The 55,816-nt window shown below is 63.0% G+C and carries 58 protein-coding genes and 1 tRNA gene (1 of these 59 cut by a window edge); 46 read left to right on the forward strand and 13 right to left on the reverse strand.

The annotated features are described in order from the left end of the window. From tssC to OX462_RS08505, 10 genes are all read left to right on the forward strand, one after another. Positions 1-353 carry the end of a type VI secretion system contractile sheath large subunit gene (gene tssC, locus OX462_RS08460; protein WP_070224152.1) on the forward strand. The gene continues 1,138 nt to the left of window position 1, outside the view, so only the last 353 of its 1,491 coding nucleotides appear in the window; the start codon falls outside the window, past its left edge; the stop codon is at positions 351-353. A 31-nt stretch (positions 354-384) separates the two neighbouring features. Further along, the gene (locus OX462_RS08465) at positions 385-876 is read left to right on the forward strand and encodes an Hcp family type VI secretion system effector (protein ID WP_034750126.1); all 492 of its coding nucleotides are present in this window, start codon (positions 385-387) and stop codon (positions 874-876) included. A 65-nt stretch (positions 877-941) separates the two neighbouring features. Further along, the gene (gene tssE, locus OX462_RS08470; protein WP_409028177.1) at positions 942-1,418 is read left to right on the forward strand and encodes a type VI secretion system baseplate subunit TssE; all 477 of its coding nucleotides are present in this window, start codon (positions 942-944) and stop codon (positions 1,416-1,418) included. Then, positions 1,415-4,057 carry a type VI secretion system ATPase TssH gene (tssH, locus tag OX462_RS08475; RefSeq protein ID WP_409028178.1) on the forward strand — a complete coding sequence of 881 codons (2,643 nt, stop codon included), beginning with the start codon at positions 1,415-1,417 and terminating at the stop codon, positions 4,055-4,057. Before tssE ends, tssH begins: the two co-directional genes overlap by 4 nt. Before the next feature lie 34 nt (positions 4,058-4,091). Next, positions 4,092-5,129 carry a type VI secretion system protein TssA gene (tssA, locus tag OX462_RS08480; protein WP_409028179.1) on the forward strand — a complete coding sequence of 346 codons (1,038 nt, stop codon included), beginning with the start codon at positions 4,092-4,094 and terminating at the stop codon, positions 5,127-5,129. A 33-nt stretch (positions 5,130-5,162) separates the two neighbouring features. Further along, positions 5,163-5,963 carry a substrate-binding periplasmic protein gene (locus OX462_RS08485; RefSeq protein ID WP_070288787.1) on the forward strand — a complete coding sequence of 267 codons (801 nt, stop codon included), beginning with the start codon at positions 5,163-5,165 and terminating at the stop codon, positions 5,961-5,963. Between the two features lie 25 nt (positions 5,964-5,988). Continuing rightward, a complete protein-coding gene (locus OX462_RS08490; protein WP_409028180.1) occupies positions 5,989-6,501 on the forward strand; it encodes a lipocalin family protein in 513 nt (170 codons plus the stop codon). Between the two features lie 264 nt (positions 6,502-6,765). Further along, the gene (locus tag OX462_RS08495) at positions 6,766-8,523 is read left to right on the forward strand and encodes a methyl-accepting chemotaxis protein (protein WP_409028181.1); all 1,758 of its coding nucleotides are present in this window, start codon (positions 6,766-6,768) and stop codon (positions 8,521-8,523) included. 86 nt (positions 8,524-8,609) lie between these two features. Then, complete coding sequence (locus tag OX462_RS08500) at positions 8,610-9,317, forward strand: tRNA-uridine aminocarboxypropyltransferase (protein ID WP_409028182.1); 708 nt, start codon at positions 8,610-8,612, stop codon at positions 9,315-9,317. Positions 9,318-9,397: 80 nt separating this feature from the next. Next, complete coding sequence (locus OX462_RS08505; RefSeq protein WP_373633087.1) at positions 9,398-10,588, forward strand: PA0069 family radical SAM protein; 1,191 nt, start codon at positions 9,398-9,400, stop codon at positions 10,586-10,588. Positions 10,589-11,051: 463 nt separating this feature from the next. Here the strand turns inward: OX462_RS08505 and OX462_RS08510 are convergent, their stop codons facing one another. From OX462_RS08510 to OX462_RS08540, 7 genes are all read right to left on the reverse strand, one after another. Then, positions 11,052-11,228, reverse strand: a complete 177-nt coding sequence (locus OX462_RS08510) for a hypothetical protein (RefSeq protein ID WP_180279128.1) — start codon at positions 11,226-11,228, stop codon at positions 11,052-11,054. 154 nt (positions 11,229-11,382) lie between these two features. After that, the gene (locus OX462_RS08515; protein WP_409028183.1) at positions 11,383-13,296 is read right to left on the reverse strand and encodes a cyanobactin maturation protease PatG family protein; all 1,914 of its coding nucleotides are present in this window, start codon (positions 13,294-13,296) and stop codon (positions 11,383-11,385) included. Positions 13,297-13,586: 290 nt separating this feature from the next. Beyond that, positions 13,587-14,300, reverse strand: a complete 714-nt coding sequence (locus tag OX462_RS08520; RefSeq protein ID WP_099410991.1) for an aspartate/glutamate racemase family protein — start codon at positions 14,298-14,300, stop codon at positions 13,587-13,589. Next, positions 14,297-15,517 carry a DUF917 domain-containing protein gene (locus OX462_RS08525; protein ID WP_099410990.1) on the reverse strand — a complete coding sequence of 407 codons (1,221 nt, stop codon included), beginning with the start codon at positions 15,515-15,517 and terminating at the stop codon, positions 14,297-14,299. Before OX462_RS08525 ends, OX462_RS08520 begins: the two co-directional genes overlap by 4 nt. Then, a complete protein-coding gene (locus OX462_RS08530; RefSeq protein ID WP_409028184.1) occupies positions 15,492-17,804 on the reverse strand; it encodes a sigma 54-interacting transcriptional regulator in 2,313 nt (770 codons plus the stop codon). The genes OX462_RS08525 and OX462_RS08530 overlap by 26 nt, the downstream gene beginning before the upstream one ends. Positions 17,805-18,112: 308 nt before the next feature. Continuing rightward, the gene (locus tag OX462_RS08535; protein ID WP_409028185.1) at positions 18,113-18,730 is read right to left on the reverse strand and encodes a gamma-glutamylcyclotransferase; all 618 of its coding nucleotides are present in this window, start codon (positions 18,728-18,730) and stop codon (positions 18,113-18,115) included. Between the two features lie 29 nt (positions 18,731-18,759). Further along, on the reverse strand, positions 18,760-19,728 hold the full coding sequence (locus OX462_RS08540) for a LysR family transcriptional regulator (protein ID WP_409028186.1): 969 nt from the start codon (positions 19,726-19,728) through the stop codon (positions 18,760-18,762). Positions 19,729-19,834: 106 nt separating this feature from the next. On the opposite strand from OX462_RS08540, the gene OX462_RS08545 reads away from it, so the two are divergent. The 15 genes from OX462_RS08545 to OX462_RS08615 all read left to right on the forward strand — a co-directional run bounded on the left by OX462_RS08545 (position 19,835) and on the right by OX462_RS08615 (position 31,586). Further along, positions 19,835-20,368 (forward strand): VOC family protein, encoded by a 534-nt coding sequence (locus OX462_RS08545; RefSeq protein ID WP_070224143.1) that lies wholly within the window; start codon positions 19,835-19,837, stop codon positions 20,366-20,368. 52 nt (positions 20,369-20,420) lie between these two features. Continuing rightward, positions 20,421-21,443 carry a fumarylacetoacetate hydrolase family protein gene (locus tag OX462_RS08550; RefSeq protein WP_121670085.1) on the forward strand — a complete coding sequence of 341 codons (1,023 nt, stop codon included), beginning with the start codon at positions 20,421-20,423 and terminating at the stop codon, positions 21,441-21,443. Positions 21,444-21,457: 14 nt separating this feature from the next. Continuing rightward, the gene (gene maiA / locus OX462_RS08555) at positions 21,458-22,108 is read left to right on the forward strand and encodes a maleylacetoacetate isomerase (protein WP_121670084.1); all 651 of its coding nucleotides are present in this window, start codon (positions 21,458-21,460) and stop codon (positions 22,106-22,108) included. A 140-nt stretch (positions 22,109-22,248) separates the two neighbouring features. Further along, complete coding sequence (locus tag OX462_RS08560) at positions 22,249-23,028, forward strand: uracil-DNA glycosylase family protein (RefSeq protein WP_121670083.1); 780 nt, start codon at positions 22,249-22,251, stop codon at positions 23,026-23,028. A 38-nt stretch (positions 23,029-23,066) separates the two neighbouring features. Continuing rightward, the gene (locus OX462_RS08565) at positions 23,067-23,618 is read left to right on the forward strand and encodes a riboflavin biosynthesis intermediates N-glycosidase (protein WP_070224139.1); all 552 of its coding nucleotides are present in this window, start codon (positions 23,067-23,069) and stop codon (positions 23,616-23,618) included. Between the two features lie 189 nt (positions 23,619-23,807). Next, positions 23,808-24,284, forward strand: coding sequence for a Fe-S cluster assembly transcriptional regulator IscR (gene iscR / locus OX462_RS08570; RefSeq protein WP_034779566.1), 477 nt, complete (start codon positions 23,808-23,810; stop codon positions 24,282-24,284). A 40-nt stretch (positions 24,285-24,324) separates the two neighbouring features. Further along, the gene (locus OX462_RS08575) at positions 24,325-25,581 is read left to right on the forward strand and encodes an IscS subfamily cysteine desulfurase (protein ID WP_070288779.1); all 1,257 of its coding nucleotides are present in this window, start codon (positions 24,325-24,327) and stop codon (positions 25,579-25,581) included. Positions 25,582-25,756: 175 nt separating this feature from the next. Then, complete coding sequence (gene iscU / locus OX462_RS08580; RefSeq protein WP_034779562.1) at positions 25,757-26,146, forward strand: Fe-S cluster assembly scaffold IscU; 390 nt, start codon at positions 25,757-25,759, stop codon at positions 26,144-26,146. 51 nt (positions 26,147-26,197) lie between these two features. After that, positions 26,198-26,518 (forward strand): iron-sulfur cluster assembly protein IscA, encoded by a 321-nt coding sequence (iscA, locus tag OX462_RS08585; protein WP_034750079.1) that lies wholly within the window; start codon positions 26,198-26,200, stop codon positions 26,516-26,518. A gap of 66 nt (positions 26,519-26,584) precedes the next feature. Next, positions 26,585-27,100 (forward strand): Fe-S protein assembly co-chaperone HscB, encoded by a 516-nt coding sequence (gene hscB / locus OX462_RS08590; RefSeq protein ID WP_070311295.1) that lies wholly within the window; start codon positions 26,585-26,587, stop codon positions 27,098-27,100. A gap of 108 nt (positions 27,101-27,208) precedes the next feature. After that, positions 27,209-29,089, forward strand: coding sequence for a Fe-S protein assembly chaperone HscA (hscA, locus tag OX462_RS08595; RefSeq protein WP_326458472.1), 1,881 nt, complete (start codon positions 27,209-27,211; stop codon positions 29,087-29,089). Positions 29,090-29,156: 67 nt separating this feature from the next. Beyond that, positions 29,157-29,498 (forward strand): ISC system 2Fe-2S type ferredoxin, encoded by a 342-nt coding sequence (gene fdx / locus OX462_RS08600; RefSeq protein WP_409028187.1) that lies wholly within the window; start codon positions 29,157-29,159, stop codon positions 29,496-29,498. 1 nt (position 29,499) lies between these two features. Continuing rightward, entirely contained in the window at positions 29,500-29,694 is a 195-nt protein-coding gene (gene iscX / locus OX462_RS08605) for a Fe-S cluster assembly protein IscX (RefSeq protein WP_409028188.1), read from the forward strand. After that, positions 29,681-30,598, forward strand: coding sequence for a class I SAM-dependent methyltransferase (locus tag OX462_RS08610; RefSeq protein WP_070288775.1), 918 nt, complete (start codon positions 29,681-29,683; stop codon positions 30,596-30,598). Before iscX ends, OX462_RS08610 begins: the two co-directional genes overlap by 14 nt. Positions 30,599-30,827: 229 nt before the next feature. Continuing rightward, positions 30,828-31,586, forward strand: a complete 759-nt coding sequence (locus OX462_RS08615; protein WP_409028189.1) for an rRNA pseudouridine synthase — start codon at positions 30,828-30,830, stop codon at positions 31,584-31,586. Here the strand turns inward: OX462_RS08615 and OX462_RS08620 are convergent. The 5 genes from OX462_RS08620 to OX462_RS08640 all read right to left on the reverse strand — a co-directional run bounded on the left by OX462_RS08620 (position 31,583) and on the right by OX462_RS08640 (position 34,339). Continuing rightward, entirely contained in the window at positions 31,583-32,011 is a 429-nt protein-coding gene (locus OX462_RS08620; RefSeq protein WP_409028190.1) for a group III truncated hemoglobin, read from the reverse strand. The genes OX462_RS08615 and OX462_RS08620 overlap by 4 nt on opposite strands. Positions 32,012-32,074: 63 nt before the next feature. Then, positions 32,075-32,611 carry an RDD family protein gene (locus OX462_RS08625; RefSeq protein ID WP_409028191.1) on the reverse strand — a complete coding sequence of 179 codons (537 nt, stop codon included), beginning with the start codon at positions 32,609-32,611 and terminating at the stop codon, positions 32,075-32,077. Then, a complete protein-coding gene (locus OX462_RS08630) occupies positions 32,601-33,368 on the reverse strand; it encodes a DUF3106 domain-containing protein (protein ID WP_409028192.1) in 768 nt (255 codons plus the stop codon). The genes OX462_RS08625 and OX462_RS08630 overlap by 11 nt, the downstream gene beginning before the upstream one ends. Further along, a complete protein-coding gene (locus OX462_RS08635) occupies positions 33,369-33,773 on the reverse strand; it encodes a DUF3619 family protein (protein WP_230505109.1) in 405 nt (134 codons plus the stop codon). Next, positions 33,770-34,339, reverse strand: a complete 570-nt coding sequence (locus tag OX462_RS08640) for an RNA polymerase sigma factor (RefSeq protein WP_034779551.1) — start codon at positions 34,337-34,339, stop codon at positions 33,770-33,772. Before OX462_RS08640 ends, OX462_RS08635 begins: the two co-directional genes overlap by 4 nt. A 496-nt stretch (positions 34,340-34,835) precedes the next feature. On the opposite strand from OX462_RS08640, the gene OX462_RS08645 reads away from it, so the two are divergent. The 9 genes from OX462_RS08645 (at position 34,836) to OX462_RS08685 (ending at position 44,537) form a co-directional block, all read left to right on the forward strand. Further along, entirely contained in the window at positions 34,836-36,566 is a 1,731-nt protein-coding gene (locus tag OX462_RS08645; protein ID WP_071650268.1) for an acetolactate synthase 3 catalytic subunit, read from the forward strand. A 1-nt stretch (position 36,567) separates the two neighbouring features. Then, entirely contained in the window at positions 36,568-37,059 is a 492-nt protein-coding gene (ilvN, locus tag OX462_RS08650; RefSeq protein WP_010399754.1) for an acetolactate synthase small subunit, read from the forward strand. Between the two features lie 74 nt (positions 37,060-37,133). Then, positions 37,134-38,150: a ketol-acid reductoisomerase gene (gene ilvC / locus OX462_RS08655; protein ID WP_034750044.1), complete on the forward strand. Its 1,017-nt coding sequence runs from the start codon at positions 37,134-37,136 to the stop codon at positions 38,148-38,150. A gap of 149 nt (positions 38,151-38,299) precedes the next feature. Next, on the forward strand, positions 38,300-38,710 hold the full coding sequence (locus OX462_RS08660) for a hypothetical protein (protein WP_121670077.1): 411 nt from the start codon (positions 38,300-38,302) through the stop codon (positions 38,708-38,710). Positions 38,711-38,887: 177 nt separating this feature from the next. Next, positions 38,888-40,114, forward strand: a complete 1,227-nt coding sequence (locus OX462_RS08665) for an MFS transporter (protein ID WP_070224126.1) — start codon at positions 38,888-38,890, stop codon at positions 40,112-40,114. Between the two features lie 208 nt (positions 40,115-40,322). Further along, positions 40,323-41,078 carry an SIMPL domain-containing protein gene (locus OX462_RS08670; RefSeq protein WP_086136411.1) on the forward strand — a complete coding sequence of 252 codons (756 nt, stop codon included), beginning with the start codon at positions 40,323-40,325 and terminating at the stop codon, positions 41,076-41,078. Between the two features lie 101 nt (positions 41,079-41,179). Beyond that, positions 41,180-41,935, forward strand: a complete 756-nt coding sequence (locus OX462_RS08675) for an SIMPL domain-containing protein (RefSeq protein ID WP_070288766.1) — start codon at positions 41,180-41,182, stop codon at positions 41,933-41,935. Between the two features lie 157 nt (positions 41,936-42,092). Continuing rightward, positions 42,093-42,944 (forward strand): CDP-diacylglycerol--serine O-phosphatidyltransferase, encoded by an 852-nt coding sequence (pssA, locus tag OX462_RS08680; protein ID WP_070288765.1) that lies wholly within the window; start codon positions 42,093-42,095, stop codon positions 42,942-42,944. Between the two features lie 48 nt (positions 42,945-42,992). Further along, positions 42,993-44,537, forward strand: coding sequence for a 2-isopropylmalate synthase (locus OX462_RS08685; protein ID WP_070288764.1), 1,545 nt, complete (start codon positions 42,993-42,995; stop codon positions 44,535-44,537). Positions 44,538-44,599: 62 nt separating this feature from the next. Here OX462_RS08685 and bamE read toward each other — a convergent pair whose 3' ends face one another. Then, complete coding sequence (gene bamE / locus OX462_RS08690) at positions 44,600-45,097, reverse strand: outer membrane protein assembly factor BamE domain-containing protein (RefSeq protein ID WP_409028193.1); 498 nt, start codon at positions 45,095-45,097, stop codon at positions 44,600-44,602. A gap of 185 nt (positions 45,098-45,282) precedes the next feature. Between bamE and rpsO the strand changes: the two genes are divergently transcribed. The 12 genes from rpsO to OX462_RS08750 all read left to right on the forward strand — a co-directional run bounded on the left by rpsO (position 45,283) and on the right by OX462_RS08750 (position 55,702). Then, positions 45,283-45,552: a 30S ribosomal protein S15 gene (rpsO, locus tag OX462_RS08695; RefSeq protein ID WP_010399743.1), complete on the forward strand. Its 270-nt coding sequence runs from the start codon at positions 45,283-45,285 to the stop codon at positions 45,550-45,552. Between the two features lie 232 nt (positions 45,553-45,784). Beyond that, positions 45,785-47,902: a polyribonucleotide nucleotidyltransferase gene (pnp, locus tag OX462_RS08700; RefSeq protein ID WP_070224120.1), complete on the forward strand. Its 2,118-nt coding sequence runs from the start codon at positions 45,785-45,787 to the stop codon at positions 47,900-47,902. A gap of 216 nt (positions 47,903-48,118) precedes the next feature. Beyond that, positions 48,119-48,814: a hypothetical protein gene (locus tag OX462_RS08705; RefSeq protein WP_409028194.1), complete on the forward strand. Its 696-nt coding sequence runs from the start codon at positions 48,119-48,121 to the stop codon at positions 48,812-48,814. Positions 48,815-48,823: 9 nt separating this feature from the next. Beyond that, positions 48,824-49,120, forward strand: coding sequence for a hypothetical protein (locus OX462_RS08710; RefSeq protein ID WP_409028195.1), 297 nt, complete (start codon positions 48,824-48,826; stop codon positions 49,118-49,120). Between the two features lie 143 nt (positions 49,121-49,263). Next, positions 49,264-51,210 (forward strand): methyl-accepting chemotaxis protein, encoded by a 1,947-nt coding sequence (locus OX462_RS08715; protein WP_409028196.1) that lies wholly within the window; start codon positions 49,264-49,266, stop codon positions 51,208-51,210. Between the two features lie 154 nt (positions 51,211-51,364). Continuing rightward, the gene (locus tag OX462_RS08720) at positions 51,365-51,574 is read left to right on the forward strand and encodes a hypothetical protein (RefSeq protein ID WP_099410964.1); all 210 of its coding nucleotides are present in this window, start codon (positions 51,365-51,367) and stop codon (positions 51,572-51,574) included. Positions 51,575-51,683: 109 nt separating this feature from the next. Then, positions 51,684-52,445, forward strand: a complete 762-nt coding sequence (locus tag OX462_RS08725; protein ID WP_070224115.1) for a GIN domain-containing protein — start codon at positions 51,684-51,686, stop codon at positions 52,443-52,445. 62 nt (positions 52,446-52,507) lie between these two features. Then, a complete protein-coding gene (locus tag OX462_RS08730; RefSeq protein ID WP_070288760.1) occupies positions 52,508-53,116 on the forward strand; it encodes a tetratricopeptide repeat protein in 609 nt (202 codons plus the stop codon). Positions 53,117-53,189: 73 nt separating this feature from the next. Then, on the forward strand, positions 53,190-54,170 hold the full coding sequence (locus tag OX462_RS08735; protein WP_070224113.1) for an NAD(P)H-quinone oxidoreductase: 981 nt from the start codon (positions 53,190-53,192) through the stop codon (positions 54,168-54,170). Between the two features lie 73 nt (positions 54,171-54,243). Continuing rightward, on the forward strand, positions 54,244-54,993 hold the full coding sequence (tpiA, locus tag OX462_RS08740) for a triose-phosphate isomerase (protein WP_230505129.1): 750 nt from the start codon (positions 54,244-54,246) through the stop codon (positions 54,991-54,993). Between the two features lie 28 nt (positions 54,994-55,021). After that, complete coding sequence (gene secG, locus OX462_RS08745; protein ID WP_034749996.1) at positions 55,022-55,426, forward strand: preprotein translocase subunit SecG; 405 nt, start codon at positions 55,022-55,024, stop codon at positions 55,424-55,426. A 191-nt stretch (positions 55,427-55,617) separates the two neighbouring features. Next, positions 55,618-55,702, forward strand: a tRNA-Leu gene (locus tag OX462_RS08750). Positions 55,703-55,816: the final 114 nt, after the last annotated feature.

Here is a 55,816-nt window from a genome sequence, read left to right on the forward strand (position 1 = left end):
CCAACGCCAACGCGGTGCTGTCGTCGCAGCTGCAGTACATCTTCGCCGTCTCGCGCATCGCGCACTACATGAAGGCCATGATGCGCGACAAGATCGGCAGCTTTGCCGCCGCCTCCAGCGTGGAAGATTTTCTGAACCGCTGGCTGATGCAGTACGTGCTGCTCGACGATAACGCCAGCCAGGAACAGAAGGCGCAGTTCCCGCTGCGCGAAGCGTCCGTGCAGGTGCATGAAGTACCGGGCCGGCCCGGCGTGTACCGCGCCGTGTCGTTCCTGCGGCCGCACTTCCAGCTCGATGAATTATCCGTTTCGCTCCGACTGGTCGCGGAGTTGCCGAAGTCGACCAATTCCTGAATCACCCATCTTTCAACCAGAGGAGCACACCATGGCAATCGATGTATATCTGCAGATAGACGGCATCAAGGGCGAGTCCACCGATGACAAGCACAAGGACTGGATCGAATGCAAATCGGTCAGCTGGAGCGTCGAGCAGCCGAAGTCCGCCACCGCTTCGACGGGCGGCGGCCACACGGCCGAACGCTGCGAACACAAGGACATCGTCATCTCCAAGCTGGCCGATCTGGCCTCGCCGGTGCTGCTGCAGACCTGCTCGGCCGGCAAGACCATCCCCAAGGCGCGCTTCGAATTCATGCGCGCCGACGGCCAGGGGGAGCGCGTCAAGTATTTTGAAATCGAAATCGAGAACGTATTGATCGGCGCCGTGACGCCGAATGTGGAAGAAGGCGACATCCTCGGTGAACACGTCGGCTTCAAATTCTCGAAAGTGAAGTGGAAATACACGCAGCAAAAAGTGACGGGCGGCGCCGGCGGCAATACCTCGGGCGGCTGGGACCTGGCCGCGAACCGCGTGGCTTGATCCATGGTGCGCGGCGCGCGGCGGCCACCTTCGCCGCGCGCCGCGCCGATTTTTCAGGAGAGCGCATGGACAGTTATGTACCTGGCCTGTTTGACCGCCTGATGGATGACGGCGGCAGTGCGGCGGGCGGCGTGGCGGTGCGCCTGTCGCTGGAACAATTGAAGGATGCGGTGGCGCGCGACCTGGAGGAACTGCTCAACACGCGCGTGGCCCTGCCGCCCGGCGCGCTCGACGCCTATCCGGAATGCGCGGCCTCCATCGTCAACTATGGCCTCATCGATTTCGCCGGCATGTGCCTGTCCAGCAGCGATGACCGCGCCCGCATCTGCGCCGCGCTGAAGGCGGCCATCGAACGCCATGAACCGCGCCTGCGCAATGTGCGCGCCCGCCTGGAGCGCGAAGCGGGCAGCATCAACCGCGTCGGCTTCGTCATCAGCGGCACCCTGGCCGTGATGGCAGGCGGCGAGGCGGTCAATTTCGACGCCGTGCTGCAGCCGTCGTCGCTGCGCTATTCGATCAACCGCAAGGGAGCCGCCGCATGAGCAATCATTTGAAAACCCTGATCGCCAAACTCAATGACACGGCGCGCACGGCCGCCACCCGCGCCGCCGCCATCTGCGTGGGACTCGGCCAGTACGAAGTCGATGTCGAGCACCTGTTCCTGGCGCTGCTGGAGCAGGAGCGCAGCGATTTCGTCACCATCGCGCGGCGCAGCGAAATCAGCCTGACGGCGCTGGAGGCGGATTTGCGCCGCGAGATCGGCGGCTTCCGGACGGGCAGCGCGCGCACGCCCGTGTTTTCGCGGCACTTGCCGCTGCTGTTCGAACACGCCTGGCTGATCGCTTCGCTGGACACGACGCGGCCAGGGCCCATCCGCAGCCGCCATCTGTTGCTGGCGCTGCTGACGGAGCCGGAACTGTCGCAGCTCGCGTACCGCGGCTCGAAGCTGTTCGCCCGCTTCAGCGTGGAGCAGTTGAAACACCATCCGGACAAGCTGACGGCAGGTTCTGATGAAGAGGAAAGCGCGGCAGTGCCGCAGCTTGCCGACCTGTCCGCAGATCCTGTTGCCGCCCTGGCCAGCAAAACTCCGGCGCTGGACCAGTTCACCACCGACCTGACGCAGCTGGCGCGCGACGGCACGCTCGATCCCGTGATCGGCCGCGAGGCCGAGATACGCCAGGCCGTCGACATCCTGCTGCGCCGGCGCCAGAACAATCCGATACTCACGGGCGAGGCGGGCGTGGGCAAGACGGCCGTGGTGGAAGGCCTGGCCCTGCGCATCGCCGCCGGCGACGTGCCCGAGGTGCTGCAGGGCGCGCACATCCACGCGCTCGACATGGGCTTGCTGCAGGCCGGCGCCAGCGTGAAGGGCGAGTTCGAAAGCCGGCTGAAAAATGTCATCGACGAGGTGGCGAAAAGCCCGCACCCCGTGATTCTCTTCATCGACGAGGCGCACACCATGATCGGCGCCGGCGGCCAGGCGGGACAGAACGACGCGGCCAATCTGCTGAAACCGGCGCTGGCGCGCGGCGCCCTGCGCACCATCGCCGCCACCACCTGGAGCGAGTACAAAAAGTACTTTGAAAAGGATGCGGCGCTGGCGCGGCGCTTCCAGGTGGTGAAGGTGGAAGAGCCGAGCGAAGACATCGCCTGCGCCATGCTGCGCGCCATGGCGCCGCTGATGGAGCGCCATTTCGGCATCCGCGTGCGCGACGCCGCCATCGTCGAGGCGGTACGCCTGTCGCACCGCTACATCAGCGGGCGTCAGCTGCCCGACAAGGCCATCAGTGTGCTCGATACGGCGTGCGCCAAGGTGGCGCTGGGCCAGCGCGCCACGCCGGCGCAGCTGGAAAACGCGAACCGGCGGCAGGAACGCATCGGTGCGGAAATCGCCGCCCTGAGCCGCGAGGCGGCCGATGGCGAAGCGCCCGACAAGGCCGGCGCCGCGCGCCTGGCGCAGCTGCGGCGCGAGCATGACGAAGGACAGGCGCAGATCGCGGCGCTGGCGCAGCGCTGGGAGCGCGAGAAAACGCTGGTGGCGCAGATCGGCGACTTGCGCGCGCAGCTGCGCGGCGAGCGGCCGGGCGAGATCGGCGCGGCGCGCCTGCTGGCGCTGAAGGAAGAGCTGGCGGCCCTGCAGGGAGAAGCGCCGCTGTCGCCGCTGGAAGTCGATGCGCAGGTGGTGGCCGGCATCGTCGCCGGCTGGACCGGCATCCCGCTGGGAAAAATGCTCAAGGACGAGATCCGCACGGTGCTGACCCTGGAGGGCGCGCTGCGCGAACGGGTGCTGGGACAGGACCACGTCATCGACGCGGTGGCGCAGCGCGTGCGCACGGCGCGCGCCAGCCTGGACGACCCGAACAAGCCGCAAGCCGTGTTCCTGTTCACGGGGCCGTCGGGCACGGGCAAGACGGAAACGGCGCTGGCGCTGGCCGATCTGCTGTACGGCGGCGAGCGCAAGCTCATTACCATCAACATGAGCGAGTACCAGGAAGCGCACAGCGTGGCCGGCCTGAAAGGCTCGCCGCCCGGCTATGTCGGCTATGGCGAGGGCGGTGTGCTGACGGAAGCCGTGCGGCGCCAGCCCTACAGCGTGGTGCTGCTCGACGAGGCGGAAAAAGCCCACCCCGACGTGCTCGAATTGTTCTTCCAGGTGTTCGACAAGGGCGTGCTCGATGATGCGGAAGGGCGCGAAGTCGATTTTCGCAACACCATCATCATCGCCACGTCGAACCTGGGTTCCGGCGCCATGATGGCCGCCTGCCTGAACCGGGTCGCGCAAGACTTGCCCACGCCGGCCGCGCTGGAAGAACTGGTGCGCCCGCAACTGGTGGCGCACTTCAAGCCGGCCCTGCTGGGGCGCCTGAAAGTGCTGCCATTTTTTCCCCTGAACGACGCGGTGCTGGCCGAAATCATCGCCCTGAAGCTGGCGAGGATAGGCGCGCGCATCGCGCGCAACCACCAGGCGCAGTTCAGCCATGACGCGGGCCTGGTCGACGCCGTGCTGGCGCGCTGCACCGAGGTCGATTCGGGCGCGCGCAATGTCGATCAAATTCTGAACGGCAGCCTGCTGCCGGCGATCGCCGAAGCGGTGCTGGCGCGCATGGCCGCAGGCGAGCCGCTCGCGTCGATACGCGTCACTGCAAATAAGCAGGGGCAGTTCAAATACACCATCAAATAACGTCAGCAAGTAACGTCACCCCGCGGAGGGCACCATGTTCAATCTGGAGCAGTTGCTGCACCCCGTCAGCGCCGTCAGTCCCTGCGGCGAAGACATCACCTTCAGCCAGGAGCTCGATGCCATCGCGCGCGCGCGCCAGCACGACGACCCGAGCCTGGACCAGGGCGAGTGGGTGACGGCGCTGAAGGAAGCCGACTGGCCTTTCGTGGCGACGCGCTGCGAACAGCTGATCGCCACGCACAGCAAGGATTTGCGCGTGGCCGTGTGGCTGGCCGAGGCGCACGCGAAAACGCGCCATTTCCGCGGCCTGGGCGACGGCTACGCGCTGTTGGCCGGCCTGTGCGAGCGCTATTGGGATGGCCTGTATCCGCCGGCGGAAGAGGGCGACCAGGAACAGCGCATCGGCAATGTCTTCTGGCTGCTCTCGCGCACGCCGCAGCTGCTGCGCGAGATCCCGCTGACGGATGGCGCCGACGGCCTGTTTTCGCTGCAGGATTTCGATGCGGCGCGCCAGCGTGCGGCCGTCAGCCTGGCGCCGGGCGCGGCGGAGCAGGGCTGGGGCGATGCGCGCCACGACGAAGGCGTGACCCTGGCGCAGATGGAGGCGGCGCGGCAAAGGAACTCGCGCGCCTTTTCCGACGGCCTGCTGGCCGATGCCCAGTACTGCATGCAGTCGCTGCTGGCGTTCGAACGCAGCGTCGACGCGCGTTTCGGCGTCGACGGTCCGAGTTTTCGCGCCGCGCGCGAAGCGCTGGAAAACGCCATTCATTTCATCGCGCCGCTGTCACCGGATGCGGACTTTGCCGGTGTGCCGAGGGCCGCTGGCCAGGGCGCTGACGCAGGCGCAGGCGGGGGCGCCATCGTGCAGCGCCAGCAGGCGCTGGCCCAGCTGCGTCAGGTGGCCGATTTTTTCCGCCGCACGGAGCCGCACAGCCCCGTCGCCTACCTGGCCGACAAGGCTGCCAGCTGGGGCGAGCTGCCGCTGCACCTGTGGCTGCGCGCCGTCGTGAAGGATTCAAGCACCCTGGCGCAACTCGACGAAATGCTGGGCACGAACAGCGCGAACGGATGATTGGTTTGCGCGCTTCCATGCTAATCTTCCGGCATGTCCAGAATGTTCATCCTGCCTGCCGCGCTATGCCTGTTCCTCGCTGCCAGTGCGCGGGCGGAGGGGGCGACGCCGCTGGTGATCTATGGCGACGACGATTATCCGCCGTACTCCTACGTCGACAACGGCCAGCTGAAAGGCATCTACACGGAGATCGTGCGCGAAGCCGTGCAATCGATGCCGCAATATGCGGTGCAACTGCGTCCCGTGCCGTGGAAACGGGGCGTGCTGATGCTGCAGACTGGCGAGGCGTTTGCCCTGTATCCGCCGTATTCGTGGCGCAGCGAGCGGCCGTACGTGCGCTATTCCGTGCCGTTGCTGATGGAGCAGCTGGTGGTGCTGTGCAACCAGGACGTGCTGGCGAAGCGCGCGCTGCGGCAATGGCCCGCCGATTACGGCGGCCTGCACATCGGCGTGAACGCGGGTTTTTTGCTGGGCGATGCGCAACAGACGGCAGCCCTGCAAGCGGCCAGCATCGTGTTCGATACGGCCAAGGGCACGCGCACGAATCTGCTCAAGCTGATGCGCGGGCGTATCGATTGCTATGTCAGCGACCGCCTGTCGGCGCAATGGGAATTGCAGCGCATCCGGCGCGAGGGTGCGCCGGGCACGCCGATGCAGGCGATACAGGAAACCGCGCAGCTGGCCAGCCAGCAGGGCCACCTGGGTTTTACGGAGCGCCGGCCTGCCGCCTACCCTTATCGCGATGACTTTATCGAACAATTCAATGCGGCCATCGTGCGCATGCAAGCCAATGGCGCAATCCGCCGCATCCTGGACCGCGCGCTGCTGCCCTGACTGATTCAACCCGATGGAGAAAAACATGAAAAGAATATTATTGCTATGTGTGCTCGTGCTGGCCGGCTGCGTAGGCCGGCCCGAGAATATTGTGCCAGTTAGCAACTTCGACACGACCCGTTATCTGGGCAAATGGTATGAGATCGCGCGCCTCGACCATTCGTTCGAGCGGGGCCTGAGCCACGTGACGGCCGACTACAGCCTGCGCCAGGATGGCGGCCTGAAAGTGCTCAACCGCGGCTACAAGGATGCGGACGCGAAGTGGAAGGAAGCGGAAGGCAAGGCGTACTTCGTCGACAAGAAAGACGTCGGCTATCTGAAAGTGTCTTTTTTCGGTCCCTTCTATGGTTCCTACATCGTGTTTGATTTGGACCAGCAAGATTACAGTTATTCCATGATCAGCGGCCCCGACAAATCCTACTTCTGGTTGCTGTCGCGCACGCCCACCATGGATCCTGCCTTGCAGCGGCGCCTGATCGAGAAAGCCGGCGGCTTGGGTTTCGATACATCAAAATTGATCTATGTGAAGCAAAACTGACCTTGCTTGCCTGCCGCCCGTTCGTGGCGGCATACCGTCTTCTGGTTGTTGCTTTTCTGCATGTTATTTCTTGCAATACCACTCTGATTCACTCACAATCTGCTCCAAAGTGGTGCGCTGCGGCGTGCTGCCATTCTGGTGACGCGCCTGCCGTTGCGCCACCGCCCGTGATTGCCGCACGGCAGATGCCTGCTATATTGATACGTAGCAGCACGTCGGTTTCGTGGCGTCTGTGCATTGTTTTTTTCAGATAGGAATCACGCAATGAAAAACCTCAAAATCGGCGTACGTCTCGGTGGCGGTTTTGCCGCCGTCCTGCTCCTGTTGACGACCCTGACCGTGGTGGGCATCGTGCAGATGCAAAGCGCCAGCAAGGAAACCGATGCGCTGGTCAACGTCAAGGTGCGCAACGAGCGCCTGATCGGTGAATGGACCAAGGTCATCGAGGTGAACGCGGCGCGCACGGCGGCGGCCTGGAAAGTCGGCGATCCCGAACACCAGAAGCAGTTTGAACAGGAAATGGCCGTCTCGTCGGCACGCGCCACGGAAATTCAGAACGCTATCGGCAAAAGCGAGCTGAATGCCGAAGAGCAATCGCTGTACCAGGAGGTGCTGAGCACGCGCAAGGCTTACACGGAAGTACGCAAGAATGTGTTCAAGGCCAAGAATGCGGGCGATCTGGAACTGGGCAAGCGCCTGTACGAAGGCGACATGGTCGCCAAGCGCGACATCTATCTGGCGTCGTTGAAGAAGCTGGAACTGCTGGAAGCCAAATTGCTCGACGAAACGGCTGCGCAAATTCGTTCGCGCTACGAAAACGGCCGCCTGCTGCTGATCTCGCTGGGCGTGGTGGCCATCTTGCTGGGCATTGCCTGCGCCTACTGGATCACGCGCTCGATCACGCGTCCCATCACGCGTGCAGTCGAGGTGGCGCAAGCCGTTTCCGCCGGCGACCTGACCAGCCATATCGTCGTGGAAAGCCGCGATGAGACGGGACAGTTGATGCACGCGCTGAAAAACATGAACGATAAACTGGTCAGTATCGTGGGTCAGGTGCGCGCCGGCACCGAATCGATCAGCACGGCGTCGAGCGAAATCGCGGCCGGCAACCTGGACTTGTCGTCGCGCACGGAAGAGCAGGCCAGTTCGCTGGAAGAGACGGCATCGTCCATGGAAGAGCTGACCTCCACCGTGAAACTCAACGCCGACAATGCGCGCAGCGCCAACCAGCTGGCCATCGACGCCTCGCAGATCGCCAGCAAGGGTGGCGTGGTGGTCTCGGAAGTGGTCAGCACCATGGGCTCGATCAACGATTCCTCGCGCAAGATCGTCGACATCATCAGCGTCATCGACGCCATCGCCTTCCAGACGAATATCCTGGCCCTGAACGCGGCCGTCGAAGCGGCCCGCGCCGGCGAGCAGGGCCGTGGTTTTGCCGTCGTGGCCTCCGAGGTGCGCAACCTGGCGCAGCGCTCCAGCGCGGCGGCCAAGGAAATCAAGGGCTTGATCGACGATTCCGTGCAAAAGGTCGAGGCCGGTTCGCAACTGGTGGACAAGGCGGGCCGCACCATGGACGAGATCGTGCAAAGCATCAGCCACGTGACGCAGATCATGAACCAGATCACCGACGCCAGCGATGAGCAGCGCACCGGCATCGAACAAGTCAACCGGGCCATCGGCCAGATGGACCAGGTGACGCAGCAAAACGCGGCCCTCGTGGAAGAAGCGGCGGCGGCGGCCGAATCCATGCAGGAACAGGCGGCCAAGCTGGCCGACGTGGTGGGCGTGTTCAAGCTCGATGCCACGCAGCAATATGCATCGGCCAGTGCTGCTCCGTCCGTGACGGCGTCTGCGCCCATCAAAGCTGCGGTGCGGCCTGCCATGCGGCACGCCACGCCGCGGACGCCAGCACCCGCCGTGGCCGCGCCTGCGCCGGGCAAGGCGGCGCCAGCGGACGCTGTGCGCGCACGCACACCGAAGACGACGGTGGCATCCGGTGCCGACGACTGGGAAGAGTTTTAAGCGCAGGTGTTTTAAGCGCAGCTTTCCCTTGGCATGGCGTGGGCGCTACAATCGCGGCTTGAAGACAGCCGCGAACGCGCTCCGCCATGACCACCCGCCGTACCTCCCGCTCTATTTCCAGCGCGATCGCCAGCCCTGGCGCCGCATCCTCCTTCAAGGCTGAACCCGCCAAACGCGCACGCTGCCCGGTCTGCCTGCGCGCTGCGTCCAGCTGCATTTGCCGCTGGACTGCCCCCGTCGCCCACGCCGTGGACGTGCTGATCCTCCAGCATCCGCTGGAAGTCCACAACGCCAAGGGCAGCGCCCGCTTGCTGCATCTGAGCCTGCCCAACAGCCGCCTGCTGATGGGCGAACAGTTCGCCCCGGACGCGCTCGCCGAACTGCTGGCCGACAAGCACAACGTCCTGCTGTACCCGGATACGCCAGGCGACCGTTCGCTGGGCATCGCGCCGCCGCCAGCGCTCGACCCGTCCATCTTGCTCGATCCGGCCCGATTTTCGAGCCAATTGCGGCTGGTGGTACTGGACGCCACCTGGCGCAAGAGCCGCAAGATGCTGTATCTGAATCCCCTGTTGCAACAGTTGCCGCGCCTGCCGCTGCGCGATACACCCGCTTCCCATTATTTGATCCGCAAGGCGCATGCGCCAGACCAGTTATCGACCCTGGAAGCGACGTGCTATGCCCTGATGCAGTTGGAGCAGGACGCTTCCCGCTTCGTTCCCTTGATCACGGCATTTGACGGGTTTGTCGCGCAGCAGTTGAGTTATGTCATGCCGCATGGCGAAAAAGCTTGAAACGACAGCACGTTAGCCCTTGATCTTGGCCGCACAGCGGCATAGTATACTGTACGTATATACAGTTGATGGGGCCGTTCATGAAAGCAATCATTCCAGAGCACGATGACAGCTTCGCCGGGCAGGCCATGTTGCCGCCGCAATCGCTGAAAGCGCAAAAGGGGCGCGGGGCCGTCTCGAATCTGCAGGGGCGTCACGAGACGCATGCGCGCGCCGGTTTCGATGACGGCTGGAGCGTGGGCGGCCTGGACGAGGCAGCTGGGGAGGCGGCGGCGCCGGGATGGAAGACGCAGGTCAGCGACGAACAGGCGCGCACCATTCTCACGCGCAACGCTTCGCCCGATTTGCCCTTCAACGTGTCGCTGAACCCGTACCGGGGGTGTGAACATGGCTGTATTTATTGCTTTGCCCGCCCCACGCACAGCTATCTGGGCCTGTCGCCGGGCCTGGATTTCGAAAGCCGCATCTACGCCAAGGTGAACGCCCCCGAACTGTTGCGGCGCGAACTGGCCAAGCCGTCGTATGTGCCCGAACCGATCGCCCTGGGCGTCAATACCGATGCGTATCAGCCGTGCGAACGCGAACGGCAGCTGACGCGGCGCGTGCTGGAAGTGCTGCACGAATGCGACCACCCCGTGGCGCTGATCACGAAATCATCGCTGATCGAGCGCGATATCGACATGCTGGCGCCCATGGCGGCCAGGCGCCTGGCTGCCGTGGCCGTCACTGTCACGACGCTGGACCCGGCCATCGCGCGCACCCTGGAGCCGCGCGCGGCCGCCCCGGCGCGGCGCCTGCGCACCATCCGCACCCTGACGGAGGCGGGTATTCCCGTGGGCGTGAGCATCGCGCCCATCATCCCGTTCGTGACGGAGCCGGAAATCGAGCAGCTGCTCGAAGCCGTGCGCGACGCGGGCGCCATCCACGCCCATTACGTGGTGCTGCGCCTGCCGTGGGAAGTGAGCCCCTTGTTCCAGCAATGGCTGGAAGCGCACTTTCCGGAGCGTGCCCAGCGCGTGATGAACCGGGTGCGCGAAATGCGTGGCGGCAAGGATTACGACAGCGCGTTCGGCGCGCGCATGCGCGGCGAGGGTGTGTGGGCTGACCTCATCCGCCAGCGCTTTGAAAAGGCCGTGCACCGGCTGGGGCTGCACGGCAAGGGCGGCCGCTTCAAGCAGCTCGATTGCACGCAATTCCGCCGGCCGCTGGTGGTGCCGCCGCTGGGTGCAAAGGTAAGGAAGGGCAATGCGGGGCAGTTGGATTTGTTCTAGCGCATGCAGCGTGGACGGGGCGGAAAGGGCCGGCGTCCGACGCAGTCCCCGCTTCCGGCAGAGGCCAGAAGGCGGGGATACTGCTGGCCGAATCGGTGTTTATTGGCAGATGGCAAAGGTGCCATTCACGCCTTGCCAGTGAATCGCACCGCGCCGGGCGCAGCAGGCGCTGCAATTGTGGGCCGTCGGGCCGCCTATCGGCCCGTGCGTATCGAAGCACTGGCCCTGGCCCGTGTTGGTCGGTCCGCAGGCGGACGGCTGCATACCGCTCGCGTGCGGGCCGCTGGCTTGCGCATTGATAGGGCCACGCGCGCTGCGCGAAACAGGCGGGCTTTGTAGTGGGAGTCGCATCGCTGTCCTTCCTCAATCGTGGGTGATGCCGGCAGGTTGAACGGGCGACGAGAAACGCATCGCCCGCAGGCATGCCGGGTTTAGCCGGAATGGCTCGATCCTGCTGGCTTGATCAGCAAACGGTGGCGGCGCAAGCAGCCAGGCAGAGTTGCTGTGCGGTGCCGCTCAAGGCGCTGCAACCCATTTGGCACAGGGTGCAGGCAATGCCGGAAGGGGCGACACCCTGGCTGATGGCGGAGATGCTGGGGCTGCGTTGTACGGCTTTGGCTTGCAATGGCAGATTGTTCATTTTAAAACTCCTTGTGGTGGCGCCGCCGCGGGCAACGGCAATGGGTGTGCGTACCGAAGTACGGTGCTGATCGTTTCCCGCCAACGACCGTATGCTGAAGCGCGTGTATGCATCGCTGCGCCCACGTGCCCCGACAATTCAAATGCTGTTGGGGTTAGCGTTGCGACCAGTAGCGCACTGCGCCGACGCTGACCGGTATCACGTCGCTGACGTCGACGGCGAAACGGGCGACCGTGTTGGCTACCTGCAGGTTTTCCGGGTTGAAGAAGGTCATGATGATGTCGTAGCACTCGGAGCCTGGGCGGCACACGGGGCTCTGTTGCACGACGATGGTATCGAGCTGCATGCCGGTGGTCTTGGCCAGCATTTCCGCCGCTTGCATGGCATTCGTGGCCGAGAAGTTGAGCGCGCGGTCCATGCCCGTGACGCCCAGGTTGCGGAAGTCGTAATAGATGCGGTTCAGGAAGTTTTCCAGGCGCGCGCCCGTGTTGCTGCTGTTGATGTCCAGGCTGTCCTGCACCGCCATCAGGCTGTCGATCAGCTGCGGCACATTCCAGCTGAACATGCCCCGGATGGCCGGCTGGATCACGGGAACGACCTGGCCGGACATCAGCCTGGCGGCGCCCGAGATTATGCCGGGAAACGAATTCATGACGACCAGGCCATCGATGGTGCCGACATAGGCCTCGAACAGCAGTTCATAGGTCAGGTCGGCATACGGACCGACGGGGACGACCGCGTAAATCGGCGTGGCGTCCAGGTTGACGGTCCAGGTCAGCGATTGGCGGAAATATGGCTTTGAGCGCAGGAATTCGATCAATTGCTGCGGATCGCTCGGATTGTTTCTGTCCAATGGCATGGCCTGGACAAAGGAATCGCGGCGCGCTTCGCTGCCGAAGTCGATGCCCAGGTTGCCCAGTGCATACACCAGCGTCGGACCCTTGGCAGCACCGCCGCCGCAGCCGCAATCGGAGGCATCGATGCCGGAAGCGGCGATGCCTTGTCGCGCAGCGCCGGCAGGGGCGGCGAGCGTGGCCGGGGAGGAGGTTTCCAGCATGGGGATGCTGAGCGGATGCGCCTGCGCGGAAGTGTCGGCATTGGCTGGGCTCGCTTCAATCACAGTATCGTCTGACATTTCAATTTTCCCTTTTAATAATAGTTGAGTGGCGCCCGGCACATTCAATGTCCCAGTCAGGAGGCGGCGACAGTCCAGCTCGCCATTGGTGTTGCAACGCGTTGCGCTCTGCAGCAGTGCGCTGCAAACTCCACGAGGGTCAGGACGATCCCCATGTTGGTGTTGCCGGCATAGCAGCAAGGCTGCGATGGCCGAGACGATCGGGGTGGCAAAGCTGGTGCCGCTGTTGACGCGCACGCGCCCCGCGGGAGCGGCGCCGAGGATGTCGGTGCCCGGTGCCATGAGGCCGCGCGAGCGGTAGGCTTCGCCCCAGTTGCTGTTGGGCATGGGAGCGCCTTGCCGGTCCAGGGCGCCGACCACCAGCGTGTACTCGATGGAGGCGGGGATGTGCAGGCAATCGCAACCGTCATTGCCTGCCGCCGCCACCAGCAGGACGTTGCGTTCATGGCACAGTTGTATGGCTTTTTGCAGCAGGCCATCGGCGGCGCCGCTGTCGGACAGTTCGCCGCCGCTGACGTTGATGATGTGCGCGCCGTGCTCGACGGCCTGGGTGATGGCGCGGGCCAGGTCGAGCTGCGTGCATTGCATCAAGGTGCCGTCGGCGCGGTCGGCAAAGATGGGCAGGATCAAGCCCCGACAATGGGGGGCCAGGCCCGTGACGGGGCTGCCGGGCTGGCCAAAGATGATGCTGGCGACGTGCGTGCCGTGCTGCGATGCCCGGCCGCTGCCGCTGGAGCCCGTGGCGAGGGTATCGATCCGTTGCAGCCTGGCCCCGGCAAAACAGGGGTGGCTGGTATCGACGGGACCGTCGAGCACGGCGATGCAGATGTCGGCACAGCCGATGTTGCCTTCTTGTAAGGCAGCCAGGCCGGGCAGCAAGCCATGATTGGCCAGGCTGTCCTGGGTGGTGGATTCTTCCATAATCGTCGGCACGGCCGGGCTCCTTGCTGGGTCCTGGAGGGCGTGCGGCACGCCACTCGAGGTGCGCCGCCTGCCTGCTGCGGCGCCTGTTTGCCAGGCGCCGATAGCTTGATATTTAGCAAGGGATGTGCCAGAACGCCAAGTGCTTGATTTGCAAGGGATGGGGCTGATTTACCTTGTCATGACGCAACAATACTGGCGCATATCGTCCACCCTTTTTGGCCGGGATGGACGAAAACGGCGGGCGGGGAAGGAGGGACGCCGGGGCCACGACATGGCGTGGCCCCGGCGCGTGTGCTGCATCAGCGATGCTTGCTGTAGCAGGCGCGGCTGGGACGCAGGCCCATGCGCACGAGGGAAACCAGGAAGCTGAAGCCTGCCTGGTTCGGATCGATCACCGGCACATAGGTGTGCAGCGCGTCTTCCAGCAGGACGGTGACGCGCGCGGCGACGCCGACAAAGCCGGTGCAGCCGAGCAGGATGGATTGGGCGCCGTCTTCCTGGACGGCCAGCATGGCGGCCTGGAAGGTTTTTTCCACCACCTTGTCCAGCTTGTCGAGGTCGCCGACGGGACAGTCGATGGAGCGGATGGAGGCGAAGCTGTCCTGCAAGCCGTAGGCTTGCATGTGGCCCTGCTGCATGGCGAGCGTGCTGGGCAGTATCGTCATGATCGACAGGCGCTGGCTCAGTGCCAGCGCGGTAAAGGCGGCGGGCGGAAAGCCGCCGAGGATGGGGATGTCGATCACTTCGCGCGCCGCCTCCACGCCGCACATGTCGAAGTCGCTGAGCCAGATGCCGTCATAGCCGTCGCGTTCGATTTCCCTGGCCAGTTGCACCACCGGATAGCCGTTTTGCAGCCAGTCGACGCGGTATTCGATGCAGTCGTGCCCGGTGGAGATATTGCGCACAGTCACCTCGACATCGGGCGGCATCACGGGGTCGATGGCGGCCAGCAGGCGCTGGTTGTAGGCGTCGGTGGCCACCGGCGCCACGATGCAGATGCGCAGCGCCTTCATGCGGCGCTCCCTGCCGCCGCGCCGGCATTGCCACTGAGCGGCACATACGGCCCCAGGTAGCCGATGGTGTCGAGCAGTTGCATGAAGCTGTCCAGTATCAGGCCGCCCCGTTCGCGCAGTACGGGATTGGCTTCCAGGCCCAGCAGCGTCACCTTGCGCTGCAGGAGAGCCGGGTTGAGGGAGCCGTCCGGCAGCAGCAAGTCGCCATTCGAATACACGGCCTGGCCATCGCCCTCGACCAGGTAGCTGATGGTGTCGGGCGCCATGCAGATGGGGCTGCTGCGGCTGCTGTCCCAGGCCAGCAGCGATTCGTTCTGGTACAGGATCGTGCATAGCCGCTCGCCGGCGCGGATGGTGATCTTGCCCAGGTCGAAGCCATTGCGCGATTCGACTTCGGCGGCGACGAATGTGCCCTGCGGAAACAGGGGCCGGGCGCGCATGTCGAATTGCAGCGCCAGATAGGTGACCAGTTCGTCCGCGCTGCGCAAGCGTCCTGCCTGCAGTTCGCGGCCCAGGCGCAGGGCACGTCCCAGGGTGCCGCGCACCGGCAGCGCCCGGGCCAGCTCCGCCGGCGCCATGATCCACATGGCCAGCCCGCCGAACTGCTTGAAGTCGGCTTGCGAGACGATGGGGCGCATCATCTGGTCAATGATCGTTGCCACGTCTTGCTGATGGGAATGGGCGCCGTTCACGCCCTGGCTGGGCTGGACGTCGAGTTCCACGCGCAGTCCGGCCTGGCTGACGAGGAAGGCCGGGCGCGGATTGATTTGCGCGGCCGCATAGGTCAGCTGGGGCAGCGAGGGAACGGCGCGGCCCGCGCCGTCGGCGTCGATCACCGCCAGCCCCAGATGGGCTGCGACCAGGCAGGCGACGAGAAACCCCAGCGCGCCGCTCTCCGGCGGCGCCAGGTAGGCCAAGGTGCGATTTTCCAGCGCCAGGCGCTCCCTGACGGCGATCACGGCATCGACGGGGCCCTGCGGAAAATGCGCGCCATTGATCGCCACGGGCGAACCCAGGTAAGCCACCATGACGGTATCGCCGTCGGTGGCTTCGTCGACGCTGACCACGCGGACCCGGGCGTCCGGATAATAATCGCCGGCGTGGAACTGGGCCAGCAGGCTGCGCGCGGAAGTGAGCGTGCCGCCGCCGCCACTGCCGAAGAAGCAAGCTCCCAGCAATAGCGATTCAAGGTCATCGTGGTTCAGCAGATAGCTCATGATGCGGGTCCTCAGGTTGGCATGGCATGGAAAAGGCTTGCGCCAGGGTGGCCTGCAACTGCAGCGCCTGGGCAAACCGGGGGAAAGCCGTGTCGCGTTCCACGCCGCGCAAGGCGCGCGTGAGGTGCTCCAGCGCTTCGGGCCGGCGTCCGCGCTGCAGCAGCAGTTGCGCCAGGCGGGTCGCCACCAGCAGGCTGCCGGCCGCCGCGCCCAGTGCCTTGGCGGTCGACAGCGCACTGCCCAGCTCGCGTTCCGCCTTGTCCAGGTCGCCCACCGCGATCCACGTCTGGGCGTGCATGTCGAGCAATTCGACCAGATAGGCCCGTTCGCCATGTTCCAGCGCCAGTTCGATGGCACCGTGCAGCAACTGCCGGGCTTGCGATGGCAAGCCTGCCGACAGCAGCAGTTCGCCCCGCTTCCAGGCCTGGAATGAATGGAAGAGCATGCCGCCTTCGCACAGCATGTAGTGCTGGTAGCCGTCGGCGATGCGCTGCTCGATTTGCACATGGGTGTTGCCCGGCGCCAATGCGCAGGCATGGAATATCTGGCCCACCCCCAGATAAAACTGGTAGCCATATTCGCTGGCGACGGTTTTCAGGTCCGCCGCCAGGTTCGCCAGCAGGGGCCAGTCTTCGAACATGCAGGCCAGCCATGCGGCGCCCTGCAGCGCGATGGCGCGATGGAAGGGGTGCGGGTTGTCGGCGGTGCCGCGCAATGTCAGTTGTTCCATGACCAGGCGCGCGCGCCGGAAGGCGCCGCTCTGGAAGCAGGACAGGCCTTCGAAGGTGGAGGACAGCGCGGCGATGTCCAGGCCCTGTCCCCCGGTTTCGGCCAGTACCGCGCCGCAGAGCAGGTGTCCGCGCTCCAGGCAGGCCAGCGTCTCGCGGTAGTCGCCGAGCCAGAACAGCGTGTTGGCCAGGGCCAGGTGGGCCTGCGACAGCAAGTCCGTGTCGCCTATCGCCTGCGCCCGCTGCAGCATGTCCTGTGCCGTGGCCCGGGCCTCCGCCAGGTCCAGCGCCATCAGCTGCGTGCTCCAGATGCCGAAGCGCAGGGCGGTGATTTCCACCTCGTCGCCCAGCGCCGCCGCCTCCTGCAATGCCTGCCGATAGCAGGTCAGCGCTTCGGCGCTTTGCCATCCGCTGATGCCGCGGTGCGAGATGGCCAGCCAGCGGTGCAGGTCGCAGCTCAGGCGGCGTGCCGTGCAGGGGTGCGCATCGGCGGCCAGCAGCGTGAGGCCGCGGCGCAACACTTCGATGGCTTCCTTGAAGCGGGCCGCCTCGATCAGTGCGCGCCCCTCCAGCAGGCAGACGCGGGCGAAATTGCTGCGCTCCTCGTCGCCGTGCAGGCGGCGTTCGATGACCTTGCGGTTGATGCCCAGGTGGCGGGCTGCGATCGTCTTGTTGCCATCGGCAAGGCGCATCGCATAGTCGATCAGCAATTGTTGCGCGGCAGCCAGCTTGTCATCGCCGTCCAGCCGCATCAGCGCTTCCGCCAGCAGCGTGCGATCGGCGTCCTCCGGCTTGCCCGCCGACAGGAAGGTTTCCAGGCTGTGCGCATCGATCAACGGTGATTCGGCCAGTATCGACAGCCGTTCGATCAGGTTGCGCAGTTCGCGGATATGGCCGGGCCAGGCTTGCCGGCACAGGCGTTCCATGGCGGTGGCGGTAAAGCGGATGGGCCGCTTTTGCTGACCGGCAAAGTGCGCGGCGAGGGCGGCGACGTCGCCACGGCGCTGGTCCAGGCCCGGCACGTCGAGTTTCAGTACCGCCAGGCGGTAGTACAGGTCAGCGCGAAAACGGCCCGCTTGCACCATCGCGGCCAGGTCGCAATGGGTGGCGGCCACGATGCGGCCGTTGAACGGCTGGGTATCGCCGCCGCCCAGCGGCCGGAAACTGCGCGATTCGAGCACGCGCAGCAGCTTGCTTTGCACGCCCAGCGGCAGTTCGCCTATTTCATCGAGAAACAGCGTGCCTTGTCCCGCCTGGGCGAAAAAACCGGCGCGGCTGCTGAGTGCGCCCGTAAATGCCCCTTTGGTATGGCCAAACAGTTCCGCATCGATCAAGTGTTCCGGCAGGGCGCCACAGTTGAGATCGACAAAGGGCGCGCCGGGATCGCCGCTTTGCCGGTGCACGAGCTGGGCGATGATTTCCTTGCCGGAGCCCGTGGGGCCGCTGATGAGCACCGTGCAGCGGGTCGGTGCCACCGCGTCGACCATGCGCAGCAGGCGCTGGAATATCGGGGAGCTGCCGATGATGTTCAGCCCGCCCCCGGTGCTACCGCGGTGCATGGGGGCCTGCACAGGGGCAATGGCACCCGTCCCGGGAAGTATGGCATGCGGCTGCCTGCCATGCTGTTGCAGCATAGACCTGTCGGACATGGTCGTCTCGCTCCGATGAAGGCGCTTCTATCGTGCAGGGCAGTGATTGTGATGGATGGACGGCCCCGTTGCCTGTTGACGCGCACCGTTGCTCCATTCATGCATCAGGAATCGCGCGTTCCGATTATGGGCGCTAATAAAACGGGGGATAGTCGCCAATTGTCACAATAAAAAGATATTCATCGCTTGCATCTTGCAAGCTGGCAGCCCGCCGTCACTCACTGCGCTGCAGGCGGGGCATCCTTCAATTGCGCCAGATGTTGCTCAATGGCAAAGACATGCGGATCGCTCTTGCCCAGTTCGCGCAGGGCGCTGGCCAGGTGCAGCAGGTACTCGCTGTTCGGACCGCTGGGGCCGTTTGATCGGGCGATCTGGCGCGCGATATCGAGTTCCGTGGCGGCACCGAGGAAGGCGGCGTTTTCCTCGTTGGCGATGTACACCAGGCCTTCGGCCTTGCTGCCATCGTCGAAGGTGATGTCGGTGGCCAGGCGCAGGTAGCCGTTTTTTTCGCGGTGGTCGAGGTGGGCGAAGACTTCGGGCGTGATCAGATACGCCATGCCGTCGCACACGGCGCCCGCCTGCGGCACGATGGTGGCGACCCGGCCCGGCGCCATCGGCGTGCCCCGGTGGTCGTGCGAACCTTGCCAGAAGCGCCGCGTCCAGCCTGCGATGCTGGCGGGGCGACGTTCGATATAGGGGAAGTCCGCCTTGTAGATCAGCGAGCCATAGCCGAACAGCCACACCTGCTCATGGCCGTCGAATTTGTTCATGCGCTGGTTGATGGCGATGGTGGCGGCGTCGGTGGGCGACAGGGCGTGCTGGTCAGGCTGGGTCATGGTGCAAGCGGATAAGGGGCGATGCGCCATTATAAAGGGGCGTCGGCGAGGCCGCCGGCCGGCGGGGTGTCGCGGGCGGCCGGGCCGCCCGCTCCCACGTTCCACTCGTGCGTCTCGACAAAGCGGAACAGGAAGGCCATGAAGCTTTCGGCGGCCGGCGACAGCGAACGCCCCGTCTTCGTGTAGACGAAAAAGCGCCGCGTCAGTTCCGGCTCGTGCAGGGTGCGCATGTGCAATTTGTAGAGTTTGACCATCGGCTCCGCGTACGGCAGGCAGACCGTGATGCCGAGGTTGGCGCTGACCATGGCCAGCGCCGTCGTCATGAAGGTCACTTCGTTATAGGGATTGAGCGACAGTTCGCGGAACGCGCCGTGCATGTCGCGCAGCAGGCGTTCCGTAAATTGCCCCTGCAGCGAGATGAACGGATAGTCGCCCACGTCGGCCCAGGTGACGCGCTCTTTCTGCTGCAGCGGATGCTGCTCGGGGAAGACCAGTACGAAGGGCATCTCGAACAGCACTTGCGCGGCGATTTCCGCCGTCGGATCGCGCTCGGGGCCGATGCCGAAATCGACTTCGCCGCTGAAGACGCGCGCCGACACGTTTTCCACGGGGCAGTCGACCAGGCGCAGCTGCACATCCGGGTGCGCCTGGCGGTAGGCGGCGATCACTTCCGGCAGCAGGGTGCAGGCCATCATCTGCGGCGCGGCGATGCGCACCAGGCCCGTCTTCAGGGCCTTGCGCTGGGCGATGCCGGCCATGGCGCCGTCGAGGTCCTCGATCATCTTTTCAAACAGCGGATACAGTTCGCGGCCGATTTCCGACAGCTGCGTCTTGCGCGTGCTGCGCTCGACCACGCGCACGCCCAGCACGCTTTCCAGTTCCTTGATCAAGCCGCTCAAGGCGGACTGCGTCACGTGCAGGTATTCGGCGGCCAGGGTAAAACTGCCGGTCTTGGCCAGCGCCACGAAGGCGCGCATCTGTCGCAGGCTGGGACTCATAAGATAATCCGATAAATCGATGGTTAAAAATTGTTTGTATGATAGCTGTAACTCGATTCTAATGGTGAAAAGCTGAAAAACCCGCCATCCATCGGAGACAGACATTATGAAGATCAAGCAAATCCACCACGTCGCCTACCGCTGCATCGACGCGAAGAAAACCGTCGAGTGGTACGTCAAGCATTTGAACATGAATTTCGTCCTCGCCATCGCCGAAGACCTGGTGCCGTCGACCAAGGCGCCGGACCCGTACATGCACGTCTTCCTCGACGCGGGCCAGGGCAATGTGCTGGCCTTTTTTGAACTGCCGACGCAGCCGCCGATGGACCGCGACCGCAATACCCCGGCCTGGGTGCAGCACCTGGCGCTGGAAGTGGGCAGCATGGAAGAACTGCTGGCCGCCAAGGAGCGCCTGGTAGCCGCCGGCATCGAGGTGCTGGGCCCGGTGAACCACGCCATCTTCCAGTCGATCTATTTCTTCGACCCCAACGGCCACCGCCTGGAACTGGCGGCCAACGTGGGCACGCCCGAGATGATGGCCAAACTGGACGCCGTCAAATGGGAAATGCTGGAAGAATGGTCGCAGACGCGCCGCGCGCCGAAGCACGCCGCCTGGATGCACGCGCCGGCCGAAGCCTGAGCGCCGCCCACGGCATCCATCTGAACACTACGCCTCAAAAGGAACACACTCCATGAAACTCGCAACCCTGAAAAACGGCAGCCGCGACGGCGCCCTGATCCTCGTCAGCCGCGACCTGCGCCAGTACCAGCGCGTGGCCGCCATCGCTCCCACCCTGCAGGCGGCGCTCGACAACTGGGACGCTGTGGCGCCCAAGCTCGAAACCGCCTACGCGGCCTTGAACGCGGGCCAGGCGCCGGACGCGCAGCCGTTTGATGCCAATCTGTGCCACTCGCCGCTGCCGCGCGCCTACCAGTGGGCCGACGGTTCGGCCTACATCAACCACGTGGAACTGGTGCGCAAGGCGCGCAACGCGGAAGTGCCGGCCTCGTTCTACACGGACCCGCTGATGTACCAGGGCGGCTCGGACAGCTTTATCGGCCCGCGCGACCCCATCTTCGCCCTTTCGGAAGAGTGGGGCATCGACCTGGAAGCGGAAGTGGCGGTGATCACGGGCGATGTGGCCATGGGCGCCGGCGCGGCCGACGCGGCGAAAGCGATCCGCCTGGTGATGCTGGTCAACGATGTCTCCTTGCGCAACCTGATCCCGGGCGAACTGGCCAAGGGTTTCGGTTTCTTCCAGTCGAAGGCGGCCAGCGCGTTTTCGCCCGTCGCCGTCACGCCCGATGAACTGGGTGCCGACTGGGCGGACAGCAAGCTGCACCTGCCGCTGCTGGTGGACTTGAACGACAAACCGTTCGGCAAACCGAATGCGGGCGAAGACATGACCTTCAATTTTGCGCAGCTCGTCGCCCATGCGGCGAAGACGCGCGAACTGGGCGCCGGCAGCATCGTCGGCTCCGGCACCGTGTCGAACAAGCAGGGCAACCTGTTCGGCTCCAGCATCGAAAACGGCGGCGTCGGTTACTGCTGCCTGGCCGAAGTGCGCATGTATGAAACCATCGAACACGGCGCGCCGAAGACGGCTTACCTGCAGTTCGGCGACACGGTGCGCATCGAGATGCGCGACGCGGCGGGCGCCAGCATCTTCGGCAGCATCGAGCAAACCGTGGCCCTGTACGCCGGCCGCGCCTGAGGGGAGGGCGCCCCATGAAGCTGTACACCTATTTCCGCAGTTCGGCCGCCTACCGCGTGCGCATTGCCTTGAATTTGAAGGGTATCGCCTACGACAGCATCCCCGTGCACCTGCTGCAGGACGGCGGCCAGCAGCTGCTGCCGGCCTACCGCGCCGTCAACCCGTCGGCCCTGGTGCCGGCGCTCGACGACGAGGGCGCCATCCTGACGCAGTCGCTGGCCATGCTCGAATACCTAGATGAAACGCGGCCAGCCGTGCCGCTGCTGCCGGCGGATGCGCTGGGACGCGCCCGCGTGCGCGCGCTGGCGCTGGCGATTGCCTGCGACGCCCATCCGTTGACGAATCTGCGCGTCCTGAAATACCTGAAAAACACCCTGGGGCTGTCGGACGAGGCCAAGCAGGAATGGTACCGCCACTGGATGGCCGAGGGACTGGCGGCCGTGGAAGCGCTGCTGGCGCAGGGCGATCCGGCCGGAGTTGGCCTGTTCTGTCATGGCGACAGCCCGACGATGGCCGACTGCTGCCTGGTGCCGCAGGTATTCAATGCCCAGCGCTTCGCCATCGACCTGGCGCCGTACCCGCGCGTGGCGCGCATCCACGCGCATTGCGCCGGCTTGCCGGCCTTTGCCGTCGCCCATCCGTCGCAGCAGCCTGACGCCGAGTAAGTTTGAGCCGCATCAAACGTAAGCCGCCCCGGCCAGCATGCAGGCCGGGGCTTTTTTATGCGGAATTGATTTTGTGCAGTCAATGCCTGCTTGCCGGTAGGCTACAATTTGCGTTTGCCCAAATATTTTACTGACGCGCCATGACCGCAACAACCGTTCCTGCCAGCATCACCGATGCCCTGTCCCTGGCGCACGCTTCCTGGCGTCCCGTCCTGCTGCGCGGCTTGCACGCCGTGATGGCGGCCGATCCCGCCTATTTGCCGGCGCTGGCCGCCGACGATTACCTGCCCACGCAGGGCCGGCTGTTCGCCGCCTTTGCCCTGCCGCTGGCGCGGGTGCGCTACGTGCTGGTGGGCGAGGGGCCGTATCCGCGTGCCGACAGCGCCACGGGCGTGTGCTTCATGGATGGCGCCGTCGGCAGCCTGTGGTCGGCCACGGGCCTGTCGAAACCCGTCAACCGCGCCACCTCCTTGCGCAACTTCATGAAGATGCTGCTGGTGGCCGATGGCCAGCTGCAGGCTGGCGACACCTCGGGCGTCGCCATGGCGCCCGTGGCCGCCGCCGCGCTGCAAGCCGGCAGCGGCGTCATCCAGACCCTGCCCGACTTGCAGCGCAAGATGACGGAGCAGGGCTTCTTGTTGCTCAACGCGGCGCTGGTATTCCGTTCCCACGTGCCGCCCGTGCAGGATGCGCGCGGCTGGCTGCCCTTCCTGCAGGTGGTGCTGGAAGCGCTGGCGCAGCAGGGCGGGGCGGCCTTGCCGCAACTGGTGCTGTGGGGCAAGATTGCCGAGCTCATCAAACGCTTGCCGGTGGCCGCAGCCTTGCCGCAGGTGACGGCGGAACATCCGTATAATCTGTCCTTTATCGGCAACAGCGACATGCAGGCCCTGTTTGGGCCGATGCAACTGTTGCGTGCTTGAGCTTGAATCATCGCCTGTCTGGCGGAAGTGCGGGGAATATGCAAATCAGTAACGTGGAAGAATTGAAGGCGTGGATCGCGGCGGGCGGCGAGCCCGACTATCTGTATTTCTGGGGCCACACGCCGGCGCAGCCGCAGGTGCCCGACAAAAGCTGCTTCAGCCAGTGGTTTCCGTCGCCGTTCAGCCTCGCTGGCGTGACGTATGCCACGGCCGAGCACTACATGATGGCGCAAAAGGCGGCCCTGTTCGGCGACACGGCCGTGCAGGCGCGCATCGTGGCGGCCGCCCGGCCGTCGGAAGTGAAGAAGCTGGGGCGCGAAGTGGCCAATTTTGACGCCAGGGCGTGGGAGGCGGCGCGCGCGGGCATCGTCTTCGATGGCAACTTCGCCAAGTTCTCGCAAAAAGCCGCGCTGCGCAAGTTCTTGCTGGGTACGGGCGAGCGCGTCATCGTCGAAGCCAGTCCCGTCGACCGCATCTGGGGCGTGGGCCTGGCGTCGGACAATCCGCGCATCGGCGATCCGGCCCGCTGGGACGGCTTGAACCTGCTGGGGTTTGAGTTAATGAAAGTACGTAGCGCTCTGCGTGCCTGAGCAGTATTGTTGTTTTCCTGATGCCGCCGCGCCTGGCGCGGCCGGCCATGCCCCTGCCAGCCCTGTGGTCATCGAGGGGCGCTCTGACAAACCCCGCCGAATTTGTTATACTTGACTAAATCATTCAACTACTCAGGGTTTGAGGAGTTGAAAAACCGCAATATTTTAAACCAGTTGACCAGAGGATGTATGCGTCTGACTACAAAAGGCCGTTTTGCCGTGACAGCGATGATCGATCTTGCCCTGCGCCAGGGCAAGGGACCGGTCACCTTGTCCGGCATCAGCCAGCGCCAGTCGATTTCCCTGTCCTACCTGGAGCAGCTGTTCGGCAAGCTGCGCCGGCATGAGATCGTCGAATCGATCCGCGGCCCGGGCGGCGGCTACAGCCTGGCGCGCCGTGCCGACAAGGTGACGGTGGCCGACATCATCATCGCCGTCGACGAGCCGCTCGATGCCACGCAGTGCGGCGGCAAGGAGCATTGCCACGGCGCCGACGCGGCCACGGGCGCGCGCTGCATGACGCATGAATTGTGGTCCACGCTCAACGAAAAAATGGTCGATTATCTGGATTCTGTGTCCTTGCAGGACCTGGTCGACCAGCAGAGACAAAAGATTGCCGAACAAAGCGTGATGGTGATGCACCGTAACCACGCCGCCCTCGGTTGAACATAACAAAATACCAAGTTGCTGATTGCAGGAGTTATTGATGAACGCCCCAGAAAAAAACGTAGGCCAAGTGCACTTTGAAACCGCACCGCATTTCCCGATCTACATGGATTACTCGGCCACCACGCCGATCGATCCACGCGTCGCCGACAAGATGATTCCCTACCTGCGCGAGCAGTTCGGCAATCCGGCATCGCGCAGCCACATGTACGGCTGGACGGCGGAAAAAGCCGTGGAAGAGGCACGCGGCCACGTGGCGGCCCTGGTGAACGCCGATCCGCGCGAAATCATCTGGACGTCCGGCGCGACGGAAAGCAACAACCTGGCCATCAAGGGCGCGGCGCAGTTCTACAAGACCAAGGGCAAGCACATCATCACCGTCAAGACCGAGCATAAATCGGTGCTCGATACGGTGCGCGAACTGGAACGCATCGGCTTCGAGGCGACCTACCTGGAACCGCAGGACAACGGCCTGATCACCGTCGAGCAGCTGGCCGCGGCCGTGCGCCCGGACACCATCCTCGTGTCGGTGATGCTGGTGAACAATGAAATCGGCGTGATCCAGCCTATCGACGAGATCGGCGTGTTCTGCCGCTCGAAAGGCATCATCTTCCATTGCGACGCCGCGCAAGCGACGGGCAAGGTCGTCATCGACCTGCAAAAGACCAAGGTCGACCTGATGACCTTCACGGCACATAAAACCTACGGCCCGAAAGGCGTGGGCGCCCTGTACGTCTGCCGCAAGCCGCGCGTGCGCCTGGAAGCGCAGATGCACGGCGGCGGCCATGAGCGCGGCCTGCGCTCGGGCACCCTGCCGACGCACCAGATCGTGGGCATGGGCGAGAGCTTCCGCATCGCCAAGGAAGAGATGGACAGCGAAATCGGCCGCATCAAGGCCTTGCGCGACCGCCTGGCCAAGGGCCTGCAGGAGATCGAAGAAGTCTACATCAACGGCGACATGGACCACCGCGTGCCGCACAACCTGAACGTCAGCTTCAACTACGTCGAAGGCGAGTCGCTGATCATGGCGATCAAGGATATCGCCGTGTCGTCCGGTTCGGCCTGCACCTCGGCCAGCCTGGAGCCATCGTACGTGCTGCGCGCCCTGGGCCGCAGCGACGAACTGGCGCACAGCTCGATCCGCTTCACCATCGGCCGCTTCTCGACCGAGGAAGACATCGACTTCGCCGTGAACCTGCTGAAATCGAAAGTACACAAGCTGCGCGAACTGTCGCCGCTGTGGGACATGTTCAAGGAAGGGATCGATATTAACTCCATCCAATGGGCAGCCCACTAAAAGCACCTGTTAAACCTACTGCGCGTCGCGATTTGCGGCCTGCGATGCTCACTGTGCTACAGCACAGTTCCGCTTCTCGGCCACAACTCACTGCCGCTCGCTACGGTTTTCCAGGCACTTGAAGATAAATTGGCCTCGTGAATGGGGCCGGCAAGAATATTAAAGGAGCATCAAAATGGCTTACTCGGACAAAGTACTCGATCACTACGAAAACCCGCGCAACGTGGGCGCTTTCGACAAGGGTGATGAAACCATCGGCACCGGCATGGTGGGCGCGCCCGCCTGCGGCGACGTGATGAAACTGCAGATCAAGGTCGGCGCCGATGGCCTGATCGAAGACGCGAAATTCAAGACCTATGGCTGCGGTTCGGCCATCGCGTCGAGCTCGCTGGTAACGGAATGGGTCAAAGGTAAAACCCTGGACCAGGCGCTGGCCATCAAGAACACGCAGATCGCCGAAGAACTGGCCCTGCCGCCAGTGAAGATCCACTGCTCCATCCTGGCGGAAGACGCCATCAAGGCGGCGGTATTGGATTATCAAACGCGTCACCCTGCAGCAGCTTAATCGTTGGTAGCCCGCCCCAGCCGCAAGGCCGGGGCAGTTACGGAGAAATACATGATCACACTGACCGAAAAAGCGGCGAAACACATCAACCGTTATATCGAACGGCGCGGCAAGGGCATGGGCCTGCGCTTCGGCGTGCGCACCACGGGCTGCTCGGGCCTGGCCTACAAGCTCGAATATGTCGATGAGGCGGCGGCCGAAGACAGCGTCTTCGAATCGCACGGCGTGAAAGTCTTCGTCGACCCGAAAAGCTTGCCTTACATCGACGGCACGGAACTCGATTTCGCGCGCGAAGGCTTGAACGAAGGCTTCAAGTTCCACAATCCGAACGAAAAAGACGCCTGCGGCTGCGGCGAGTCCTTCAGGATTTAAACAGCTGGCAAGACCCCGGTCGGTGCGCTGTACCCATCGATTGCGGTACAGCGACCACTGACAATTATGCAAAACCACTTCGAATTATTCCAGTTGCCGGCGCAGTTCGGGCTCGACATGAGCGCGCTGGACGCGGCTTATCGCGACGTGCAGGGCAAGGTCCACCCGGACCGTTTCATCAACGCCAGCAGCGCCGAGAAGCGCGTGGCGATGCAATGGGCCACGCGCGCCAATGAAGCCTACCAAACCCTGAAAAGCCCCCAAAAGCGCGCGCAATACCTGTGCGAACTCAATGGCGTCGATCTGCAGACGGAATCGAACACGGCCATGCCCGTCAGCTTCCTGATGCAGCAGATGGAATGGCGCGAGGAACTGGGCGATGCCCGCGCGGGCAAGGATGCCGACGCGCTCGACGCCCTGGACCGTCAGCTGCGCGCCGAACGCAAGGCCTTGCTGGCCCAGGTGGCCGCCCAGCTCGACGCCGCCGACTACGTGAATGCGGCGCAAAGCGTGCGCGCCCTGATGTTCCTCGACAAATTCGGCGAGGAAGTCCGTTTTGCCTATGAGGCCATCGAGGCTTGACCCGGCGATCGCTTGACCGGCGTGCCAAGCGCCAGTCCGGCCCCCGTCTTATAATGCGCACCAGGCATCAGCTGCATCACGCAAAAAATTAATCGAGGCACGAATACAATGGCACTTCTGCAAATTTCCGAACCAGGCATGTCGACCGCGCCGCACCAGCACCGCCTGGCTGTCGGCATCGACCTTGGCACCACCAATTCCCTGGTCGCGACCGTGCGCAACAGCATTCCCGAGGTGCTCAACGACGAAGAAGGGCACTCCCTGCTGCCGTCCGTCGTGCGCTACCTGCCGAACGGCCACGCCAACATCGGCTACAAGGCCCTGTCCGCGCAAACGACCGACCCGAAGAACACCATCGTGTCCGTGAAACGCTTCATGGGCCGCGGCCTGGCCGACATCGCCTACGCGGAAAACCTGCCGTACGACTTCCAGGATACGCCTGGCATGGTGCAGCTGAAAACCGTGGCCGGCGTGAAAAGCCCCGTCGAAGTGTCGGCGCAAATCCTCGCTACCTTGCGCCAGCGTGCGGAAGACTCGCTCGGCGACGACCTGGTGGGCGCCGTGATCACCGTGCCCGCCTACTTTGACGATGCGCAGCGCCAGGCGACGAAAGATGCGGCGCAATTGGCCGGCATCAATGTCTTGCGCCTGCTGAGCGAGCCGACGGCCGCCGCCATCGCGTATGGCCTCGACAACGCCTCCGAAGGCGTGTACGCCGTGTACGACCTGGGCGGCGGCACTTTCGACATCTCGATCCTGAAGCTGAGCAAGGGTGTGTTTGAGGTGCTGTCCACGGGCGGCGACTCGGCCCTGGGCGGCGACGATTTCGACCGCCGCCTGTTCTGCTGGATCAGCGAGCAGGCCAAGCTGGCGCCGCTGTCCGACGAAGACACGGCCATCCTGATGGTGAAAGCGCGCGAAATCAAGGAAACGCTGTCGACCAAGCCGGAAACGATGATCGACGCGGCCCTGAACTCGGGCGAAGAAATCCACCTGCGCATCACGGCCGCGGACTTTGCCGCCATGACGCAGCACCTGGTGGCCAAGACCATGAATGCCATCAAGAAAGCCCTGCGCGACGCGAACGTGGATGCGGATGACGTCGACGGCGTGGTGATGGTGGGCGGCGCCACGCGCATGCCGCACGTGCAGCGCGCCGTCAGCGAATTCTTCCACACGACGCCGCACGCGAATATCGACCCCGATAAAGTGGTGGCGCTGGGCGCGGCCATCCAGGCGAACTTGCTGGCCGGCAACCGTGCCGCCGGCGACGACTGGCTGTTGCTGGACGTGATCCCGCTGTCGCTCGGTATCGAAACCATGGGCGGTCTGGTGGAAAAGATCATTCCGCGCAATTCGACGATACCGTGCGCGCGCGCCCAGGAATTCACGACTTTTAAAGATGGCCAGACGGCCCTGGCCGTGCACGTGCTGCAGGGCGAGCGCGAACTGGTCAGCGATTGCCGCTCGCTGGCGCGCTTTGAATTGCGCGGCATTCCGCCGATGGTGGCGGGCGCGGCGCGCATCCGCATCACGTACCAGGTCGATGCGGATGGCTTGCTGTCCGTCTCGGCGCGCGAACTGCGCTCGGGCGTGGAAGCGTCGATCAGCGTCAAGCCGGCCTACGGCCTGGGCGACGACGACATCGCCCGCATGCTGCAGGATTCCTACACCTCGGCCGACACCGACATGGTGGCGCGCGCGCTGCGCGAAGAGCAGGTGGAAGCGGAACGCATCCTGCTGGCCACGCAGTCGGCGCTGGACGAGGACGGCGGCTTGCTGGACGACGCCGAGCGCGTGGCTGTCGATGGCTTGATGCAGAAGGTGCGCGATGCCATTGCGCAATCGCAAAGCGGCGCCATCGACCACCAGGCCTTGAAGCTGGCGATCGAAGCACTGGCCGACGGCACCGAGGATTTCGCCTCGCGCCGCATGGACCGCAGCGTGCGCACGGCATTGACCGGCAAAACGCTGGACCAGGTCGTATAAAACCAATTGAACAGCGTGCCGCCGATATGGCGGCCGCGCTCCGAATGACAGACTGAAAGAAGAAACCATGCCACAAATCGTTATCCTGCCGCACGCCAAGCTTTGCCCGGACGGCGCCGTCATCGAAGCACCAAGCGGCAAGTCCATTTGCGACATCCTGCTGGAAAACGACATCGACATCGAGCACGCCTGCGAAAAATCGTGCGCCTGCACCACCTGCCACGTGCTGGTGCGCGAAGGCATCGAATCCTTGAACGAAGCGACGGAACTGGAAGAAGACATGCTGGACAAGGCCTGGGGCCTGGAAGCCGTGTCGCGCCTGTCGTGCCAGTCCATCGTGGCCGAGGGCGACCTCGTCGTCGAAATCCCGAAATACACGATCAACCAGGTCAGCGAAGGCAGTCACTAAGATGAAATGGTCCGACATCAACGCGATCGCCGAGGCTTTGTTCGACGCGCATCCGGACATCGATCCGCTGACCGTGCGTTTCACCGACCTGCACAACTGGGTGGTGGAGCTGGACGGCTTCGACGATGACCACACGCGCGGCGGCGAAAAAGTGCTCGAAGCGATACAGATGGCGTGGATCGATGAAGCGCGCTAAGGGCGCGGCACCCGCCGCCACCGCAGCCGTTGCGCCGAAAGACATCATCACGGCCGCCAGCAACATGCCCGAGATCAAGGATGGCCAGTCGGTCGCCTTGCTGCAGGAATTGCACATCCTGACGCGCGACGGCAAGATGAACCAGGACAGCCGCCGCAAGCTCAAGCAGGTGTACCACCTGACGCAGTTCATCGAGCCGTTGCTGCGCGAAGTGCAGTTGGACCACCCCGGCGTGTCGCTGGTCGACCACGGCGCCGGCAAGTCGTATCTGGGTTTCATCCTGTACGATCTGTTCTTCAAGAACGGCAACGACGGTTCGCACATCTACGGCATCGAGACGCGCGAAGAGCTGGTGCAGCGCTCGCAAGAGCTGGCGAAGAAATTCAAGTTCCCCGGCATGTCGTTTTTACCGCTGTCCGTGGCCGAATCGACGGAGTCGAACCTGCTGCCGCAGCAGATCGACATCGTCACAGCCTTGCATGCGTGCAACACGGCCACCGATGACGCCATCCACTTCGCCCTGAAGAAAAAGGCGAAGTTCATGGTGCTGGTGCCGTGCTGCCAGGCCGAAGTCGCTTCCGTATTGAAGAAGAACAAGGGCAAGAGTCTGGGCAAGAACGTCTTGACGGAATTGTGGCGCCACCCGCTGCACACGCGCGAGTTCGGCAGCCAGATCACCAACGTGCTGCGCTGTCTGCAGCTGGAAGCCCATGGCTACCAGGTCAGCGTGACGGAACTGGTGGGCTGGGAGCATTCGATGAAGAATGAACTGATCATCGCCAGCTACAAAAACCTGCCGCGCCAGCGCCCGACGGAGCGCCTGCAGGAAGTGCTGCAAACGCTGGGCCTGGAAGAGATGGGCCACCGTTTCTTTGCCGAGGAATTGGCCAAGGCGCAAGCCTGATTGTTGGCTTACGCGGCAAGCCGCTAAGCCAACCTACCAAATCAGTCACGGCCGCGCAGCCCGGGTAGGTCGGGTAGGTCGGATTAGCGCAGCGTAATCCGACAATCAGCAGCGTAATCCGACAATCACCAGCCTAATCCGACAATCACCAGCGCAATCAGCAAAAAGGGGGAGGAGCGGGTCGGTTACAATACCGGCTTTCTCCTCCTCTTGCTTTTTGCGCCTCCCCATGACCACACCTATTGAAATGCCCACCGTCCGTCTGGCCAAGCGCCTGTCCGAAGACGTGCCCTGCTCACGCCGCGAGGCCGAGCTGTATATCGAGGGCGGCTGGGTGACGGTCGATGGCGTGCTGGTGGAAGAGTCGGGCGCGCGCGTGGCGGACAACCAGACCGTGGTGCTGTTGCCGAACGCCACCCTGGAAGAAATGCCGCCCGTGACGATCCTGCTGCATAAGCCGGCCGGCATCAATGGCGGTATCGGCAGCGAAGGCAAGCCGGCCTTGAGCTGTTTGCGTCCCGAAGAGATTTTTACGCCGGAGAACGTGGCGCCCAGCTCCATCACGCGCTTCCTCAAGCGCCATCTGATCGGCCTGACGATCACCAATCCGCTCGACACCATGGCGTCCGGCCTGCTGGTGTTCACGCAGGATTTCCGCGTGGCCCGCAAGCTGGTCGACGAGGCGAAAACGGTGGAGCAGGAATTCATCGTGGAAGTGTCGGGCACTATCGCTGAAAACGGCCTGGCGCTGCTCAATCACGGCTTGCCCTTTAATGGCAAGCCTTTGCCGCCGATCAAGGTCAGCTGGCAGAACGAGACGCGCCTGCGCTTCGCCCTGAAAAACGTGCAGCCGGGCCAGATCGCCCACATGTGCAAGATGGTGGGACTGGACGTCGTCGCCATGAAGCGCTTGCGCATCGGCCGCATCCCGATGGGCGCCATGCCGTCAGGTCAGTGGCGCTATCTGCAGGGTTACGAGAGGTTCTAAAGCTGCGGTGCCACGATGGCGTGGCTTTCCGCAAAGCTTTTCCATAGCCGTTCGGCAATATTCAAGGCGATGGTATCGGCCTTTTCCTGCAGGGCCGGGTTGCCCATGCTCTCGGTCGTGGCGAAGAACAGGGTCAGCCAGCGGCGGAACATGCACGGCGTCAGGTTTTCCATATTCGCGTGCTGGGCCAGCGGCTTGCCGTGGTAGCGCATGGTGCCGCGCAGCAAGCCTGACCAGAAATCGACCAATGTTGCCAGATGGGCGTCCCAATCCTTGACCTCGGCGGCAAAGATGGGACCCAGCATGGCGTCTTCGCGCGCGGCCGCATAAAAGGTGTGGACGAGGTGCTTGACGTCGTCTTCGCTGCAGACTTCCTCGCGGTAGGGAGCGAAACGTGTGTGGGGGAGGGGGGCGGTATTATTCATGGCACGCCATGATCGCAGAGCCCCCGTAGCGCTTCAATGACGCAGGTCAAGCCGCATAAAAACTCAGGCGGCGACTTTCTTCGACTTTTTCGCGGGGGCCGGCAATTGCACGATCTGCGTGCCCGCCAGCTTGTCGTGCAGGAATTGCCCGTTGCCGGTGAACAGGGCCGTGGCCGACCAGGCCAGGATGCCCACGCCGATGGCGCCCAGCGCTGCCCAGTGCTGCAGGTCGAAGGCATATGCCGCCACGAGCGCTGGCAGCAGCCACATCCATGACAGGATGTAGCGGTAGGCAGCCACGCGCAGCGGCACGTGGGCGTGGCCCGGCAGCACGACTTTCAGGCGCCACGTCTTCATGGCCAGGGTTTGCCCTTCGCGGCTCCATTGGTGGATGAAATACGCGCCCATGACGAGGAAGGCCAGGCATTGGCGCATGTGTTCCGTCAGGGGCGTATGCGCGCCCTGCACGGCCAGTTCAAACAGCAGGAAGGGCAAAAACAGCACGGCCAGGGCCAGCAGCGACTCGTACACCATGGAAATCAGGCGGCGCTTGATCGTGGGATGGGAAGTGATGCTGGCGGCGGGCGTGCTATTTGACATTGGTCGGCAGTGGGGCAGGCGTAACAGGTGGCGTGACGGGCACGGCGGCGGGGGCCGTGGCAGGATCCGTGAGCGGCACGGCCGCCGCTGGCGCAGCGGCTGGCGGCAGGACGGGCGCGGCGGCAGGCGCTGCCGGCGTGGCGGGCGGCACGATCACGGGCGGCTTGCTCGTGGTCGAATTGATCGCTGGCACCTTGCCCAGCGGTTTTTTCGGCACGAGTTCCGTCGCCAGCTTTTTCTTTTGATCTTCCGGCAATTGCTGGTATTGCTCCCATTGCGCGGTTTTTTGACCCGGATCAATCTTCTTCGTGCGCGTGTAGTTTTCGCGCACGAGGCGGCGCTGTTCCGGCGTCAGCTTGATCCATTCGCGCATGCGTTCATGCACGCGGATTTGCTCGTCCGCCGTCATCGAGGCAAAACGGCTGGCGATATCGAGCCATTTCTGCTTGCGCAGCGGTTCCAGCTTGTTCCATTCGCCCGCCAGCGGCTGCAGGGCTTCCTGCTGCGCGCGCGACAGCTTGTTCCACGATGGATTCTCGCTGGCCTTGGGCGGCGTGCCGCCCTTGCCGGCTGTGCGGGGCGAACCGGGCTTGACGGTTGAGGCCGGCGCCGGCGCCACCACGGGCGCTGCCGCCACGGGAGGCGCGGCGGGCGCGGGATGTTGCTGCGCGCCTACCCAGGCGGCGCCCGCCAAGGCGCAGGCGCCCAGGCCGATGCCGCCGGCCAGCCAGCCTTTGCGTACGCTCGTGCCTGCCATTTATTGCTCGCGTTTCGTCAGGTAGGCGTTGAAGCCATGGTCCATGTACGCAGACAGCGGCAATTCGTCCGACAGAACGGCGGCATCGATTTCTGCCAGTTCGGCAATATGTTGTTCCTGCTCAAACTGATAGATGCCCACCAGGCCGCCGACGAGCAGCAGCAGGGGGATGATGACGCTCATGCGGCCCAGCCACGACAGCGGCTCGACGAACAGGCTGCTGGCGACGCCGGCGAACACGTTCTGGCGCACGGCAACGGCGGCGGGCGCGTCCGCCTTCTTGCGCGACAGGGCCAGCTTGCGTGCCGCTGCCAGGCGATCGGTGGTCGATGCGGGCAGGTCGTCGAGTTTTTCGTTCAGTGCATGGCGCACTTTGTAAGCGAAATTGAGATCGTCGGTGTTCATAATTTAATTCCCTTGGCTTTCAGCGATTCGGCGAGCGTGTGGGTAGCTCTAGAGCAATGTGTTTTCACGCTACCTTCGGAGCAACCCATCGCTTCCGCTGTTTCAGCCACATCCATGTCCTGCCAATAACGCATGAGGAAGGCTTCGCGTTGACGTGAGGGCAGTTTTTGTACCTCTGCATCAATCAAATCAAGGATTTGCGCGCGTTCGACCTGGTCGGCCGACGATTCGGCGGCGCTGGAGCCCTGTTCCGATTCATAGGTGTCAAGTATATCAAAATCTTCATGTTCGTCGCCCGAGGGCTTCATGCCGGAAAACAGGCTGACCCAGGTGTTGCGAACTTTTTCACGGCGGAAATAATCAAGGATGGTGTTCTGCAAGATGCGCTGGAACAGCATCGGCAGCTCGGCGGCCGGCTTGTCGCCGTATTTCTCGGCCAGCTTGATCATGGCGTCCTGCACGATGTCGAGGGCCGATTCTTCCTTGCGGACCGCGTAGGCGGCCTGCTTGAAAGCGCGCCGCTCGACATTTTCTAGAAAGTCGGATAATTCTTTGTCTGTTGCCATGCGGTATGGGGATCTTAGCGGCTGCGGGATGCGGTGGGCGAAATGGGGGCGGGTATGCTTTTTGCAACCCCGTGCATGCTAGCAAAAAATGTGCGTTTCCGCAGGGTTTTTGCACGTTGTGCGAGCAAAAATGCAGCGAGGCCGACATTTTCCTTGACCATCATGGTGCAACGCGATAACGTATGGGACGCTTTGAACACCCCAAAGCCCTATGGTCAGGTCGCGACCGGCACACAAGGCCAGCAGCGGCAAGACGCGCTTTCATTTGTAGGCAGTTTGTTCTAACCCGCGCCACAAGCGCGAGCGGTTCGTACAGGCGCCACAGAAACTCCGGCCAAACGAGTTGCGTTAAGCGTTGTTTTGTAAGGTATCTATGGGTGCCCAAAGAAATTGCGTGACCGCATGAAAAGGGAAGCAGGAGCACTGTTGCGTTAGGCGTACCTCGTCAGGAAAGAACATCCGATCAATCTCCAATGGACCTTGAAAGGAATGTTTCATGAATACCGAAGCAGCAGCAGGACCAATTACGGGCGCAGAAATTGTCGTGCGCTGTCTGGCTGAAGAGGGCGTCGAGCACGTCTTTGGATATCCGGGCGGAGCCGTACTCTACATCTACGACGCCATCTTCCAGCAAAACAAATTCCAGCATATCCTGGTACGCCACGAGCAGGCCGCGATCCACGCCGCCGATGCCTATTCGCGCAGCTCGAACAAAGTCGGTGTCGCCATCGTCACGTCCGGTCCGGGCGTCACGAATGCCGTCACGGGCCTGTCGACCGCGTACATGGACTCGATTCCCATGGTGGTGATCTCCGGCCAGGTGCCGAGCCACGCCATCGGCCAGGATGCGTTCCAGGAATGCGACACGGTCGGCATCACGCGCCCCGTCGTCAAGCACAACTTCCTCGTCAAGGACGTCAAGGACTTGGCAGCGACGATCAAGAAAGCCTTCTTTATCGCCCGTACCGGCCGTCCGGGACCCGTGCTGGTCGATATCCCCAAGGATATCAGCATGCACAAATGCCATTTCGACTATCCGAAGGAAGTCGAGATGCGTTCCTACCGTCCCGTCGACAAGGGCCATTCGGGTCAGATCCGCAAGGCCGTGCAGCTGTTGCTGCAAGCCGAGCGCCCGATGATCTACACTGGCGGCGGCGTCATCCTGGCAAATGCCTCGGCCGAGCTGAACAAGCTGGTCGACCGCCTGGGTTTCCCGTGCACCAACACCTTGATGGGCCTGGGCGGCTACCGCGCCTCGAGCGAGCAGTATGTCGGCATGCCCGGCATGCACGGCACCTATGAAGCGAACATGGCGATGCAGAACTGCGACGTCCTGATCGCCATCGGCGCCCGTTTCGATGACCGCGTGATCGGCAACCCGAAACATTTCGCCTCGCATCCGCGCAAGATCATCCACGTGGACATCGATCCATCGTCGATTTCCAAGCGCGTCAAGGTCGATATCCCCATCGTCGGCAACGTCAAGGACGTGCTGATCGAGTTCCTCGCGCAACTCGACGCGGCCGAAGCCAAGCCGAACGTCAATGCCTTGAGCAACTGGTGGAAGCAGATCGCCGAATGGCGTGGCCGCGAATGCCTGAAATACCCGACTTCCGACCTGGTCATCAAGCCGCAATCGGTGGTGGAAAAAGTGTTCCAGATCACCAAGGGCGACGCCTTCATCACGTCCGACGTGGGCCAGCACCAGATGTGGGCCGCGCAATACTATGGCTTCGACAAGCCGCGCCGCTGGATCAATTCCGGCGGCCTGGGCACCATGGGTGTCGGCTTGCCGTACGCCATGGGCGTGCAGATGGCCAATCCGGACGCCACCGTTGCTTGTATTACCGGCGAAGGTTCGATCCAGATGTGCATCCAGGAACTCGCCACGTGCAAGCAGTATCATCTGACGCCGAAGATCATCATGCTCAACAACCGTTTCCTCGGCATGGTGCGCCAGTGGCAGGAAATCGATTACGGTTCGCGCTATTCCGAGTCGTACATGGATTCGCTGCCCGACTTCGAGAGACTGGCGGAAGCGTATGGCCACGTGGGCATGAAAATTGAAAAACCGGGCGACGTCGATGGCGCGCTGAAAGAGGCGTTTGGCATGAAAGACAGGCTGGTATTCATGAACTTCATTACCGACCAGTCCGAAAACGTGTGGCCCATGGTGAAAGCCGGCAAAGGCCTGTCCGAAATGATGCTCGGTTCGGAGGATCTCTAATATGCGCCACATTATTTCTGTCTTGCTGGAAAACGAAGCGGGCGCCCTGTCGCGCGTGGTGGGCCTGTTCTCGGCACGCGGCTACAACATCGAAACACTGACCGTGGCGCCGACGGAAGACTCGACCCTGTCGCGCATGACCATCGTCACCAGCGGTTCGGATGACATCATCGAGCAGATCACCAAGCACCTGAATCGTCTGATTGAAGTGGTGAAGGTGGTGGACCTGACCGAAGGCCAGCATATCGAACGCGAGCTGATGCTGATCAAGGTTCGTGCCGTGGGCAAGGAGCGCGAGGAAATGAAGCGCACCGCCGATATCTTCCGTGGCCGCATCATCGATGTCACCGAAAAGACGTACACGATCGAACTGACCGGCAACAAGGTCAAGCTCGACGCGTTCATCGATTCGATCGACCGCGCCGCCATTCTGGAAACCGTCCGTACGGGTGGTTCCGGCATCGGCCGCGGCGAACGCATCCTCAAAGTATAAAAATATAAGCAGCACTACGCGGCCCTGGGGCCGCATTTAAAACAACAACGCATCATCAAATGATAGGAAATACCATGAAAGTTTTTTACGACAAAGACGCTGACCTCTCCTTGATCAAAGGCAAAAACGTTGCCATCATCGGCTACGGTTCGCAAGGCCACGCGCACGCGCAAAATCTGAACGATTCGGGCGTCAACGTCACCGTCGGCCTGCGCAAGGGCGGCGCTTCGTGGACCAAGGTCGAACAAGCTGGCTTGAAAGTAGCGGAAGTCAACGACGCCGTGAAAGCGGCCGACGTCATCATGATCCTGTTGCCAGATGAAAACATCGCCCAGGTCTACAACGAAAACATCGCGCCATTCGCCAAGCAAGGCGCCGTACTGGCCTTCGCCCACGGCTTCAACGTGCATTACGGCCAAGTCGTGCCACGCGCCGACCTGGACGTGATCATGGTCGCGCCGAAAGCCCCGGGCCACACCGTGCGCGCCACGTACACCCAGGGTGGCGGCGTGCCCCACCTGATCGCCGTGTACCAGGACAAATCGGGCATCGCCCGCGATATCGCCCTGTCGTACGCTTCGGCCAACGGCGGCGGCCGTGCCGGCATCATCGAGACGAATTTCCGCGAAGAAACCGAAACGGATCTGTTCGGCGAACAAGCCGTGCTGTGCGGCGGCGCCGTGGAACTGATCAAGGCCGGTTTCGAAACCTTGACGGAAGCGGGTTACGCGCCTGAAATGGCGTACTTCGAGTGCTTGCACGAACTGAAGCTGATCGTTGACCTGATCTATGAAGGCGGCATCGCCAACATGAATTACTCGATCTCGAACAACGCGGAATACGGCGAATACGTGACCGGTCCTAAGGTCGTGACCTCGGCCACCAAGGATGCGATGCGTCAATGCCTGAAAGATATTCAAACGGGCGAATACGCGAAGAGCTTCATCCTGGAAAACAAGGCAGGCGCACCGACCCTGATCTCGCGCCGCCGCCTGACGTCCGAGCACCAGATCGAAGAAGTGGGCGCGAAACTGCGCGCCATGATGCCTTGGATCGCCAAGAACAAGATGGTTGACCAGTCGAAGAACTAAGCAGCAATCGTTCCTCACACGAAGCCGGCGCAAGCCGGCTTTTTTTTGCGCGGGCGTTTGGCCGCCAACATCCGTTACAATCAGGCCCATTCAACCATAGCGTCAGCACCATGCTCGTTTTTTCTAAAGTTTTTGTCGGGAATCTTCATGTGGTCAAGCGCCCCGTCTCGGTTGCCATCAGCTGCTGGTTTCTGGTCCTCAGCTCGCTGTCAGCGCTGGTGTCGGCTTACCTCGGCCGCAACGATCCCTCCATGCTGGCCGGCATGGGGCACGGCGTGATTCCCGCCGAGGTGCAATACGCGATGATGCTCTTCAGCTTGGGCCTTACCCTGGTGACAGCGCTGGCCATGCTGCAAAGGCAGCGTGGCGCGCGCACCGTGTATCTGGTATGGGGCGTGATCGACATTGCGTTCTGTCTGGCGACCTTGCCGCTGAAGATGAACGTCTTGCCTGGCGCGCTCACGTTCGCCGTCATCTGCGCCTTCCTGTACAGTCCGAAATCGAATGCCTGGTTTTCGCCGCGCAAGGCGGCCAATGATGCCTGCATGACGCCAGCCTGAGTACGGTTGATTTCGTGCACACGCTGTTGGCGCGTTTGCTTTACAATCCCGCCCTTCCTTTGCAGTTTCCCATGGACTGCATCTGTTTCGGTATCTGCCGACCGCAACGCGCATCACCGCTTTTGTAGCACGCCAGGCGCTAGTTTTTTAGCCGCTTGCGCAACCAGAAAGACCTCCATGACTGACCGTATCACCGCCACGGGGCCCTCGCAGGCTGCTGTTGACTCTTCCATTCCCATCCTGGCCTTGCTGGCCCTGGCCATGACGGCGTTTCTCGCCCTCCTGTCGGAAACCTTGCCGGCCGGCTTGCTGCCGCAGATTGCCCGCGACCTGAATATTTCCGAAGTCATGACGGGCCAGCTTGTGACCGTGTACGCCATCGGTTCCATCCTGACGGCGATCCCCCTGACGGCGCTGACCAGCACCTGGCGCCGGCGCAATGTCCTGTTGCTGGCCATCATCGGCTTCCTGATCTTCAATACGGCGACGGCCCTGGCGCCCAGCTACATCGTCGCCCTGGTCGCGCGCTTCGTCACGGGCATGGCGGCCGGCCTGGCCTGGGGCTTGATGGCCGGCTACGCGCGCCGCATGGTGTCCGTCGAGCAGCAGGGCAGGGCGATGGCCATCGCCATGATCGGCACGCCGCTGGCCCTGTCGCTGGGCGTGCCGCTGGGCACCCTGATGGGTGGCGTGCTGGGCTGGCGCAGCATCTTCGGCATCATGTCCGGCCTGGCCGTGGTGCTGGTCGCGTGGGTGTTGCTGGTCGTGCCCGATTATCCGGGGCAAAAGAACGGCGAACGTCTGTCGATCCGCCAGGTGTTCATGACGCCGGGCGTGCGGCCGATTCTGGCGGTGATCGTCGCCTGGATGCTGGCGCATAACATTCTCTATACCTATATCGCGCCGTTCCTGGCGCCGTCCGGCTTGCGCCCCCGCGTCGACCTGGTGCTGCTCGTGTATGGCGTGGGCTCCTTGGCCGGCATCTGGCTGGTCAGCCAGCTGATCGACCGCTGGCTGCGCCCGCTCGTGCTGGGCTGCATCGCCGCCTTTGCCCTCGTGATGGTGGCGCTGGGGCTGGCGATGGACTCGCCCGCCGTGATCTATGTCAGCATGACGATCTGGGGCATCACCTTTGGCGGCGCCGGCACCTTGCTGCAGACGGCGTCGGCGGACGCGGCCGGCGACGGCATGGATGTGGCGCAAGCGATGGTGGCGACCATCTGGAACGTGGCCATCGCGGGCGGCGGCCTGGCGGGCGGCATGCTGCTCGACGGCTATGGCGCGGCATCGTTCCCGTGGGCCATGCTGGCCTTGCTGCTGGTGGCCTTGACCATCGCCTGGTGCGCGCACCGCCACAGTTTCAAGCCGGGCCGGCGCAGCGGCGGCGCGGTGCTGGGTCACTAACACATTGTTATTTTGAATAACAGTGTGTTGAAATGTGAGCAGATGTGACTGGCAAGCACATTTTGTGACGATTTGTTAATTTGCGCCACGGGAATGAATGAGGCGTTAGAATCTACACAGTTTGACAAGTTTCTCAAGAGAAATGGGGTAGTGCAGAGCGCGCCCCATCGCTCCTTGTCAGCCACATTAACTACCTAGGAGTACCCCCATGACCGTGATGAAATCCGTCCTTGTTGCCGCCGCAGCCACCGTTGCCCTGAGCGCGCAAGCCCAATCTTTGCCGACTTCCGGCACCCTGGTGGTCGTACCCGCATTTGGCGAAGTCAAGCATGTCAATGACCAGGTGGTCGCTACCCTGGCCGTCGAAGAACAGGACAAGGACAAGGCTGCCGCTGCGTCGCGAGTCAACCAGAAGATGAACAAGGGTATCGCCATCGTCAAGCAGGCCGACCCGTCGGCGGCACTGAAATCGTACGGCTACTACACCTACCCTGTGTATCCGGAAGAGCGTCCATTGCCGGCTGGCGCCGTGGCCAAGCCGCGTTTGCCGACGGCCTGGCGCGTCGGCCAGTACCTGGAAGTGACGACGGCCAACCTGGCGTCCCTGCCAAAAACCGTGTCGGCGGCGCAAGGCGTGCTGACCCTGAATGGCTTGAATTTCGGCCTGAAGCCGGAAACCATCCGCTTGCTGGACGACCAGCGCATCGCCGCCACCTATAAAAACCTGAACGAGCGCGTGGCTGCCATCGCCAAGGCCATGGGCCGCAACGTCTCGGACGCCGTGCTCGATACGGTCGACTTCGAAGGTTCGGGCAACTACGCCACGGAAAGCCGTCCTGCCGCCGCGCCGATGATGATGCGCAGCGCCAAGATGGCCGAAGACAGCACCGTCGCCGAACCGAGCTTCGAGCCGGGCGAAACGACGCTCGACATGCGCGTCGTCGGCAAGGTCAAGTTCAAGTAAGCGCGTTAGCGCGGAAATATTTTCGCGTTAGACTGTTTTAAAAATCATGGGGCTGTTGGCCCCATGGTCGTTTTTGCCCCATTATTTTCCAGGAGAACACCATGACCGTCATGAAATCGCTGCTGGCAGCAGCCGCCGCTACCGTTGCCCTGGGCGCCCAAGCCCAGGCCATGCCCACTTCCGGCACCCTCGTGGTGGTGCCCGCCAATGGCGAAGTGGTGCACGCGAACGACCAGGTGACCGTCACCCTGGCCATCGAAGAGCAGGACAAGGACAAGGCCGCCGCCGCCTCGCGCGTCAACCAGAAGATGAACCAGGGCACGGCCATCGTCAAGAAAGCCGATCCGCAAGCCGTGCTGAAGACCCAAGGCTATTACACGTATGCCGTGTACCCGGAAACGGCGCCCTTGCCGCCTGGTGTCGCCGCCAAGCCTAGAGTACCAACGGGCTGGAGAGTGGGGCAATACCTGCAGGTGACGACGACCAACCTGGCCGCCTTGCCGAAAACCGTTTCCGCAGCGCAAGGTGTGTTGACCCTGAATCGCCTGAACTTCGGCCTGGCGCCCGCCACCGTGCGCAAGCTCGACGACCAGCGCATCGCCGCCGCCTACAAGAACCTCAACGAGCGCGTGGCCGCCATCGCCGGCGCCATGGGCCGCAACGTCAATGACGCCGTGATCGACACCATCGATTTCGAAGGTTCCGGCAACTATACGCAGCGCGCGAACGTGGCAGGCGCGCGCGCCATGAGCGCCGATTCCATGGGCTACGGCGGCAGCCAGGTGGCCGAACCGAGCTTTGAACCGGGCGAAACGACCCTCAACATGGGCCTGGTGGCCAAGGTCAAGTTCAAATAAGGCTAGTATTGGTGTCAATATTGCCGGCTTGACGCCGCCGCGCTTTTCTTTGGCGGCGGCTCCTCTATAATGACAACATCGGCAGGCGCATGCCCTGACAGTCATGCGCCTGCCATCTGGCACCGATTCCCCCGCAGTACACAAGATATGGAACAACATGGCAAACTTCCCCCGTCGTAGAGGCAAGAACGGCACCCCCGCAGTATCCAAAGCGTCCCGCTTCAGCAAATTCGTGCGCCAGCCGGTAACCGATGGCACTGGCAAGAAAACCTTGCGCCGCCGCGGCATCTATCTGTTGCCGAACGCCTTCACGACGGCAGCCCTGTTTTGCGGCTTCTACGCCATCGTCATGGCCATGAACCAGAAATTCGAACACGCGGCCTGGGCCATCTTCATCGCCATGATCCTCGACGGCCTCGACGGACGCATCGCACGCCTGACGAATACGCAGAGCGAATTCGGCGCGCAGTACGACAGCCTGTCCGACATGGTGTCGTTCGGCGCCGCGCCGGCGCTGGTGATCTACGAATGGTCGCTGCGCGGCATGGGTAAACTGGGCTGGCTGGCCGCCTTCGTGTATTGCGCCGGCGCCGCCCTGCGTCTGGCCCGCTTCAACACGAACATCGCCGTGGTCGACAAGCGCTTCTTCCAGGGCTTGCCCAGCCCGGCGGCGGCGGCCATGGTGGCCGGTTTCATCCTGCTCATGAACGACCTGGAATTTGCCGGCAACCAGCTGGCCTGGGTGTCGTGGACGATCGCCCTGTTTTCCGGACTGACCATGGTCACCAACGTGCCGTTCTACAGTTTCAAGGATGTGAATTTCCGCAAGTCCGTGCCTTTCATCGTGGTATTCCTGCTGGCATTGTTCTTCGCGCTCATTTCCATCGATCCGCCGAAAGTGCTGTTCCCGATTTTCGTCGTCTATGGCTTGTCCGGCTACGCCGTGTTTTTCTGGCGCATGGCGAAGGGCAAGCCCGTCAGCATCATCCAGACCGACCCCGAGCATTAATACGGCGAGTCGGTAGCGTCGCCAGTCTTCAGCCAGCCAGGAGCAGCCATGAACACCAGCAACCGACTCATCATTTTTGACACCACCTTGCGCGACGGCGAGCAATCGCCGGGCGCCTCCATGACGCGCGAGGAAAAGCTGCGCATCGCCAAGCAGCTCGAGCGCATGAAGGTCGACGTGATCGAAGCGGGCTTCGCCGCCGCCTCGCAGGGCGACTTCGAGTCGATACGGGCGATTGCCGGCGCCGTGCGCGAATCGACCATCTGTTCGCTGTCGCGCGCCAACGACCGCGACATCGCCCGCGCCGCCGAAGCGCTGGCGCCCGCCGAGCGCAAGCGCATCCACACGTTTATCGCCACGTCGCCCCTGCACATGCAGATGAAGCTGCGCATGACGCCCGAGGAAGTCCTGCTGCAGGCGCAGAACGCCGTGCGCTACGCGCGCCAGTTCACGGACGACATCGAATTCAGCCCCGAAGACGGCAGCCGCTCGGACGAGGATTTCCTCTGCCGCGTGCTGGAGGGCGTGATCGCCGAGGGCGCCACCACCATCAATTTCCCCGACACGGTGGGCTACGCCGTGCCTGAAATCTTCGGCAATACCATCAAGCGCTTGCGCGAACGCATACCGAATTCCGATAAAGCCATCTGGTCCGTCCATTGCCATAACGACCTGGGCCTGGCTGTGGCCAATTCGCTGGCCGGCGTCATGATCGGCGGCGCGCGGCAGATCGAATGCACGGTCAATGGCCTCGGTGAGCGGGCCGGCAACACGGCGCTGGAAGAAGTGGTGATGGCGCTGCGCACGCGCGCCGCCTATTACAACTTGACGGTGGGTATCGATACGACGCAAATCGTGGCCGCCTCGAAAATGGTGTCGCAGATCACTGGTTTTGCCGTGCAGCCGAACAAGGCCGTCGTCGGCGCGAACGCCTTTGCGCACGCGTCCGGCATCCACCAGGACGGCATTTTGAAGGCGCGCGAGACGTATGAAATCATGCGCGCCGAAGACGTGGGCTGGACGGCCAACAAGATCGTCCTCGGTAAACTGTCGGGCCGCAATGCCTTCAAGCAGCGGCTGCATGAGCTGGGCATCGCGCTTGAATCCGAGGCGGAAGTCAACGCCGCTTTCCTGCGTTTCAAGGAGCTGGCCGACCGCAAATCCGAGATTTTCGACGAAGACATCATGGCCCTCGTCAGCGAGGAGCAGCAGGCGCAGGAGAGTGAGCACTACCGTTTCATTTCCCTGACGCAGCAGTCGACGACGGGCGCCGTGCCCCATGCGCGCGTGGAATTTCTCGTCGGCGGCGAACAGCGCAGCTGCGAAGGGCGGGGCGACGGTCCCGTCGACGCCACCGTCAACGCCATCGAAAGCGCGGCCGCCAGCGGCGCGGAACTGGTCTTGTTCTCCGTCAATGCCATCAGCACGGGCACGCAGTCGCAGGGCGAGGTCACGATGCGCCTTTCGCGCGATGGGCGCATCGTCAACGGCGTGGGCGCCGACCCCGACATCATCGTCGCGTCGGCCAAGGCGTATTTGTCGGCCTTGAACAAGCTGCATGCCAAGGATGAGCGCATCGACCCGCAGCCGTAAGCCGGGGTCAGACCCCAGAATTTGCATTTGGGATAGGCGCTAGTCTTGGTGCAAGACGCTCGTCACCAGAAGAAGCGGCGCTCTTCCTTGGCCGGATCGGGCCCGTTCATCATCATGCGCACGATGCCGTCGTGGTCGAAGTGCACGTGCATCATGGAATCCCACACGCCCGATTCCTTGTAGCGGTAGGACCAGACGTAGAGCTTGGGCAGCGGCAGATACGATGTTTCCGTCGGGCGGCCCAGGGTGTGCAGCACGTCTTGCTGCGTCGACACGCCTACCTTGATGCGGGCAAAGCCCGGCGTGTCGAGCACCTGTTCGTAGGAAATCAACTTGTCGTCGGGGCCGAAGCGGGCCATATACGTGTACTGGCCGTACGGCCCCGTCGCGTATTCGAGTTCGGGCCCCGTGGGCAACTGGTAGATATTCGTCGGACGGCCGAGGCGTGCTTCCACGGCGGTGCGCGGCTCGCCCGGCTGCGGTGGCGGGGCGTTCCAGCTGGCGCAGCCGGCCAGCACGGCAAACAGCAGTGGTGTTGCTAATTTGAGCAGTTTTTTCATGTTGGACCTCCTGAAATGCAGGAAAATCCTATCATGCACCGAGAAAAGCCCGCACGGCAGGATACAGGCGGGCATTTTTCCGATATACTTGCGCGTCTGGTTGGAAGCCTAGGCCAGTATTTTAATAATCGTAGTTCACGGTGGATAGGGTTCAGACTCTGTGCACCGCATGTGAAAGGTTTATCATGACAGTAGAAAACATCAACAAAGCCGCTATTATCGCGGACAACGCACGTGGTCAAAACGACACCGGCTCCCCTGAAGTGCAAGTTGCACTGCTGACAGCTCGCATCAACGAACTGAACGGCCACTTCAAAGCCCACTCGAAAGATCACCACTCCCGCCGCGGCCTGATCATGATGGTCAACCGTCGTAAGAGCCTGTTGTCCTACCTGAAGGCTAAAGACGCTACCCGTTATCGCGACCTGATCGCTAAACTTGGTCTGCGCAAGTAATTTTTGCCGTACAAGGTTTATACAGAAATGCCTGCGCCAGTTCGCTGACGCGGGCATTTTGTCATTTGAATTCCGGATTTATGTCGAGAAGTACAGTATTCTCTACCGATATCATGTTTTAAAAGTAAAGTAGCAAAGGTGGTAACAAGTAAAGGCAGCATTTTTACGCCGCCTGTGGTGAGGTGAACGACAGCCCCTGAAAATCTGTCGGCAATTAGAAAAGGGATACCCCATGTTTAACAAAGTTACGAAAACCTTCCAGTACGGTCAACATCAAGTGACCCTGGAAACCGGCGAAATCGCGCGTCAGGCATCCGGCGCAGTGCTGGTGTCGATCGAAGATACCGTCGTTCTGGCAACGGTGGTGGCACGCAAAGATGCCAAGCCAGGCCAGGATTTCTTCCCTTTGACGGTTGATTATGTCGAAAAAACCTATGCTGCCGGTAAAATTCCGGGCGGTTTTTTCAAGCGCGAAGGCCGTCCTTCCGAAAAAGAAACACTGACATCGCGTCTGATCGACCGTCCTATCCGTCCGCTGTTCCCGGAAGGCTACCTGAATGAAGTGCAAGTCATCATTCACGTGTTGTCGGTCAACCCTGAAATCGATCCGGACATCGCCGCCATGATCGGCGCCTCCGCCGCCCTGTGCGTGTCGGGCGTGCCTTTCAACGGTCCTATCGGCGCCGCGCGCGTCGGTTACGCCAACGGCCAGTACATCCTGAACCCGACCGTCCAGCAACTGAAAACGTCGGAAATGGACCTGGTGGTCGCCGGTACCGAAACGGCCGTGCTGATGGTCGAATCGGAAGCGAAACAGCTGTCCGAAGAAATCATGCTGGGCGCCGTGGTCTTCGGCCACGACCAGATGAAAGTCGTCATCGACGCGATTCACGACCTGGTGCGTGACGGCGGCAAGCCGGAAGTGGAATGGGCGCCTGCGCCGAAAAACGAAGCACTGATCGCCCGCGTCGCGCATTTCGCCAACGCCAAGATCAATGATGCGTATCAAACCAAGGACAAGCAAGAGCGTACGGCCAAGCTGAAAGCGGCAACGTCGGAAGTGATCGCCGACCTGTCGGCCGAAGCGGCTGCCAACGGCGGCGCGTCGATCGACAGCGCTGAAGTGAACAACATCCTGTTCGACATCGAAGCCAAGATCGTGCGTACGCAGATCCTGGACGGCGAGCCACGCATCGACGGCCGCGACACGCGCACCGTGCGTCCGATCTCGATCCGCACCAGCGTGCTGCCACGCACCCACGGTTCGGCCCTGTTTACGCGCGGCGAAACGCAGGCGCTGGTCGTCGCTACCTTGGGCACCGCCCGCGACAGCCAGAAGATCGATGCGCTGATGGGCGAGTTCACCGATTCGTTCATGCTGCATTACAACATGCCTCCGTTCGCCACCGGCGAAACGGGCCGTGTCGGTACGCCAAAACGCCGCGAAATCGGCCACGGCCGCCTGGCCAAGCGCGCGCTGATCGCCGCCCTGCCGGCAGCCGAAGAGTTCAGCTACTCGGTGCGCCTGGTATCGGAAATCACGGAATCGAACGGTTCCTCGTCGATGGCATCGGTGTGCGGCGGCTGCCTGGCACTGATGGACGCCGGCGTGCCGATGAAAGAACACGTGGCCGGTATCGCCATGGGCCTGATCAAGGAAGGCGGCAAGTTTGCCGTGCTGTCCGACATCCTGGGCGACGAAGATCACCTGGGCGACATGGACTTCAAGGTAGCCGGTACCCGCAACGGTATCACGGCGCTGCAGATGGACATCAAGATCATGGGCATCACCAAGGAAATCATGCAAGTGGCACTGGCGCAAGCCAAGGAAGGCCGCGAGCACATCCTGGGCGAAATGCAAAAAGCCATGCCGCACGTCAAAACCGAACTGTCCGATTTCGCACCGCGTCTGATCACCATCAAGATCAACCCGGAAAAAATCCGTGACGTGATCGGCAAGGGCGGCGCCGTGATCCGCGCGCTGACCGAAGAGACGGGCACCCAGATCGACATCAGCGACGAAGGCGTGGTCACCATCGCTTCCGTTGACGCTGCCGCCGGCCAGGAAGCCAAGCGCCGCATCGAAGAACTGACGGCCTCCGTCGAAGTGGGCAAGACCTACGAAGGCACCGTGCTGAAACTGCTGGACTTCGGCGCCATCGTGCAAGTCATGCCAGGCAAGGACGGCTTGCTGCACATCTCGCAGATCGCCAACGAGCGCGTCAACGCCGTGGCCGACTACCTGAAAGAAGGCCAGCTGGTCCGCGTCAAAGTGCTGGAAACGGACGACCGCGGCCGCTTGAAGCTGTCGATGAAAGCTGCTGAAGGCAACGAAGCGCCAGCCGCTTAATTTCCTTCGGGTTCGCCTGAATGCGGCCTCGGCCGCATGCTCAACAACCGCCAGCGCGCAAGCCCTGGCGGTTTTTTTATGCGCGGCGTTTGCGCTGTATCGAAGATGTATGCCGACGCGTGCACGGGCCTTGATCCAGCGCGTATCGGCCGCTGCCGCGCCTTGTAGATTCGAAGTGGGATTTTCCCTCGAACGAGTCTTCCAAGGAGATGCAGCATGCGCACATTCTGCGGGCTGGCCGCCGCCTTTCTGCTTGCCGTTTCGCCCGGCGCCTGGGCACAGCTGGACAACGCACCCACGCCGGTGCCGCTGCCCATCCCCATCGCCGCCGCGTCTGGGGCCATGCCGGCGCAAGACCTCGACGCCTTGCGCGCCGTGCATGCGCGCGAAATCAACGACCTCAGCACCTTCAGGACGGCGGGCTTGCCGCGTGAGGCTATCGACTCCTATCTCGATAGCGGGCCAGGGCAGCAATTTTTGCGCGAACTGCGCACCGCCGATCCTGCCGCCTCGGCCGACACCCTCTATGCGCGGGCCGTCGAGCAGCTCGCGTCCGGCAGCACCTTGCCGGACCTGCAGCCCATGGCTGCCGCGCTGGTAAAAATCGTGCCGCATGGCCAGAATGTGTCGCCGTATTCGCCATATTTCACCACCAGCGCGCAGTTGCAGCTGGCATCGGGCCGCTGCGCCACCCTGGCCGACTGCTTCGGCTTGCCCTTGAAGAGCGAGGCGCCGCTGTATGATGTGTATCAGATCATGCCCAAGGGCACCGTCAACGTGTTCGTCAGCCAGGTCGCGCCGACGGAAGAGTTGGGCGGGCTGGTGCGGCGCAAGGGCGGGGCGCAGCAGTATTTGCTCCCCAACCGCAGCTTGTGGTCGGCCCCCGTGCTGATCGGCACGATCAAGAATTGAGGAGAGAAGATGGATCAGCAGCGTTTGCAAGCCTGTGCCGCCGAACTGGAGCAGTTGCTGGCCCGCCTAGCGAGCGCCGACGGCGAGGTGGCCGACCTGCGCAGCGCGCTCGAGCCGCTGCTGGCCCTGGCGGGCAGCGGCGCCTTGAGCGCACCACTGCCATGGGGCGATATCCCCGGCGGGCGCTATTTTACGGAGGGCGGCTTGCGCCGGTACCCCGAGCTGGAGCAGGCGTTTGCCCGCTTCCGCATCGAAGCGACGGGCGGCGATTCGCCGGCTCTGCGCAAGCTGCGCGGCGAGATATAGTTGGTATTTTATTATCGTGTGCTTAATATAAGGTATCAATTGTTGTTTATGGGTAATCGAGAGTCGTTATTGCTTGACGACAAAATCTTATTCCCTGACCATGGCGCATCCCTCCCGATTTTCTCTTTTTTATTGGATGCACCATGTTGTCCTCCCTTAAGGCGCGGCTGATCGCCATCGCCGTTTCCATCGTCGTGCTGGCCATGCTGGCCGTCGCCATCGCCAATTTCTTCACGACGCGCGCAAGTACCCTGGCCGCGCTCGACACGCAGATGCTGCAGTTGTCGCACAGCCATGCGCAAGCCATCGCCGAATGGCTGCGTTCCAAGCAAGCCGTCGTGGGCTCGCTCAAGCAGGGCGCCACGGCGGCCGATCCCTTGCCGGCGCTGAAGGCGGCCGAGCAGGCAGGCACGTTCGACATGGCGTATATCGGCTTTGCCGACAAGCACGCCGTCTTTTCGCAGGAGCGCAAGCGCGCCGCCGACTACGATCCCACGGCACGGCCCTGGTACAAGCTGGCGTCCGAAGTGGGCGGCCCCATCATCACGGCGCCGTATATCGGCGCCAGCACGGGCAAGCTGGTGGTGACGTTTGCCGAGCCGCTGCGCGGCAAGGGCAGCGTGACGGGCGTGATGGCGGCCGATGTGATGATGGATGCTGTCGTGCAAAACGTCGCTTCGATCAAGCCGACGGCATCCAGCTACGCCTTCCTTGTCGACGGCGGCGGCAAGATCATCGCCCACCCGGACGGCAAGCTGACCCTGAAGCCGCTGGCCGAGCTCGACCCGGGCCTGAGCGCGCAGGCGCTGGCCGATATCGAAAAGAGCGGCGACGGCGCCGCCATCCGCCTGGGCGACCGTAACGGCATCTTGCATGTGAGTAAAGTGCCAGGCAGCGACTGGCTGCTGGCTACCGTGCTCGACCGGGCGGAAGCGACGCAGGCATTGACTTCCATGCTGCGCGCCTCGGTCCTGACGGCCTTGCTGGTGCTGGCCCTGGCCGCCACCGTCTTGAGCGTGCTGGTCGCGCGCGCCTTGCGCCGCCTCGGTCTGGTCCGTGATGCGATGGAAGCGATCGCCACGGGCGACGGCGACCTGACCAGCCGCCTCGACGCGGAAGGTTCGGACGAGCTGGCGCAGATCGCCAAGGCCTTTAATTTGTTCGTCGAAAAGATCGCCACCGTGCTGGTACAGATCCGCAGCATCAGCACCCTGGTGCGCAGCGAATCGGCCGATATCGCCGCCGGCAATGCCGACCTGTCCTCGCGCACGGAAGCACAGGCGGGCGCGCTGGAGGAAACAGCCAGCTCGATGGATGAGCTGACCTCGACGGTGAAACAGAATGCGGAAAACGCGCATGCGGCCAACGAACTGGCCGTGTCCGCCTCGGAAGTGGCGGCCAAGGGCGGCCGCGTGGTGCAGCAGGTGGTGGGCACCATGGCCGGCATCCAGGAAAGCTCGCGCAAGATCGTCGACATCATCGGCGTGATCGACGGCATCGCCTTCCAGACGAATATCCTGGCCCTGAACGCGGCCGTCGAGGCGGCACGCGCGGGCGAGCAGGGCAGGGGCTTTGCCGTGGTCGCATCCGAAGTGCGCAACCTGGCGCAACGCTCCGCTGGCGCGGCGAAGGAAATCAAGGAATTGATCGGCGATTCAGTGGAGAAGGTCGATGCGGGCGGCCGCCTCGTCAATGAAGCGGGCCAGACCATGGACCAAGTGGTGGCCTCGGTGCAGCAACTGACGACCATCATGAGCGAGATCACGGTGGCCAGCCGCGAACAGAGCGCCGGCATCGGCGAGATCAATACGGCCGTCACGCACATGGACACCATGACGCAGCAGAACGCTGCCCTCGTCGAGCAAGCTGCGGCCGCCGCGGAAAGCCTGCAGGAACAGGCCGTGGACCTGGCGCAAGCCGTCGGCATGTTCCGCCTGGGCGATGCTGGCCCTGCTGCGGCATCCGCACCGGTGGCGCGCCTCAAGGCGAAACCGGCCGCGCCAGCGCCGCGCGCGCCGGCCCGTGCGCTGTCGCCGGCCAAGCCCGTCAAGGCGGCCAAGTCCGGCGCCGACGAGTGGGAAGAGTTTTAAGCTGCAAGCGCAGCGATCTGCGCGTTCATCCGCGTTTTTGTCAGGCCAGCCTGCCAAAAGCGCAGTTCGTCGCAATCGGCGTGTCTGGCGGGGGCGGTATGGCTATAGTGACACCATACCGCAAGCCCACTGCCAGACACCCGAGGAGAACAACATGAACGTCGCTAAAAACATGGAAATCATCGCCGTTGCCGCCGCCATCGTGCTCGGCGCCGGCTGCTACGCCATCGCTCCGGCCGCCCCGGCCCTGCAAGTGGCCAGTTCCACGGCCACCGTGGCTGCGCCAGCAAACAAGGCTGCCATGCAAGTGGTGGTCGTCAAGGCCAAGCGCCTGAACGCGGCCGAAAAAGCCCGTTTCGCATAATTGATTGCCAGTCATTTTCCGCGCTGCTAGAGTGCAAGGCGCGATGCAATGCCGGCCGCCCGACGCGGGCGCCGCAAGACATAAAAACAAGATACCGAGGATGCACTACATGAAAAAGATACTGCAACTGGCGCTGCTGTTCCTGGCGACACTGGGCCTGGTGCGCGGCGTGGCCGCCGAGACCCGCTTGCTAGAGATGCGCAACGTCGACGCCCGCGTGGTGCGGGTCAAGCTCGACGGCGTGATGGAGGTGCGCATCCGCCAGGGCAACGTGCCTTCGCTGAGCATCACGGCCGACAAGCGCTACATCGCCGATGTCAGCACGGCGCAAAGCGGCGACACCCTGCACATCGAAACGGAAGTGCGCGGCTTCAAGCTCGGCCCTTCGTCGATCCGCGCCGACCTGGTCTTGCCGAACCTGCGCGAACTGAGCTCGGAAGGCTTCGGCAGCACCGACATCACGGGTTTCAAGGGCGAGGAACTGACCTTGTCGCTGGAAGGGGCGGGCAGCATCAAGCTGGTGGGCGACTACCGCAAGCTCAATGCCAGCCTGGGCGGCGTGGGCAGCATGCAGCTGTGGATCGGCAACAATGAGCGTGCCGAGCTGGACTTGCAGGGCGCCGGTTCCGTGGTGCTGGGCGGACGCGGACGCCTGCTGAAAGCGAGCCTGGGCGGCCTGGGCAGCCTGAACGCGCAGCAGTTCGAAGTCGATGCCGTCAACCTGGAATTGAGCGGCCTGGGTAATGCTACGGTGAATGCCCATACGAATGCCAAGCTGAACCTGAGCGGACTCGGTTCGGTTGTGGTGTACGGCAAACCGGCCAATCGCGATGTCAGCGTCGAGGGCCTGGGCAAAGTTAGCTGGAAGTAAAAGCATCCTGCCGCAGGCCTTCTGCAGGACAAGAATAAGTTGTCAGACCACATCCCATTCCGATGAAAAAACTGATCATTACATTACTCATGCTGTTGACGATACAGCTACCCGCGCGGGCCGGCTTCGCCGAAGGCGCCAGCGCCTACAACAACAAGAATTACGCGCTGGCTTACAAAGAAATATTGCCCCTTGCTAAGACCGGCAATGCCGATGCCCAGCATTTGCTGGGTTTGATGTATTACATGGGGCGGGGCTTGCCGCAGGATTACAAGCAAGCCATGTTCTGGCACCGCAAGGCGGCCGAGCAGGGCAAGGCCGACGCCCAGTACGTGGTGGGCGCTATGTATTACACGGGCAACGCCGTGCTGCAGGATCACAAGCAGGCCGTCGGCTGGTTCCGCAAGGCCGCCGAGCAGAACCATGCCGAGGCGCAGCAGGTGCTGGGCCTGATGTACCGCTATCACATGGGTGGCGTGCAGCAGGACAATGTCATCGCCTACATGCTGTGGAACCTGGCGGCCGCGAATGGCAACGCGAATGCGGCCGACCAGCGCGCCGCCGTGGTGCGCAAAATGACGCATGAGCAAGTCGAGGAAGGGCAGGCCCTGTCGGCCCAATGGAAGCCGGGCACGCCCTTGCCGCGCCAGTCGAAAACGGGCGGTGGCTGAGAGGCCATGTAGCGGCCTGCAAGGGTGGACGGCTTGGCGTACAATCGCCGTTTTCCCTTGAAAGAGTCCCGCCATGCGTGCAGTTGCCATCAGCCAGCCAGGTCCCGCCGACGTTTTGCAGATCGCCGAACGTCCCACGCCGCAATATAAGGCGGGCGAACTGCTGATCAAGGTGCATGCGGCCGGCATCAACCGCCCGGACGTGCTGCAGCGCCTGGGCAAGTATGCGCCGCCTGCGGGCGCCTCCGACTTGCCGGGCCTGGAAGTGGCGGGCGAAGTCGTCGATGGCGATTTCAGCAACACGGCATTCAAGAAGGGCGACCTCGTCTGTGCGCTGGTGCAGGGCGGCGGCTATGCCGAATACTGCGCCGCACCCGCCGGCCAGTGCCTGCCCTTGCCGAAAGGCTTGACGGCGCTGGAAGGCGCGTCCCTGCCGGAAAACTTCTTTACCGTCTGGAGCAATGTGTTCGACCGCTGCGCGCTGGCCGATGGCGAAACGTTATTGGTGCAGGGCGGCACGTCCGGCATCGGCGTGACGGCCATTCAATTGGCGGCCGCGCTCGGCCACCGCGTGTTCGCCACGGCGGGCAGCGACGAGAAGGCGCGCGCCTGCGAGGCGCTGGGCGCCGAACGCGGTATCAATTACCGCACGGAGGATTTCGTCGCCGTCGTCAAGGAATTGACCGATGGCAAAGGCGTCGACGTCATCCTCGACATGGTGGGCGGCGACTACCTGCCGCGCGAAATCGACTGCCTGGCCGATGATGGCCGCATCGGCCTGATCGCCGTGCAGGGCGGCACCAAGGCGGAACTGGACCTGGGCGCCTTGCTGCGCCGTCGCCTGACAGTGACAGGTTCCACCTTGCGCCCCCGTTCCGTCGCCTTCAAGGCGGCCATCGCGCACCACCTGCGCACGACCGTCTGGCCGCTGATCGAGGCGGGCAAGATCAAGCCCGTGATCTATCAAACTTTCCCGTTGGAAAAGGCCAACGAGGCGCATGCCTTGATGGAAGCGAGCACGCACGTGGGCAAGATCATGTTGCAAGTTGCCTGAAACGGGGCACTGCCTGTTTGACCGGCATCGGTGCCGGAGTTAGAATGACGGGTTATTAAGAATTTAGGCTACTATGCGTCGCAAACTCGTCGTCGGAAATTGGAAAATGAACGGCAGTCGCACCTCGAACGCGGTGTTATTGTCTGAAATAGTTGCTGGCCTGGCTGCTTCTGGCGCCGCCAGCGCCGTCTGTGTGCCTGCGCCGTATCTGGCGCAGTGCCAGGCGCAATTGGCAGGCACGGCGCTGGGCTGGGGCGCGCAGGATGTGTCCGCGCACGCCAGCGGCGCCTACACGGGCGAAATCTCGGCCGCCATGCTGCAGGATTTCGGCTGCGGCTATGTGGTGATTGGGCATTCCGAGCGCCGTGCCTACCATGGCGAGAGCGATGCGCAAGTGGCGGCCAAGACGGTTGCCGCGCTGGCGGCAGGCATCACGCCTATCGTCTGCATCGGCGAGACGCTGGCGCAGCGCGAAGCGGGCCAGACCGACGCGGTCGTGGCGCAGCAGCTGGGTGCCGTGCTGGCGGCCATTTCCGCCGACGACGTGGCAAAGCTGGTGCTGGCCTACGAGCCGGTGTGGGCCATCGGCACGGGCAAGACGGCCACGCCGCAGATGGCGCAGGACGTGCATCAGGTATTGCGCGCCCAGCTGGCAGAAAAGAATGCGGTAGCGGCCGCCGGCGTGCAGATCCTGTACGGCGGCAGCATGAAGCCGGAGAACGCAAAAGAATTGATGGCGATGCCGGATATCGATGGCGGTCTGATCGGTGGAGCAGCATTGAAGGCGGCGGATTTCCTGGCGATTATTCACGCCGCCGATTGAATTAATTTAAACTGAGAATGGAATTGCAATGAACATGATGTTCAATCTGGTAGTGGTAGTACAGGTTATTTCGGCATTGTCGATTATCGCGCTGGTGTTGCTGCAGCACGGCAAGGGCGCCGACATGGGTGCCGCCTTCGGCTCGGGCGCCTCGGGCAGCCTGTTCGGTGCGACGGGTTCGTCGAACTTCATGTCGAAGTCGACGGGCGTTGCCGCCGCGATCTTCTTCGGCGCCACGCTGGCCCTGTCGCTGATGGCCAATCAGCGCGCCACCACGGTGGGCGGCGGCGTGATGGACAAAGTCGTCAAGCCAGTGCCGGTCACCGGCGCGGGCGCGATCCCGACGACGGTACCTGCGGCAGCTCCGGCGGCCAGTGCTCCGGCAGCGGCCGCACCGGTTGCCAGCACCCCGGCAGGCGCGATTCCGAAGTAATTCTGTAGCAACTCGATACCTCATCGAGAGTAATTCTCATTACGGGCAGATTATTGCTCAATGTTTCAGCAGTGCGGCAGGAAAAAATCGTGACGCGCTGGAAGATGTAAAAATTTATCGTTTTTATCTGTGTTTTGATGCATTTGTGCATTAACTTTAGCGGCAAAGCAGAGTAGAATACGGGCCTTACCGCCGACGTGGTGAAATTGGTAGACACGCTATCTTGAGGGGGTAGTGGCGCAAGCTGTACGAGTTCGAGTCTCGTCGTCGGCACCAGAAATCAGAAGCCAGCAACGGCGCACGAGCCATGGCTCGTACAAAGTTGCTGGCTTTTTTTACGAGGATGTGTCGTTCGATCCTGGTCTTAGCTTTGATTGGGGTCGTGCGTTA

The sequence above is a fragment of the Janthinobacterium aestuarii genome (assembly GCF_046113285.1).
Lineage (GTDB): Bacteria > Pseudomonadota > Gammaproteobacteria > Burkholderiales > Burkholderiaceae_D > Janthinobacterium.

Coding starts and splice junctions, on each gene's coding strand:
- OX462_RS08465 (WP_034750126.1), top strand. CDS start 385: ATGGCAATCGATGTATATCTGCAGATAGACGGCATCAAGGGCGAGTCC.
- tssE (WP_409028177.1), top strand. CDS start 942: ATGGACAGTTATGTACCTGGCCTGTTTGACCGCCTGATGGATGACGGC.
- tssH (WP_409028178.1), top strand. CDS start 1,415: ATGAGCAATCATTTGAAAACCCTGATCGCCAAACTCAATGACACGGCG.
- tssA (WP_409028179.1), top strand. CDS start 4,092: ATGTTCAATCTGGAGCAGTTGCTGCACCCCGTCAGCGCCGTCAGTCCC.
- OX462_RS08485 (WP_070288787.1), top strand. CDS start 5,163: ATGTCCAGAATGTTCATCCTGCCTGCCGCGCTATGCCTGTTCCTCGCT.
- OX462_RS08490 (WP_409028180.1), top strand. CDS start 5,989: ATGAAAAGAATATTATTGCTATGTGTGCTCGTGCTGGCCGGCTGCGTA.
- OX462_RS08495 (WP_409028181.1), top strand. CDS start 6,766: ATGAAAAACCTCAAAATCGGCGTACGTCTCGGTGGCGGTTTTGCCGCC.
- OX462_RS08500 (WP_409028182.1), top strand. CDS start 8,610: ATGACCACCCGCCGTACCTCCCGCTCTATTTCCAGCGCGATCGCCAGC.
- OX462_RS08505 (WP_373633087.1), top strand. CDS start 9,398: ATGAAAGCAATCATTCCAGAGCACGATGACAGCTTCGCCGGGCAGGCC.
- OX462_RS08510 (WP_180279128.1), bottom strand. CDS start 11,228: ATGAACAATCTGCCATTGCAAGCCAAAGCCGTACAACGCAGCCCCAGC.
- OX462_RS08520 (WP_099410991.1), bottom strand. CDS start 14,300: ATGAAGGCGCTGCGCATCTGCATCGTGGCGCCGGTGGCCACCGACGCC.
- OX462_RS08525 (WP_099410990.1), bottom strand. CDS start 15,517: ATGAGCTATCTGCTGAACCACGATGACCTTGAATCGCTATTGCTGGGA.
- OX462_RS08530 (WP_409028184.1), bottom strand. CDS start 17,804: ATGCACCGCGGTAGCACCGGGGGCGGGCTGAACATCATCGGCAGCTCC.
- OX462_RS08535 (WP_409028185.1), bottom strand. CDS start 18,730: ATGACCCAGCCTGACCAGCACGCCCTGTCGCCCACCGACGCCGCCACC.
- OX462_RS08540 (WP_409028186.1), bottom strand. CDS start 19,728: ATGAGTCCCAGCCTGCGACAGATGCGCGCCTTCGTGGCGCTGGCCAAG.
- OX462_RS08545 (WP_070224143.1), top strand. CDS start 19,835: ATGAAGATCAAGCAAATCCACCACGTCGCCTACCGCTGCATCGACGCG.
- OX462_RS08550 (WP_121670085.1), top strand. CDS start 20,421: ATGAAACTCGCAACCCTGAAAAACGGCAGCCGCGACGGCGCCCTGATC.
- maiA (WP_121670084.1), top strand. CDS start 21,458: ATGAAGCTGTACACCTATTTCCGCAGTTCGGCCGCCTACCGCGTGCGC.
- OX462_RS08560 (WP_121670083.1), top strand. CDS start 22,249: ATGACCGCAACAACCGTTCCTGCCAGCATCACCGATGCCCTGTCCCTG.
- OX462_RS08565 (WP_070224139.1), top strand. CDS start 23,067: ATGCAAATCAGTAACGTGGAAGAATTGAAGGCGTGGATCGCGGCGGGC.
- iscR (WP_034779566.1), top strand. CDS start 23,808: ATGCGTCTGACTACAAAAGGCCGTTTTGCCGTGACAGCGATGATCGAT.
- OX462_RS08575 (WP_070288779.1), top strand. CDS start 24,325: ATGAACGCCCCAGAAAAAAACGTAGGCCAAGTGCACTTTGAAACCGCA.
- iscU (WP_034779562.1), top strand. CDS start 25,757: ATGGCTTACTCGGACAAAGTACTCGATCACTACGAAAACCCGCGCAAC.
- iscA (WP_034750079.1), top strand. CDS start 26,198: ATGATCACACTGACCGAAAAAGCGGCGAAACACATCAACCGTTATATC.
- hscB (WP_070311295.1), top strand. CDS start 26,585: ATGCAAAACCACTTCGAATTATTCCAGTTGCCGGCGCAGTTCGGGCTC.
- hscA (WP_326458472.1), top strand. CDS start 27,209: ATGGCACTTCTGCAAATTTCCGAACCAGGCATGTCGACCGCGCCGCAC.
- fdx (WP_409028187.1), top strand. CDS start 29,157: ATGCCACAAATCGTTATCCTGCCGCACGCCAAGCTTTGCCCGGACGGC.
- iscX (WP_409028188.1), top strand. CDS start 29,500: ATGAAATGGTCCGACATCAACGCGATCGCCGAGGCTTTGTTCGACGCG.
- OX462_RS08610 (WP_070288775.1), top strand. CDS start 29,681: ATGAAGCGCGCTAAGGGCGCGGCACCCGCCGCCACCGCAGCCGTTGCG.
- OX462_RS08615 (WP_409028189.1), top strand. CDS start 30,828: ATGACCACACCTATTGAAATGCCCACCGTCCGTCTGGCCAAGCGCCTG.
- OX462_RS08620 (WP_409028190.1), bottom strand. CDS start 32,011: ATGAATAATACCGCCCCCCTCCCCCACACACGTTTCGCTCCCTACCGC.
- OX462_RS08625 (WP_409028191.1), bottom strand. CDS start 32,611: ATGTCAAATAGCACGCCCGCCGCCAGCATCACTTCCCATCCCACGATC.
- OX462_RS08630 (WP_409028192.1), bottom strand. CDS start 33,368: ATGGCAGGCACGAGCGTACGCAAAGGCTGGCTGGCCGGCGGCATCGGC.
- OX462_RS08635 (WP_230505109.1), bottom strand. CDS start 33,773: ATGAACACCGACGATCTCAATTTCGCTTACAAAGTGCGCCATGCACTG.
- OX462_RS08640 (WP_034779551.1), bottom strand. CDS start 34,339: ATGGCAACAGACAAAGAATTATCCGACTTTCTAGAAAATGTCGAGCGG.
- OX462_RS08645 (WP_071650268.1), top strand. CDS start 34,836: ATGAATACCGAAGCAGCAGCAGGACCAATTACGGGCGCAGAAATTGTC.
- ilvN (WP_010399754.1), top strand. CDS start 36,568: ATGCGCCACATTATTTCTGTCTTGCTGGAAAACGAAGCGGGCGCCCTG.
- ilvC (WP_034750044.1), top strand. CDS start 37,134: ATGAAAGTTTTTTACGACAAAGACGCTGACCTCTCCTTGATCAAAGGC.
- OX462_RS08665 (WP_070224126.1), top strand. CDS start 38,888: ATGACTGACCGTATCACCGCCACGGGGCCCTCGCAGGCTGCTGTTGAC.
- OX462_RS08670 (WP_086136411.1), top strand. CDS start 40,323: ATGACCGTGATGAAATCCGTCCTTGTTGCCGCCGCAGCCACCGTTGCC.
- OX462_RS08675 (WP_070288766.1), top strand. CDS start 41,180: ATGACCGTCATGAAATCGCTGCTGGCAGCAGCCGCCGCTACCGTTGCC.
- pssA (WP_070288765.1), top strand. CDS start 42,093: ATGGCAAACTTCCCCCGTCGTAGAGGCAAGAACGGCACCCCCGCAGTA.
- OX462_RS08685 (WP_070288764.1), top strand. CDS start 42,993: ATGAACACCAGCAACCGACTCATCATTTTTGACACCACCTTGCGCGAC.
- bamE (WP_409028193.1), bottom strand. CDS start 45,097: ATGAAAAAACTGCTCAAATTAGCAACACCACTGCTGTTTGCCGTGCTG.
- rpsO (WP_010399743.1), top strand. CDS start 45,283: ATGACAGTAGAAAACATCAACAAAGCCGCTATTATCGCGGACAACGCA.
- pnp (WP_070224120.1), top strand. CDS start 45,785: ATGTTTAACAAAGTTACGAAAACCTTCCAGTACGGTCAACATCAAGTG.
- OX462_RS08705 (WP_409028194.1), top strand. CDS start 48,119: ATGCGCACATTCTGCGGGCTGGCCGCCGCCTTTCTGCTTGCCGTTTCG.
- OX462_RS08710 (WP_409028195.1), top strand. CDS start 48,824: ATGGATCAGCAGCGTTTGCAAGCCTGTGCCGCCGAACTGGAGCAGTTG.
- OX462_RS08715 (WP_409028196.1), top strand. CDS start 49,264: ATGTTGTCCTCCCTTAAGGCGCGGCTGATCGCCATCGCCGTTTCCATC.
- OX462_RS08720 (WP_099410964.1), top strand. CDS start 51,365: ATGAACGTCGCTAAAAACATGGAAATCATCGCCGTTGCCGCCGCCATC.
- OX462_RS08725 (WP_070224115.1), top strand. CDS start 51,684: ATGAAAAAGATACTGCAACTGGCGCTGCTGTTCCTGGCGACACTGGGC.
- OX462_RS08730 (WP_070288760.1), top strand. CDS start 52,508: ATGAAAAAACTGATCATTACATTACTCATGCTGTTGACGATACAGCTA.
- OX462_RS08735 (WP_070224113.1), top strand. CDS start 53,190: ATGCGTGCAGTTGCCATCAGCCAGCCAGGTCCCGCCGACGTTTTGCAG.
- tpiA (WP_230505129.1), top strand. CDS start 54,244: ATGCGTCGCAAACTCGTCGTCGGAAATTGGAAAATGAACGGCAGTCGC.
- secG (WP_034749996.1), top strand. CDS start 55,022: ATGAACATGATGTTCAATCTGGTAGTGGTAGTACAGGTTATTTCGGCA.